Origin of the sequence: Anaerofustis stercorihominis, from assembly GCF_024623185.1 — a bacterium.
Classification (GTDB): Bacteria; Bacillota; Clostridia; order Eubacteriales; family Anaerofustaceae; genus Anaerofustis.
This window is the reverse complement of record NZ_JANJZK010000002.1, coordinates 1-57671: the sequence shown is the minus strand read 5'-3', so window position 1 is coordinate 57671 and position 57671 is coordinate 1. Positions and strand designations below refer to the sequence as shown.

Sequence of the window (57671 nt, the reverse complement as noted above, 5' to 3'; positions counted from 1 at the left end):
AAAAATAAATACAGCGATAATCAAAAATCAATTCAATAATGATGATACGATAAGGTACAGACATTTTAACAATCAAGGAATTGATTATTTATTGATGTTTATAGACGGAATGTCAAACAGCGAAAGAATAAATGAGGACATAATAAAAGCAATACTTGAAAACAAGAAAATCGTCTTTAAATTTAACATAATAAAAAAACTGGAAGACAAAATACTCTATTCAAATGATTTAAAAGAAATAACTACCTTTGAAGATATGTTTTCCGATTTACTCTACGGTAATACTATCCTTTTAATAGAAGGGCAGAATACAGCACTAAGCATAGATACCAAAGGTTTTATGATGAGGTCAATAATGGAGCCTCCTACAGACAGGATAACAAAAGGTCCCAGGGAAGGATTTCAGGAAAATATACTCACCAATCTTTCTATGCTCAGAAGAAAAATTCAAAGTCCTAATTTAAAATTTGAATTTTCTTCTTTAGGTAAAATAACAAAAACAAAAACTTGTCTGGCATACGTCGACGGTCTCGTGGATAAAAAAGTACTAAAAGAAATAAAAAGAAGACTTAAAAAAATTGATATAGATTCGGTCCTTGATGTAAATTACGTCTTGGAATCTATAAAAGATGATAAACGCTCCCCTTTTAAAACAGCGGGAACATATGAAAAGCCGGATATCGTAGCAAGCAAAATACTTGAAGGCAGGGTCGCTTTATTTGTGGACGGAACGCCTATAGTTATGACGGTCCCGTATTTATTTATTGAGAACTTCATGTCCGGAGACGATTATTATTTAAATTATTACTTCGCTTCCTTTACCAGAATGATAAGGATAGTAAGCTTTTTTTTGGCGATATGTATCCCAGCGCTTTATCTTGCCATAATAACTTTTCATAAAGAAATACTCCCCAGCAATCTTGCAATAAGTATCATTGGGGCAAGAGAAGGACTCCCCTGCTCTTCCTTTACGGAGTGCATACTTATGATAATAATATTTGAAATTTTGGGAGAAGCGGGAAACAGGAGCGGCAGCGGTGCAAGCACTGCTCTTGGGATTGTAGGAGGGCTTGTAGTCGGACAAGCCGCAGTGGAAGCAAGACTTATAAGTGCACCTATGATAATAGTAGTGGCTCTTTCAGCAATAAGCGAACTAATGATACCAAGCGTAAAAGGTTCTACTATAATCTTTAGATTTATTTTTATCATACTATCATCTATGTTCGGACTTTATGGATTTATTATCGCATTTTTATTTCTTATAGTTCATATATCAAGTCTTGAATCCTTCGGGATGTCTTACACAGCAGATGTAGCATTCCACTCTCCTCAGCAGTTCAAAGATAGTTTCTACAGAGCGCCGTGGTTCAAAATGAATACAAGACCTGTAGATATGTCGGAAAAGACGGATAGGAGGGAATGATATGAAAGGTAAAAAAATATTATCTATAATACTTTTAACATTTATGATTCCCCTGCTATGTTCATGCTATGACTACTCGGAACTTGAAAGAGAAATATTGATATTTACTTTAGGGGTAGATAAAGTATCAGACGGATATGTAGTAAGTGCGGAAACTCTGGACGCAAGCGATTACGGCGGGGAGCTTAACGTAAAACCGGAAGTAATAACATCAAAGGGAGATTCAATATATGAAGCCCTCAGTATACTTGACGGGAAGTTCAATAACAAAGTAAATCTTACTCACTGCGAACTTATTATAGTCGGGGAAAAATACGCAAAAGAAGACGGGATTTACGATATCTTAAACCTTGTATATGAAAAAAATAATCTAAGATTTAATACTATTTTTACTACAACCTATGGCTCATCAGCCGAGGAAATATTAATGTCAAAAGAAGGTCATGAAACTTTTCACGGTTTTGAGATCCTTGAACAGCTGAGCAAGAATAAACTTTTCAGTGATAATTCCAGGGCATATAAAATCATAAATTCAATTGAAAACTCCGGTATAGAACTTACTCTTCCGGTTATAAAGGTTGCCAAAAGCGAAGAAAAGAAAAACTTTTATGCAAATAAAATTGCAGTCTTTAAAGGAGATAAGCTTGCGGGATATATTGACGACAAAGATGTAAATTATTATTCTCTTTTAATGAACGAGAAAAATTCAATTCAAATCAAAATGAAAGAAGAAGACAACCTTATCAATGCAAAGGTTTCATTAAAGAAAACAAGAACAAGTATTAAAAATAATAGATTAAATATTGATATGGATGTAAATGCATATATTGAAAGCAACGAGAAGAAAACTACATCAAAAGAAAAGTTGAAAAGTGCTTTGGAAAACAAGTTAGAAACAGATTTAAGTAACTTTATAGAAGAGACTCAAAAGAGGTTTAAACTTGATATATTCGGCTACGGATATCATTTAAACAATTATAAAGAAAAAAAGAACAATCAAAACTGGAATAAGTTTTACGAAAATTTAAATAGAAATATTGAAGTACACGTAACACTTAAAGAAGATATGGAGGAGTAAAATGGATAAACTATCAACAAAAGAAATGACATCTATGATGATACTTTACATGCTCGGTACGGCAATTATGACAGGCTATACATTCTACACGACTCCTCACCCGCTATATATAATAATTTCTTTCCTAGCGGCTTTGATACCGATAACAACATGCACCATAATAATAAAGAACAACAAAAAAAATTTATTTACGGTAATAGACGACAGTTTTAATAAATTTTTTTCTAAGATTATAAATTTATTTTTTGTGATATATGCATTTATACTTGAAATATTTTATTTGAGATATTTCATTATATTTACAAAAAATAATATTTTGATAAAAACCCCTGTAATAATTACTACAATAATATTTTTATTGTTGATTTTTTTGACCCTTAAGAGAAATATAATTACCCTTGGGAAATTATCTACATTTTTGATACCAATAAATATTATCGTTATTTTATTTGGGATATTATTCTCGGTTAAAATGTTCGACATTAACAATTTAAATTCGCTTTTAACACTGAATATGGATAATATATACGATAATTTACTATTAAGTATAATCCTCCCCTTCGGGGATATAGTACTCTTCGGGTTTATAATAAATAATATAAACAAAAATGAAAATATTAAAAAAAGCTATTCTATTGCATTTACTGTAAGCTTTATATTAATCATGCTTATATACTTTACAAATATATTTGTACTTGGATTTCCGCTTTTATTAAAAGTCCCATACCCTACTTTTATTACCGTCGGACTGTCCAGTATAGGAACTTACGTGACCAGAATGGAAATAATCGTTGCTTTTAATTTCTTTATAACTACTTTAGTCAAGATATCCGTTTGTTCCTATGCCGCAATGCTCGGACTGAAACATATTATGAACTTAAGTAATATTAAAGAGATAAATATAATTTATACAATAATAGTATTTTTTACTGTTATGATATTACCTTCAACCATTAATAAGCTACTATTATTACTTTTTAAATTCAAGTGGTACTTCTTATTTACTGCATTTATTCTTCCTATTTTAGTGCTTATAATCTCTAAAATAAAAAACAGAAAAACGACCTAAAATATTACAGTTAAAATACAAATAAAAAAGAGATAATATAAAACTATCTCTTTTTTATTTGTTAAATTATTTATAAATCTAAGGTTATTAAATAATTACATATTATCCGTAAGCAGCATAAGAGCGGAAAGAGCAGCGATAGGAGCCGTTTCACACCTTAAGATCCTCTTGCCAAGTCCCATTAAGGTAATATCGTTTTCTTTAGCATATCCGGCTTCCAAAGCGTCAAATCCCCCTTCGCTTCCTACGATAAAAGCAATATCATTTAAATTTTCATACTTGAAATCCTTAAGGCTTTCTCCCCCATTTTCGTAAAATAAAATTTTCATATCATAATCTTTTATTTCTTTTACTGCCTCTTTAAAACCAATCATTTCTCGTACTCTTGGAATAATACCTCTCCCGCTTTGTTTGGCGGCTTCAAAAGCGATTTTATTATATCTTTCTATTTTTTTCTTCATAGATTTTTTATCCGGTCTTGAAATACATCTGTTAGTCATTATAGGTACTATTTCATATATCCCAAGCTCCACGGCTTTTTGAACTATGGTTTCAAATTTATCCGATTTCGGAAGTGCCTGATACAGTGTGATCTTAACGTTTGGTTCGGTATCATTTTCTTTTTTTGATATTATTTTCCCCTGAACATTTTCACTATCTATTATCAGTTCACACTCATAGTCATATCCGTTCTTATCGCATATCGTGATATTATCCCCTTCTTTCATCCTAAGGGATTTTATTATATGTTTACTATCTTCTTTATCCAAATAAAATTTGTCATTTTCTTTATTTATGCAAAAAAATCTAGGCATTTTTATCTCCTTATACAAAATATAAATCATTATACTATAATTCTATTTTTTTTTAAAGTCAGTGGAAAATAACTTCCATTAACTTCCTTGTTTTTTAATGGATAAATAGAATAACTTTACTATCCTCGGTAAAAATTTATATAGTGACAAAACTTATTAACCGGAGGAAATAAAATATGATACGTAAAGTAGAGATCTGCGGTGTGAATACCGCAACATTACCAAATTTAAACAATAAAGAAATCGAGGATATGTTAATAAGGATTAAGAATGGTGAAGAAGATTTAAAAAACGAATTTATCAGATGCAACTTAAGACTAGTTTTAAGTGTTGTTCAGCGTTTTTCAAACAGAAATGAGAATATGGATGATTTATTTCAGGTTGGATGTATAGGACTTATCAAAGCGATAGATAATTTTGATGTGAAGTTCGGAGTTAAATTCTCGACTTATGCGGTACCTATGATAATCGGAGAAGTCAGAAGATATTTAAGGGATAACGGAACTATAAGAGTAAGCCGTTCGCTTAAAGATATGGCTTATAAAGCTTTAAAATACAAAGAAGCTCATAAAGATACAAATCCCACCAACAGAGAAATAGCGAAAAAGCTGGGAGTTAAGGAAAAAGACTTGAATTTTGCTCTCGATTCAATAGTGGAACCCTGTTCTTTATACGACCAAATGTATAACGATAACGGTGACAGCATTTCACTTATCGACCAAGTGGGAGACGAAAAAAACAGAGAAGAAAATTGGACGGAAAAACTTTCCTTAAAAGAAGCTGTTGAAAAGCTAAAAGGAAGAGAAAAAGAAATAATACTTAAGAGATATTATTTGGGAAGAACTCAAATTGAAGTTGCAAATGAAATAGGTATAAGTCAGGCACAAGTCTCAAGACTTGAAAAAAGCGGACTGAGAAAAATCAAGAATGAAATTTAATAATGAAGATATGACGATTTCGTCATATCTTTTTATTTTATAAAAGTAAATATATAAAAGTAATAAATATTATGTTAAAATACGATTAAACTATTTAGCGAGTAAGAAAGGTTTTTATATGAATAAAAAGGAAAAAGAAATAAGAGAAAAAGAAGAGTTCAATAATGTAATAAATAAAATGAGTAACGAAGGTTATAAAAGAAAAGACCATATCATTTCTCCTCTTAATGCTAATATATTTGGGATATTAACACCGCTTCCCTTTATGATAATCCCAATTGTCTACTACATACTTAACTATAAAAATTTCGATAACTCATTTCAGTTCACAGCAGTCAATTTTATAATCATATTGATAGCTTCATTGTTAATACATGAATTCATTCACGGCTTTACATGGAGCTTTTATTGTAAATATAGATTTAAAAGCATTAAATTCGGATTTAATCTTAGTGCACTTATGCCCTACGCTCACTGCAGGGAAACATTATCTAAAAATGGATATATGATCGGAGCATTAATGCCCTTTGTCATCCTTGGTATAATCCCGATGTTATCAATGTTTATATACCCAACCAGATTTTTATTCTTATTCTCAATTCTAAATATGTTATTTGCGGGAGGAGATTTGCTTATAATCCTTCATTTACTTAAATATAAAGACATCAAAGTCTTCGACCACCCCACTGATCCGGGATTTGTGGCTTTTGAGAAAAAATAAAAAAGCAGACTTTATCTGCTTTTCTTTTTTTCAACTTCTTCTTTTAAAATACTGACTGCTTCTTCTATATACTCATTTATGCTCTTATTCACGACACCGACGGTTATAACATTGCATTTATTCATAGGTATCAATATCTTTTTAGCTTCACTCTCGGATATTGCATGAGCCATTTTGGGAGTTATCTCGCCAAACATGGCATTTGCGGTAAGTATACCCATAGGTCCGAGTATAAAATCCGCTTTACCTGCATTGTAAACTACGGGATTTTCACCGCTGGCACAGTCTATACCCAGCTTATTCATTCCCGACATTGCAATGGAGTTCGTACCGACGCCTATGATATCTACATCAAGCTTTTTTTCTTTTATTTTTTCAATTAGGCTTACACCTATCCCTCCGCCTTTTCCGTCTACTACCATTACCAACATTTATCTTACCTCATCAAGTTTAAGTATTTTATCCAAAGCTTTGATAGTACCTATCTTAGAATGCTCATAAGTAAGTCCGCCCTGCTGATACACGATATAAGGTTCTTTCATAGGTGCATCGGCACTGAGTTCTATTGAAGAGCCTTCAATAAAATTCCCCGCAGCCATTATTACCTGATCATCATATCCCGGCATATCCCAAGGTTCAGGAGTAACGTAAGAATCTACCGGAGCAGCTTCCTGAATACCTTCACAGTAAGCACATACCTTTTCTCTGCTTCCCAGAACCACAGCCTGGATAATATCGCTTCTTTCGTCATCCACACCCGGGAATACTCTGTATCCTATGCTCTCAAACACGCTGGCAGCCAGTATAGCGCCTTTTATTGCTCCGCTTGTAACTTTACTCGCCATAAAAAGTCCCTGCAAATAAGAGCGGATGACGCCCAGATTTGCCCCTACCTCAAGAGCTATACCCGGAGCCGTAAGGCGGGAAGCAACTTTTTTGATATTTTCCCTGCTGCCTATTATATAACCGCCGACGGAAACAAGACCTCCGCCCGGATTTTTTATTAATGAACCAGCAATCAAATCAGCACCAACTTCCAACGGTTCTTTCTTTTCAAGGAATTCTCCGTAACAATTGTCGACAAGAACTAATACGTCTTTTTTTATACCTTTGACAAATTTACAAGCTTCTTCTATCTTTCTTATGGATAAGGCTTTCGCGTCGGTATATCCGCTTGAACGCTGAATGAATACCGCTTTTACTTTATCATTTAGCTTCTTTTTAACCTCATCAAAATCGATTTCCCCTCCGTCTTTTAAATTCACTTTATCATAATCCACATTATAATCTTTAAGTGAACCGAGGTTTTCTCCGTTATCGTTTATACCGATGGTAGACCTAATTGTATCATAAGGGTCTCCGGTAATACTTAAAAGTGTATCTCCCGGTCTTAACACCCCGTAGAGCATTAAACTTATAGCATGAGTCCCGCTAACTATTTGAGGTCTTACAAGGGCAGCTTCTCCGCCGAACACCTCTGCATAAATCTTCTCGGTTATTTCCCTTCCCTCGTCATCATAAGCATATCCGGTGCTTTCATTAAAATGTCTTAGGGAAAGACGATGATTTTGCATTGCACTCAAAACTTTGAATGTATTATATTCACATATATCATCTATTTCTTCAAATTTATATTTTATTCTTTTTTCTGCTTCTTTTACAATATTGATTGCCTTTTGTGCGGCAAAACTACTCATTGATTATCCCCCTCATAAAAGTTAATATATCTTTTGTATCTTTATAATCTTCTTTACTAAGCCATATTACATCTTCGTTATGCCTGAACCACGTAAGCTGTCTCTTTGCAAAATGTCTGGTATCCCTCTTTATGATATAGATAGCTTGCTCTAATGAAATATCCCCTTTTAAAAAGCTTACTATTTCCTTATATCCAAGAGCTCTCATGGAATTTAAGCTTTCATCGTATCCCATATGAAGAAGAGATTTTACTTCATCCACAAGCCCCAAACTTATCATTTCATCTACTCTTTTATCTATTTTTTCATATAGCTTTTCTCTATTGTCATTTAAACAAAAATAATAAGTATCTTTAAATCTATATTCTTTTTTTCTTTCTTTCCTATCGCTTTTCTTCTTTCCCGTCTTTTTATATATCTCCAGCGCCCTTATGACCCTTTTTAAGTTATTTGGATGTATTTCATCAGCACTTTCCTTATCGGCTTCAACAAGCATATCATATACGTATTGTTTGCCATTTTCTTTTGCTAAATTTTCAAGATACTCTCTATAGCTCTTATCACTATTCTCTTCTTCAAAGTCATAAGAATCATATATAAGAGCGTCGACGTATAATCCGCTTCCACCAACTATGATGGGAACTTTTCCTTTAGAGAGTATTTCATTTATATACTCTATTCCTTTATCTACAAAAACGGAAACGTTAAAATCTTCATTTGGATAGAACTCGTCTACCAAATAATGTTTTATCCCCTGCATTTCTTCTTCTGTTACTTTAGCGGAACCTATATCCATATATTTATAAACCTGCACCGAATCCGCAGAGATTATCTCTCCGTTTATCTTTTTAGCAAGCTCTACGGCAAGCCCACTTTTCCCCGATGCGGTGGGACCTGCAATAACTACAACTTTATTCATATTTAAATCCTTTGGAACATTTTTTCAAAATATTTCTTTTTTATCTTAGAAATAGTCGGTCTGGAATGAGGACAAGAAAAAGGATTATCCGATAACTTTAAATCACTTAAAAGCTTTATCGCTTCTTCTTTAGAAATATCGTCATGTCCCCTTACAGCATGATGACATGCATTCTTTATAAGCCTTTCATTTCTGTTGATTTCATTATTAAGCATTGATGTATCTTTTAGAGAAGACAATAAATTTAAAATCACTTCTTTTGTATCCTCCATAGATAACATTTCCGGGATTTCTCTTATTATCACATTATTACCGGAAAAGTCTTCGATTTCATATCCAAGATTTTTAAGCAGTTTAAGATTATTTAAACATATATCCTTATGTATAACGCTCAATTCAAGGACGAACGGAGAAACAAGTATCTGAGTACTGACACTATGTTTCTTGAATTCAGATAAGTATTTGTCGTATAAAACTCTTTCATGGCTTGCGTGAGTATCCATTATATATAAAGTTTCTCCGCTTTCAAATATGGCATAAGCCTTAAAGGCGGTCCCAACAAAGTGCATATTGATTATTTTATCAAATATACTTCTGTCTACTATATTCTTTTGCTCCGCTAATTCTTCTTCATTCTTATTTGTGAATACATTAGTCTCTATAGGATTTATGACCGGAATATCTTTTATTAAGTTATCATCAAAAGAAGTATAAGAAGTACTTGCACTTTCATTAAAATATGCAGGTTCACTGTCATTATCATATGAAGCCGTCATATAATCTTTATTTATAATGTCGTATTTATTTGTTTCCTCATTGATATTATCTTCAATGACATCTTTCTTATCTACGTTTAAATTTTCTCTATGACCGCCTATAGATATATCTTTATCACCGACAACATAGCTGCTTGACTCTTCGAATGCAATTTGGTTTTCAAAAGGATTTTCTTTTTTCTTTCTTTCTCCGATTGCATTATCATTCAGGTTTATTGATTCTCGAAGTGCACTCCTTACTCCTTCGCATATTAGCATATTAATAAGTGTTTCGTTTCTGAAAGATATGCTTGTCTTTGCGGGGTGAATGTTTACATCCGTAAAATTATAAGGAAGCTTTATGTATAGAACATAAGAGATCCTCTTTGTAAAAAGCCCGTACTGTTCCCTGTAAATACTGTTTATGGCTTTATTCAAAGTATCGTTTTTAACGTATCTTCCGTTTATTATAAATATGCTCTCCTCATTTTGTCTGTCCAAATAATTGGGAGAAAGAGTAAATCCCTTTACGGTAAGCGGTTCATCATTGTAATTGACCTCTATCATCTTTGATACAAATTCATGACCTAAAATTACGCTTACTACATTTCTTATATTGTTATCTCCAAGTGTAACAAATACTTCCTTATTATCACTGTATACACTAAAAGCAATACTCGGATTGGCGATCGCAAGTTTTGAAATTATATCAAGTGAAGCGGTCTTTTCTGCTTTTGCACTTTTCATATGTTTTCTTCTTGCGGGAGTATTATAAAACAGATCCTCTACTTCTATCCTCGTTCCGGTATTTAAAGCAAGATTTTTGATGTTTTGAACTTTCCCGTTTATGACCGTAGCAGAAGTCCCTATGTTTTCATCTTTGTATTTACTTCTTATTTTTACTTTGCTTACGACGGAAATACTAAATAAAGCCTCTCCTCTGAAACCAAGGGTATCTATGCTCGATAACTTATCTAAACTATCGATTTTGGATGTGGCATTTTTATTGAAAGCCAGCTCCATTTCATCGGATTTTATCCCTATCCCGTTATCACTTACCAAAATTTTGGTCTTCCCGCCGTTTTCGATTTCTATTTTTATATGGTCGGCTCCTGCATCTATTGAATTTTCAACAAGCTCTTTAATGACCGAAGCAGGAGAAACTACAACCTCTCCTGCCGAAATTTTATTTATAAGTTCATCCGAAAGCTTTTTAATTACACTTGTCATAATTAAATTTCCTCTTTTTCCAATGACTGTTTTAATTCATATACAAAATTCATTACTTCGATAGGGCTCATACTCTCTATAGGAAGAGTCTTTATCTTATTTACGGCTTTCTTACTCAAAGTATATTTTTCCTTTAATCTTTCATCATCGGGATTTTGTCCTATGGATAACTGAGTAAAGGAATTATTACTCATTCTTATATGAGCATTCATAGCGTCAATCTTATTCTTATAGGTTTCTTCGTTTTCTTCGAGTACATCGAGGATTTGCATACTTCTCTTTATTACTTCGTCCGGAAGACCCGCAAGCTTTCCTACCTCAATACCGTAGCTCTTATCTATACCGCCTCTTTCTATTTTTCTTAAAAAGACTATTTCATCTCCGTTGCTTTCAAGCCTGATAGAATAATTCTTAACTCCGTTTTGCTCTCCTTCAAGCTCTGTAAGCTCATGGTAATGAGTGGCAAACAAAGTCTTTGCTCCTATTTTACTTTTGTCAAGCAAATATTCTATTACCGCATGGGCTATACTAAGTCCGTCAAAAGTGGAAGTCCCTCTTCCCACTTCATCAAGTATAACAAGAGAATTCTTTGTGGCATATTTGAGGATATTGGATACCTCACTCATTTCAACCATAAAAGTACTCTGTCCGCTGGCAAGGTCATCGCTTGCCCCTACTCTCGTAAATACCCTGTCGACAATACTTATACTTGCGGAAGTCGCAGGAACGAAAGAACCTATTTGCGCCATTATGGATATAAGTGCGACTTGCCTGATATAAGTAGATTTACCCGCCATATTGGCACCTGTGATTATAAGCATCCTGTTATCTTCGTTATCCAGTAATGTATCGTTATGTATAAAATTATCAAGACCGGTTATCTTCTCGACTACCGGATGTCTTCCCTCTTTGATTATCATGCTTCCGTTTTCCGTAATGGTAGGTTTAACGTAGTGATTTTTCTTTGCGACAACAGCGAGAGAAATAACAGCGTCTATAACAGCTATCATCTTAGCTGTCATTTGAATTCTCTTTATATTTTTTAAAACTTCGTTCTTTATATCTACGTATATTTTATATTCTTTTTCTTTTAACTTTTCTTCCACACTTAGTAACTTTACTTCAATATCTTTAAGCTCTTCTGTAAAATACCTTTCTGAGTTAGCCAATGTCTGCTTACGGATAAAATAGTCGGGAACAAGACTTGCATAAGAAGAAGTCACTTCAAGGAAATAACCAAAGACTTTATTATATTTGATCTTAAGGTTTTTGATACCTGTCTTTTCTTTTTCGTCTTTTTCGATATTGGCTAAAATTTGTGCGGAATTATTCTTTAAATTTTTAAGCTCGTCGATTTCCTCACTATACCCAAGCTTAACTATTCCTCCGTTTTTAAGGCTGACCTGACAGTCATCATCAATGGAAGCTTCAATCAAATCATATATATCGCTGAGTTCATCTAGCTTTGTATATATTTCACTTAAAAGCGGTGAATCCTTCATAAGTTTTGAAAGAAGTATTCTTACCCTCGGGATTACGCCAATAGATTCTTTTAAAGCAAGAAGATCTCTTCCGTTTGCTATATCTAAAGAAAGTCTGGAAATTATCCTTTCCATATCCTTGACATATTTTAAGTTTGAACTTATATCTTCAAGTATCATAACATCATCTATGAAAAGTTTGATTGCGTCCTGTCTGAGTACGATTTTATCTTTATTTGTTAAAGGTTCAAGTACCCATTTTTTAAGCTCCCTTGCGCCCATAGAAGTTATAGTATTGTCAAGGACATCAAGCAAAGTATCTTTTTTGTTGTTAGTCCTTAAATTCTCTACTATTTCAAGGTTCCTCTTCGTATTATAGTCAAGGTGCATGTAGTCTTTATCTTCGTTTATCTTGATTTCGTTTATATGTATAAGTGCTCTCTTTTGCGTTTCATCAAGATATTTTAATAAAGCCCCCGCAGACCTTACGATTATTTCGTTATTATCAAGCCCGATGGAAGAAAGAGAATATACATTAAACTGATTTAATATATATTCCTTCGCTTTATCATGAAAGAAATAATTTAAAGGATGAGGTTCAAGCATTACTTTGGTAACATTTGATATATTCTTCTTTAAATCCAAATCTTCGAATAAGATAGTATTAACTATGATCTGTGCGGGATTTATTCTTGAAAGAAGAGATAAAAGCTCATTTTCTCTGTTTTCTCCGCTAAGAGAAAGTACATTGAATTCTCCCGTAGTAATATCGCAGTAAGTGACCCCGAATTCCAGTTTATTGTAATAAATACACATGATATAGTTATTTTCGCCTTCTTTAAGCATCTTACCTTCGGTAATCGTTCCCGGTGAAATAACTCTTTGCACTTCCCTTTTAACCAGACCTTTGGCAGTCTTTGGATCTTCTACTTGTTCGCATATAGCAACTTTATAACCTTTCTCAACAAGTTTTGCAATATACGTATCCGCACTGTGATAAGGTACTCCGCACATAGGCGCTTTTTCTTCAAGTCCGCAGTCTCTGCCTGTAAGGACCAAATCGAGTTCTTTGCTGGCAGTCTTCGCATCATCGAAGAACATTTCATAAAAATCTCCCAGCCTATAAAATAATATCGTATCAGGTACTTCTTCGTGTGTCTGTAAATATTGCTTCATCATTGGTGTGAGCGATGCCATAAATTTTATTTTCTCCTATTCTATTACTTCTCCGCTTAAATGGAATGTATGTATATCCGTTATCTTAACTTTTACGATGTCCCCTGTTTCTCCCTTACCTGTAAAGTTTACAAGCTTAAAGGAGCTTGTCCTACCGGTTAAGACATTATCGTTTGTTTTGCTTTTTCCGTCGATTAAAATATCAACTTCTTTACCTAAATATTTTTTATTTTGTTTTAAAACAATTTCATCATGAAGTTTTAGTAATCTGTCAAATCTGTCTTTAACGGTCTTTTCGTCTATTTGCCCGTCCATTACAGCTGCTTTTGTACCTTCCCTTTTTGAATAAATAAAAGTAAAGGCGGTATCGAATTCGCATTCTTTATAAACATCCAGTGTATCTAAGAAATCTTCCTCTGTCTCTGTTGGAAATCCAACTATTATATCCGTAGTGATAGCCACATCCGGGATTTCTCTTCTAATCTTTTTGACTAAATTTATGTAAGTATCTTTATCGTAATGCCTGTTCATAAGTTTTAATATCCTGCTTGAACCCGACTGCATAGGTAGGTGGATATGTCTGCAAATCTTAGGATTATCCCTTATGACTTCAATAAGTTCATCACTTAAATCTTTCGGATGAGAAGTCATAAACCTTACTCTCTCTATCCCTTTGACTTCACTTACCATTTTAAGTAATTTAGCAAAGGAAACCGGATCATCCAAGTTTTTTCCGTAAGAGTTAACATTTTGCCCTAAAAGTGTTACTTCCTTAACTCCGTCATTTGCAAGTTCTCTTACTTCATTTAATATATTTTGATACTCCCTGCTTCTTTCCCGACCTCTTGTATAAGGGACTATGCAGTAAGAACAAAAATTGTTGCAGCCTTTCATTATGCTTACAAATGCCTTATGCTTGAACTGTCTGTGTACGGGAAGTCCCTCTGCAAGTTTATCGCTGTCTTCCAATACTTCTACGATTAGCTTTCTCTTTGCGTCACACTCTTCCAAAAGAGAAGGAAGAGATGCGATATTATGAGTACCGAAAACTATATCCACAAAAGAATATTTCTCCTTTATTTTCTTTACTATATGTTCTTCCTGCATCATACATCCGCAGACCGCCAGTATCAAACCCGGTTTCTTTTTCTTTAGTTTCTTAAAATTACCAAGATTACCAAAGAAACGGTTATTTGCATTTTCTCTTACGGAACATGTATTCATTATTATTAAATCAGCATCTTTTTCGTCTTCGGTCTTGGTATATCCAAGCTCTTCCACCATACCGCTGATTTTTTCGCTGTCATTTTCATTCATCTGACATCCATAAGTTATAATCAAATATTTTTTCATATTATATTTTATCCTCTATGTATTATTATTTAATTCTTTCTATTATAATCATTCTAGGAGCAGTCTGTTTCCTGTTAATATGTTCAAGATTTGTAACGTTAAAATTCTTCTTATTCAAACTTGATACAAAAGATAATATATCTTTGTATTCTTCCATACCGCCCTCATGCCCGACATAAGCACATATTACGATAAGCCCGTCATTATTTATAACGGTCAATACATCTTTGATACTTTTAACGGTGGAAGAGCTTTCAGTAACTATACTTTTATCTCCTCCGGGAAGATAACCTAAGTTATAGACCGCAAAATCTACTTTATCATCAACGTAATTTAAAACATTCTCATGTGAATCGTTTATAAGTACTGCGTTATTTATACCATTCTCATCAATTAGTTTCTTTGTATTCTTAATCGCTTTACCTTGAATATCAAAAGCGTATACTCTACCTTTTTCTCCGACTTTTTTTGCAAGATACAATGTATCATTACCGTTACCCATGGTCATATCCAAGACTATATTTCCGTCAGTTACCTTATTGTCAATGATTAAATTCGTTATTTCCGTTACATTATTAAACATTATTTTTCTATTTTAATAATCTGCTTACTTCGTTCTTAGTAAGCTTTCTATATTCTCCTACTTCCAAATCTCCGAGGCTAAGCCCGTTCTCCATGGTTCGGTTAAGCTTAATAACCTTATGACCTACCTTTTCGCACATCTTCTTTACTTGCCTTTTCCTGCCTTCGATAAGGGTTATTTCCACTAAGGAATTTACTCCTATCATCTTTACAAGTCTTACTTTGGCTCTGGAAGTTTTTTTACCGTCAATGACAACACCTTGTTTAAGCTTATCTAAAGCTTTTGAGTCTACTTTACCCTTGACTAAAGCTTCATATGTCTTTTCTTTTTCATATTTGGGATGAGTAAGTTTATAAGCGAAATCTCCGTCATTAGTAAGGATTATAAGCCCTGTTGTATCTTTATCCAGTCTACCCACAGGGAATAATCTATGTTCTTTTTTACCGAGCAGATCCACTACGGTTTCTTCTCCGTACTTACTCTTGCTTGCACTTATAACTCCCTGAGGCTTATTCAACATATAATAAACTTTTTTTGTATCTAAGCTTACGTCTTTCCCGTAAACTTTTACCAAATCCTTTTTTACGTTGATTATAGTTCCGAGTTCTCTTACAACTTCCCCGTTAATGGTCACTTTTCCCCTCGAAATTATCTCTTCGCATTTTCTTCTCGATGCTACCCCACAGCTTGCAAGGTATTTATTTATTCTCATTTTTTCTTCCATTTTTTACTCTCTCTATCAAAACTTTTATATTATATTATACAAAATTCTACTTCTCTTTTCAATTTGGAAACGCTAATTACTTTTATATTTATTTTATCTCCCATGGTAAATCTTCTGCCGAAGTCTCTTCCGACCAAAGAATAATGCTCTTCATCATAGATGTAATAGTCATCATTCAAATTCGTGAAATATATCACACCCTCGATATTGTTATCTAATTTAACATACATCCCTTTTGAACTAAATCCGGAAACTCTTCCTTCGTATTCTTCATCGATAAAGTTTTCCATGTACCGACAAATAAATATTTTATCGGATTCTCTTTCCATTTCCTCACTTCTTCTTTCCATTTTGGACAAATGATTAGCTTTCTTCTCCATTTTTTCTCGCTCTTTCTCAAAATTATTTAAATCTATGTTTCCGAGAAGTATATTGGATAAAATCCTATGAACCATTAAATCAGGATATCTTCTTATCGGAGAAGTAAAGTGAGTATAATTTTCTATTGCGAGAGCAAAATGCCCTTTATTTTCCGTAGTATAGACAGCTTTTTTCATACACCTTAAAAGTACGGTCTTGAATAACTGTTCATTCTTATCTCCTTTTATGGATTTAAGAAACTCCTGAAGTTCTTTGCTGTAGTGTCCGTCATGAAGTCTAAGCCTGTAACCTAAAGCATTTGCAAATTTAACAAACCCACTAAGTTTTTCTTTGTCAGGTTCTTCATGAACTCTATATATCCCGTTAAGCCCCATGGAAGAAAAGAATTCGCATGCGGAAGTATTGGCAACAAGCATAAACTGCTCTATTATCCTTTCCGCTATCCCTCTTTCTCTGAGAGAAACATCGGTAACCACTCCCTTTTCAACGGTTATAAAATTTTCATCCACATCAAAATCAAGATTGCCCTCTGCATATCTTCTATTCCTTAAAAGCTCATAAAGCTCTTTCATGATATTCAAATCTTCTTCGTATGTGTAATATTCTTCTCTTAAATCTTTACTTCCTTCAAAAAGTTCATTTACTTCATCGTAAACGAATTTAGCCTTGGATTTAATGATTGACTTATAGAAATGATAATCAAGAAGCTTCCCCTCTTTATTTATTCTCATATCCACACTGAAAGCTTTCTTTTCTTCGTTTGGATTTAATGAGCATAAATTTTCGCATAAAGCCCTTGGTAGCATAGGGATCACTCTGTCGGCAAAATATATACTTGTCCCTCTGTCGTAGGCCTCTTTATCTATCTCGCTGTTTCTCTTTACATAATTGCTTACGTCTGCTATATGAACGCTTAACACATATTCGTTTTCTTTTTTTACTATACTTACCGCATCATCGAGGTCCTTTGCGGTGGCACCGTCAATAGTAAATATATTTTCCTTCGTTAAATCTTTTCTTTTTCCTTTAAACTTATCAAAGCTGTCAAATTCAAGCTCACCGGCTTCTTTTATAGCAAAGTGTGAAAATTCATAAGGTACGTCGTATTCATAAATAAGAGCTTCGATATCAACTCCCTCATCATCTTTTCGACCAAGTACCTTGGTAATTTTACCTACCCAGTTCTTTTTGTCTTTAGGAAAATCCGTTATTTCCACTACGACTTTGTCTTTATTCTTTGCATATTTTATTCCCGCTTTTGGTATATAAATATCGTTTGTAAAGTTCGGATTATCACTTACGACAAAACCGAAAGTTTTTTCTTTATAAAAAGTCCCGACAGTCTGTCTCTTTACTTTTTCTGTGATTTCGACTATCCTGCCTTCTCTTTTTCTGTCTCCTTCTTTTTCTTTTATGACTTCTACTTTTACTTTATCTCCGGAAAAAGCTTCCATAGACTCGCTTCCAACGACAAATATGTCTTCGTCGAGTCCTTCGACATTTACAAAACCAAACAAACCCTTGCCCTTTTCAAATACACCTTCGTAAATATTTGAGCCGGTGGGGGAATATCTGTTATTTACATATTTTATCTTTTTTTCTTTTATCAAATAATTCAAAGAATTTGATAAAAGGTTCTTTTGATTTTTGGAATGCATATCGAAAATATAAGCAAAATCATTGAATTTCATAGGCTTATATTCATCATTTTCCATAACGGAAATTATTTGTTCACTTAAATATAATAATTTATCATTTTTCATACAAATTATTATATACTATTTAGCTAAAAATTAATATAATTTATTTAAAAAGATGTAATTATCTGATATAATGTTTAATTAAGCTAAATAAAAAATTTTAAATCAGGAGAAAAAATATGAATGAACATTTTATTTTTGCAGGACATGATACAGTGGCACTTGCAAAAAAATTCGGAACCCCACTTTACGTTATAAGCGAAAACAAAATAATTGAAGCTATCGACTTGATAAAGAAGAGTTTTGAAGAATATGGTTTAGATTATGATATTAACTATGCGGGAAAAGCATTTACGAATATAGCAATGGTAAAAATAATTAAACAGCAGGGGATTTCCTTAGATACGGTTTCCGGCGGAGAAATCTATACCGCACTGAAAGCAGGCTTAGACCCAAAGAAAATTTGTTTCCACGGCAGCAATAAATCCGCACAGGAAATAAGAGAAGCCATAGAAGCAGGAGTAGGCGTAATAACCATAGACAGTTTCTACGAAATAGGTTTGGTAGGAAGAATAGCAAGAGAACTTAAAACAGTTCAAAATGTACATTTTAGAGTTTCTCCCGGAGTTGAAGCTCATACCCATGAATACATTCAAACCGGAAGAATCGACTCTAAATTCGGTATCCCTGTAAACATGGCTGTAAGAGCCGCAAGAATGATAATCGACGAAGAATATCTAAACCTAACAGGTGTGCACTGTCATATCGGTTCTGATATATCTTCTCCGAAACCATTTGAAATAGCTGCAACGACAATGCTCGAAATAGTATATAACATCAAAGAAATGGGCGTTGAAATCGAAGCACTAAACTTAGGCGGAGGATTTGGTATAAATTATCTTCACGATGACCCTGTGTTCGACGTTGAAGAATACGTACATACAATAAGTAAGATTATAAGAAAGCAATGCGATGTACTTGGTATCAAAATTCCTAAAATCATCGTTGAACCGGGAAGGTATATTATCGGTCCCGCAGGTATAACTCTATACTCGATAGGAACAATAAAAGAAATACCTTATTTAAGGAAATACATAAGCGTGGACGGAGGTATGGCGGACAATCCGAGACCCGCACTTTACGGAGCTATTTACCACGCTGTCATAGCAAATAAATACAACAAAGAAGCAAACGAACTTTATACCGTCAGCGGAAAATGCTGCGAAACGGATATGTTAATAAAAGATATACTTCTTCCTCAAGCAGCACCGGGAGATATACTTGCGGTACTTAACACAGGAGCATATAACTATTCTATGGCAAGCCACTACAACAGACTTCAGTCACCTCCTGTAGTCTTACTTAAAGACGACAAAGCGGAATTGATGGTCAAAAAAGACACATATGAAAATCTTATTCAAAACGATGTCGTTCCGAGCTGGCTGGAAGATTAATTTAAGGAGAAAAAATGAGTTTATTTAGTACTGAAAGAATAATTCAGATGTTATATATGCTGGTGCCTATAATCCTGGCACTCAGCGTTCATGAATTTGCGCATGCATTCGCCGCGGATAAATTGGGAGACCCGACAGCAAGGGTCTCAGGCAGGATGACACTGGACCCGACTAAGCATTTGGATCCTATAGGATTTGTTTCATTGTTATTTTTCGGTTTCGGATGGGCAAGACCCGTTCCGTTCAATCCGATGAATTTAAAAAACAGGAAATCAGGAACACTTCTGATAAGCCTTGCCGGACCTCTTTCAAACTTGATACTTGCAGTGATATTTTCTGTTCTATTAAAGTTTGTGATAATCCCCATAAACAATGAAGTGCTCACTTATATCTTCTACTACGGAGTTATAATCAATATTTCACTTATGGCATTCAATCTTATACCGGTACCGCCTCTTGACGGTTCGAAGATTTTGGCAAGCCTTCTTCCGGACAGACTTGAAATGAAGTTTTATCAATATGAACACTATCTTTACTTATTACTTATCATACTGCTTATAACGGGAATAATAGGATATATACTAAGCCCTATAATGTCTCCGTTTTTAAATGTATTATTACCATAAGGGATAAAAATGAAGAATAATATTTTACACCTGAGCAGTTTCGAGGGTCCCCTCGATTTACTGCTCCATTTAATTAGTAAGAATGAAATAGATATATACGATATACCTATCGTAGAAATCACTAAGCAGTATCTGGATTACATTTATAGCTTTAACGATTTGGATATGGAAGTAGCAAGTGAATTTGTAGTCATGGCATCTACGCTTTTGGAAATAAAATCGAAAATGCTCCTTCCCGTGGAAGTCGATGAAAACGAAGAAGAAATAGACCCAAGAGAAGATCTTGTTGCAAGACTTATCGAATATAAAGCTTTTAAAGAACTTACAAAAGAACTTAAAGAAAGCGAAAAGATATACAACAGCACGATTACAAAAGACCCTGAGTACTACAGCGAAATAAAAGAAGAATATATCGTCGAAGATATAGATGTCAGTCTTTTATCAAAGGCACTTCGAAGTATTTTAATAAAGCATAAAATGAGAGTAAATGAATTCAGTGAAAACCAAACTATCGAAACGGATACATTTTCAGTAGACGACTCTATCCTTACAATAACGAAGGTACTGGAGAAGGAAACAAAGATAAGCTTCTTCTCTTTGTTTAAAGGAGAAGTAAAAAAAGGATACGTTATAGCAACATTTCTTGCTACCCTTGAACTGCTTAAAATGAATATGGTCAAATTAATTCAAAATGAAGCATATGACGATATATTACTTGAAAGAATATAGGAGTACAAATGAGCGATATAAAGAGTGATTTTATAAATAAAGACGAACAGGAACTCATGAATATAATCGAAAGTATTCTATTCGCCGTAGGCGACAGAGTAAATATAAAAACGATAAAAGAAGCACTGGATATAAGCGAAAACTATGCTGAGACCTTACTAAAAAAACTTCAAAGCGAATATGACTTCAATATGAGAGGAATTAAGATAGTAAGGACAGATGATACATATCAGCTCGCAACAAGAAGCGAATATTTTGATTATGTAAAAAAAGTTCTTACAAATTACAATACTACTACATTATCTCAGGCAGCCCTTGAAACACTCGCCATAGTCGCATACAAACAGCCCGTCACAAGACTTGATATAGAACTCATCAGAGGGGTAAAATCAAGCAGTTCACTGGATCTGCTTATGGACAGAGGACTTGTGGAACAGGCAGGAAGAATGGAAGATGTTATCGGTAAACCCATGAGTTTTAAAACCACCAAAGAATTTTTAAGACTGGCGGGAATAGAAAAACTTCATGAACTTCCGGAATTCGAAAACTTCGTAAACGACCTTGAAGAACATTTGGATGAAAAAATGGAAGAAGCAAGCGAACAGCTTATGTTCACCGAAAAAATAAATGAATAGAAATAAATGAAAATGATAAAAAAAGACCATTATATAATGGTCTTTTTATTTATTTTAAAGTTTTGACTTTACAATATTAACCCTTGTATTTATTTACAAAATACATTTATACTATTTAACTTTAATCTAATATAATGAACTTTTATTATGTCAAGTTCTTAACCTATATACATATTTTAAAAGTTTTTTTATTTTAACTTCCTTAATATAAATGATAAAACGAGTTATTCTATTTTCTCTTAGGCTAAATAAAATTGTCACATAAATGAAATTTATCGTTACTAAACCAACTTCTTTTCCAAAGTCGTCATTTCACTATCAAACAAAATATCCACGAATTTATCATCGTAAATCCAGTTTTCGATAGAATTTTCTCCGAGTATCACAGGCATCCTGTGATGAATATTTTTCATTGAAGCATTTGAACCGGTAGTCAGAATGACATATTTTTCTTCTCCTTCAAATTCATTATAAATACCCGCCATATAAACCATTTTGCTGCCCGGTATATTGAACAGATATTTTTCTTTGTTCTTCTTTCCTTCTGCTTTCTTCCACTCAAAAAATCCGGTTGAAGGGATTACACATCTTCTTTGTTTCAGTGAGGAAGAAAACATTCTCTTTTCCCCTGCAGTCTCACTTCTGGCATTTATGATAAGTCCTTTATTTTTGAAATTTGGAAACCCCCAAGTAAATAACTTCGGTGCTATTTTGTTTTTTTCATCAGTTAATATGGGAACTTTATTCCCGGGAAAGATCTCACCTTTATTAAAACTGTCTTTACCATATCTTTTCTCTATTTCAAGCGCAATCCTTATCGCTTCCCTATTCTCTTCATCAGTATAAAAAGTATATCTTCCGCACATATTCTATCCTCCTTAACATAATTATATTATACCTCAATAAATTGGAAATATTTACTTGTAGATTAATAAAGTTTTAATATATATAATAGTATTAGAACATCTGTTCTAATAGGTGGTTTATATGGATAGAGTAATTTTACACAGTGATTTAAATAATTTTTATGCTTCGGTAGAATGTTTTTATAATCCAACACTCAGGAATAAGCCCGTAGCGGTATCGGGGAACCCCGAACTTCGTCACGGTATCATTTTAGCTAAAAATTATATTGCAAAAAAATACGGAGTTCAAACGGGAGAAGCAATATGGCAAGCAAAACAAAAATGCCCGGGGCTCGTATGTGTAAGTCCTCATTACGATATTTATTTAAAATACTCAACGCTGGTCAAGGAAATATATGCAGACTATACTGATAAGATAGAAAGCTTCGGACTTGACGAATGCTGGCTTGATGTAACAAGCAGTACAAAGCTATTCGGAAACGGCAAAAAAATAGCAGATGAAATAAGAAAAAGGATAACATATGAACTTGGGATCACCGCTTCTGTAGGGGTAAGCTTCAACAAAGTCTTTGCAAAATTAGGTTCTGATATGAAAAAGCCTGACGCAACAACGATCATAACAAGAGAAAACTTTAAAAACATCGTTTGGAAACTACCGGTACAGGAACTTATATATATTGGAAGAGCAACAAAAAGTAAACTAAACAAATCCGGGATATATACTCTCGGAGAAGTAGCAAATTCAAAACCTTCCTTTCTTAAAAGCTTACTTGGTAAAAACGGGCTTATATTATACAGCTGGGTAAACGGATATGATAACTCGGAAGTATCAGATTATAACAGCAGTCCGCCTATGAAAACCATAGGAAACAGTACAACCGCTCCAAAAGATTTGGTAACAGATGAAGATGTAAAAATAACTCTTTACCTGCTGTGTGAAAGCGTCGCTTCAAGACTGCGTGACTACGGACATTCATGCAGAACAGTACAGCTTACCATAAGGGATAAAAACCTGCTTTCTTATCAAAGGCAAGCCCCCTTGATAATCCCCTCATGCAGCAGCGAAGGTATATTCGAAAAAGCATATGAAATATATAAGACAAGAAGGATAGACAATACACCGATACGTTCACTGGGAGTAAGGGGCTGTAACTTAGTAAGTAATGATAAAAAACAGCTTTCTCTAATCCCCGAAATACAACAGCTTGAAAAAGAAGAAGAACTTGAAAGGTGTATAGATAATATAAGAGGAAGATTTGGATTTCATAGTATTAAAAGGGGACTCATGCTTACGGATAAAGAACTGTCACAGCTTAATGCAAAAGAAGAACATACGATTTATCCAAAGAGTTTTTTTCATCCTTAGGAGGTCATTATGAAGAAAATATTTGTAGAAGTAAAAGCAATATTTCATGAAGACGGTTCGATAACACCGACCCATATAATATGGGATGACACAAGAGAATTTGAAATAGAAGAAATACTTGACATAAGAAAAGCCGCAAGCTTAAAAGTAGGAGGTCAGGGAATTAGATATACGGTAAGGATTTTAGAAAAAATAAAGTATTTGTTTTATGAAGAACCAAAGTGGTTTGTTGAAGGAAAATAATTATAAAAGGTCAAATATGACTTATAAATATAATCAAAACAAAAAAAAGACCATCCTTCATGAATGGTCTTTTGCTTTATCACTACTCGGCTATACAAATTATTTCATTTTCAGCTGCATATTTTTCTGCTTTAGAATCTTTATTTACGAATAAATATAGGTTATCACAGCCTTTAAAAGCATTTTCGCCTATTTCCGTATCATCACCTAAAATAGTTACACTATTCAAATTTTGACAGTAATTAAAGATGTATCTGCCTAAATGTTTTACTGATTTTCCTATAGTAGCAGAAGTAAGCCCGCTGCAGCCGTCAAATGCTCTTTCGCCAATTTCTTCAACACTTTCAGGAATATTTATCGTCTTAAGACTTACGCAGTCATAAAAAGCAAATCCGGCTATAGTTTTAACACTTTCAGGGATAATGAAGTCTTTTAAATTGGAACAATCATTAAATGCCCCCGTACCGATGATATCAACACTGTTTGGAAGAGTGATATATTCAAGTTTTGAACAGCCGTCAAATGCATAGTTACCTATACTCGATACACTGTTTGGGATAGTGATACTCTTAAGTCCTGAAAATCCTGCAAAAGTATAATCTCTTATAGTAGTAACATTATTAGGAACTACCAATTGAGATAAGTTTTTACATCCGAAGAATGCTTCTTCTCCGATTTCTTTAACTGTGTTTGGAAGAGCAATATTTGTGATTTTATCACAGTAACTGAACGCTCTCTTTTCAATCTTCTTAACACCTTCGGGAACAATTACAGAACCTTTTCCCGCAGAACAGCAAACTACAATAGTCTTTTCTTTATCGTATAAAATACTTCCTTCACTTGAATAGTATTCATTTTCTTCATCAACCAATATCTTTTCTAAATTTTTACATCCGGAGAATACTTCAATATCAATATTTACTACATTCTTTGGAATATAAATTTCTTTAAGTGAAGTACATCTGTGGAAAGCAAGTCTTCCGATACTTTCAACTTCATCTCCTATATTGATTTTCTTTAAATCGGCACATAGGAAGAAAGCATAATCGTCTATACTTGATTTAGTAACTGTAACTTCCTTTAATGAAGCAGGTACAATCGAACCATTTTCGTAATATGAACTTGCACCGAAAAAATATCCCAAGTAAGTATTATCATCTTCACTGCTTCCTACAAAAGGTACTGTGATAGATTCAAGTCTCCAGCAGCCATTGAATACGCTTCGCTTAATAGTTTCAACACTGTTAGGGATTACGATATCCGTAAGGTGTCTGCATCCGTCGAATGCTCCGGCACCGATACTTACGACACTGTTAGGGATTTTGATTTCTTCCAGAGATTTACATCCGTCAAAAGCAGAATTACCGATACTCTTGATATTATTGGAAAGTTCAACATTTTCAAGGTTGCCGCATCCTAGGAAAGCTCTGTCGCCTATTGCAGTTACACTATCAAGGATATTTACTTCATCTTTACCGCCCGGGCAGCAAAGAAGTGTAGTCTGATCTTTATCGTATAATACTCCGTTTTCACTTGAGTAGAATTTATTGTCTTTATCTACATTGATACATTCCAGGCTGGAACAATTTGCAAATACATAAGCTCCGATATTTTCAATGGTCTTAGGAATATTAAGTCTCTTAAGCCCTATAGCTCCGTCAAAAGCATAATCGCTTATGTTTGTAAGGCTTTCGGGGATTATGATTTCTTCCAAATGACTGCATCCGTCAAAGGCACAAATACCTATATTTGTAAGACTCTTAGGAAGAGTCAAAGTACAAAGTCCCGTACAGTTAGAGAAAGAATAAGCACCTATACTTTCTATGCTGTCAGGAAGTTTAAGGTCTTTGAGTGAAGCACATTTGTAGAATGCAAATAAATCGATATCCTTAACACTGTCAGGGATTTTTACACTTCTAAGTCCGGAACATCCGTAGAATACATAATATCCGATACTATCCATGCTCTTTGGAATTACTATGTCTTCAAGGGATTTACAATTATAGAATGCAATATTTCCTATCTTTTCAAGCCCTTCAGGAAAATTGATCTTCTTTAAATTAGAACATTCTTTGAATGCATAATTACCTATTATTTTAAGACTGCTTGGCAAAACAACTTCTTCAAGATTACTGCATCCGTCAAAAGCTCTGTTGCCTATTACCGTTACACCTTCGGAAACCACAACTTTTTTAAGATTTTTAAAACCTTTAAAAGCTCTCTCTTCTATTACTTTTACATCTGAGGCTACGGTATATTCGCTTACGTTCATAGCTTCAGCTTTATCAATTTTACACATCGTTAAATATCTCCTATCTAATGCTTTATATATTAGATTTTAACCTCTTCTATACACTGAAATATTAACACATTTTAATGGTTTTATCAATATTTAAGTATTTTTATTTACTCTTTTTACCGGCACAGCTTGTTTTTGCTTTCATATTTATTATATAAAAAAAGACTAAATCATATCTATAAGTTAGTCTTTTATAAATAATAAAAATTATACTTGTTTACTTTTTCTTGATATATTAAGCACTGCTAAAATGAAAAATAAAATCCCCACAGCCAGTAAAATCAAAATATGAATAGCAGGTGTCAATGTAAAATCACCAAATTTAAGGATTATCCCCATAGACTCTTTAAACTCGTTTATCCTTAATGTGCCTGCATGTTCAAAAGATATCCCTATCGGTCCTGTCATCATGACTTGCCTTAGAAGAGATGCTGAGTGAGATAGCGGAAACAGTTTTATCACCCACTGCATGGAATTTGTTAGTACCGAAATAGGAAAATAAATGCCGGTAACAAAACCGATAAGTGTTCCGATTATAGTACTTGCAGTGGAAAAAGCACCTTGACTATAGAAGAAACTTACGATAAAGAATACCATAGAACTTGACATAAATACAGATATTAGTATTATCCCAAAAACTTTTAGTGTACTGGTAAAACTTAAAATTTCTCCCCCGGAAAAATAAATAAAAAATTCCGCAGCTATAAAAGTTATGACACTCATTATTAAGCCGACTATATATGAGCTAAGAACATAACCTCCGACAATAGATACTTTTTTGATTGGAGAAGAAAAAAAATCTTTGCTTAAGTTTTTTACCCTATCCTCTACCATTACATTAAAAGCACCCATAGTGGTAGTAATGGAAGCAACGGATATTATACCTGCCATTACCCAACTGTTGACCAAATTTTCCACTCCGTCAATCCCATTGGCGGTCAAAGAAGAAGTCAAGTTTTTTCCAAGAAATAAAACATATAACAAAATTATTATAAATACGCTCATCAATGAAAAGAAAACTGTACTTTTCTGCCTAAAATATATCCTTAAATTCCTCTTTGCAATATTAATCATTATTAAGCTCACCTCCAGTTATATTTAAAAATACATCATTCATCGAACCATGAATCACCTCAAAACTTATGATGACATCTTTTAGTTTACTCAGTATATCAATAGCTTCCAATGTATCGTTTAAAAATATAACAATAACATCGTTATCTTCTTTATAATCTAATATATTGCTGTCTAATATATTTATAAGGGACTCCTTATCCTTAGGTTTTATCCTCAATTTATCCTTACTATATTTATCTCTAAGGTCATAAGGAGTACCCTGAACAACGATTTCACCATGGTCTATTATCGTTATATAATCGCTTAAGCTTGCCTCTTCCATATAATGAGTAGTTAAGAATATAGTCATATTTATTTCTTTTTTAAGCCTTAAAATCATATTCCATACGCTGTCTTTGGTCTTTGGGTCAAGACCTGTCGTAGGCTCATCCAAGAATAAGATTTTAGGTGTGTTTATAAGTGCTCTTGCGATATCAGCTCTTCGTCTCTGCCCTCCGGATAATTTCCCATATGGACGATTAATAAATTCTCCAAGCTCGCATATACTGCTTACTTCATTTACTTTTTCATTAAGCTTATCATTTGTAAGCCCATAAAACTTCCCTCTGGTTATAAGATTTTCTTTGACTGTAAGCAAATCATCAAGTATACTGTCCTGAAAAACTACACCTATATCTTTTCTTATTTCATTATCATCATTACCTAATCTAAATCCGCCAATAAAAACTTCTCCTTCGTTTTTATCAAGAAGAGTACATAAAATTTTTATTGTCGTTGACTTCCCCGCCCCATTGGGACCGAGAAATGAAAATAGCTGTCCTTTTTTAACAAAAAAGTCTATACCTTTAATAGCTTCAATATCATTAAAACTTTTTTTAAGTCCTTTAACTTCAATTATTTTTTCTGTCATTTACATTTCCTCCATAGCTTTAAGAATATCAAAAATATATTTTATTTCAATACAGCTTAATATAAGATGACTTTTAGAGGGTATAAGATGACAAAATATCAAAATAAAAAGACCGACAGCTTTGTCGGTCTTTCTTTATATATGATTATTTAATGTTCTTTTTTCTTTTTATGACCTCATTTATTTCTTCAGTTTCTTTGTAGCAAATCATATAAGAAACTATATAAGTAACTATAAATGCTATTATCACTATAGGACTTATTGAAAGAAGTGAATATAATGAAAAATCGAACATCTTAAAGTATACACCCTCGAAAAAAACAACAAGGTAACATATTATTATTCTGCTTAATATACCTCTTATTAAATTACTGTCATAGTACTCACTCATTTTATCTTCAAATTTATCAAGTAAAACCAATAAAACCGATATAGTAAGTGACATCAAAAATAACTGAAGTATAATAAATCTGTTTATATCGGGAGAGAGGTCAGTATCTACCAACAAAGTTGTAAGTAAAATTACAACGGTAAAACTCGTAGAACATATAGTTATTAATTTTTTCATTCTTTTTCTCCTATTATATAAACTTCTCTTTAAAATCTTTTGTATAATGTTTTGATACTATCACATGTTCGTCATTATCTAAAATCGCCTCTATCCTGCCGCTGAGCTGAGGTCTTACTTTCTTTATACAATTAGAATTTAAAATACATTTTTTACTCACCCTTACAAATGAAGTCTGCTTTAAAATTTCTTCCAATTCATATAGTTTTTTGTCGCATTCGTATACCTCATCAAATGTATATAAAAATGTCTTATTATCCACCGACTCAAAGTAATAAATATTTTCAAGTGCAACAGCAGACCTGCTGCCGTCTTTAAACCCCATTACAGAAAAGGAATATAACTTTATCTGTTCAATTAATTTTTTCAGTCTTTCATCCATAAGCCCGCATTTTATTGTAATCTCCGGCTCCTTTATGTCAAGGGACTGCTCAATAAGTAACTTCATAATAACTCCCGGTAATTTTACTTCGTTCTAAGTGTAAAGAATTATTATTACAAAGTCAACAAAAAAACCCGCAGGTTTTATCCTTACGAGTTTTTTTGTGAAAAACTACTACTTATTTAATTAACCGTGAATCATTTTGCCGCTTATACCTTCACATGCTTCCATAAAACCTTCACTTAAGGTTGGATGTGCAAAAGTAATATTTGCGATTTCTTCACTGGTTGCTTCCAAATCTATAGCGATTGCACCCTGTGCAACTATATCTGATGCATTTAGCCCTACGATATGTACCCCAATAATTTCATCAAATCTTTCATCTGTGATTACTTTAACGAAACCAGTAGTATCATTCATTGCAAGAGCTTTACCTACGCCTGCGAAAGGCATTTTGCTTGACTTATAAGGAATACCGAGTTCTTCGGCTTGTTTTTCATTTAAGCCAATCCAAGCAACTTCAGGAATAGTGAATACACAAGAAGGTATTCTGCTGTAATCTACTGCTGCACCTTCTCCGTATAAGTCTTCTGCAACAACAATACCTTGTCTGCTGGCTGTATGTGCAAGCATTACCTTACCTGTAACATCACCGATAGCATAAATATTATCTACACTGGTTCTTAGTTTATTGTCTATTTCAACAAATCCTCTTTCACTTACAAGAATATTTATATTACTTGCAACTTTAACAGGTTTTCTTCCTACAGACATAAGAACAGCATCTGCTTTTATTTCTCTGCCGTCAGATAGAACAACGTTTCCGCCTGCAAGTTTACTTGCACCTACTCCCGTTATAATATCTATACCATGATTTCTAAGTTCTCTATCAACGACTTGTATCACATCATCGTCAGCCATTGCAAGAATACTGTCAAGCATTTCAACGATCGTTACATTTACACCAAACTCGTTCATTATTCCTGCAAGTTCAACGCCGATAACACCGCCGCCAATGATTACAAGATCTTCGGGAAGTTTATCAATATTAAGCATTCCTTCAGAATCATAAACTTTAACACTGTTGTCGTTTTCTATAGGTATCATAACCGAATCACTACCGCATGCAATTACGATATTATCTACATCATATGATTTATCTCCCACTAAAATTTCGTGTTCGGTATTGATTACGGCTTCACCCATAACCACTTCTACTTTATGACGTTTTAATAAACCGCTTACACCGCCGGTAAGTTTTGAAACAACCCCGTTTTTCCTTTCAATGACCTTAGACCAGTTAGTTTTGAAAGATTCAACTTCGATCCCCATTTCATCGGCATGCTTAACTTCTCTTAAAACTTCCGCATTTTTAACAAATGCTTTTGTAGGAATACATCCTTTATTTAAGCAGACACCACCGATATGTTCTTTTTCGAAAATAACAACTTTAGCACCAAGCTGAGCGGCTCTTATCGCACAGACATATCCGCCCGGACCTGCACCTATTACAGCCAAATCATAATCATGAGAATTTGAAGGGGCTTCATCTTCTGCACTATCCTCTGCTTCATCAGCAAGTTCGGGATGAGTAATTATCATAGCTTCTTCTTTTGTAGGAGGAGTCGAACCTTTTTCACCTATAAATATAATAGGTTCATTAACTTTGACATCTTCACCTTCTTCTGCATATAAAGCCAGGATAGTGCCATCAGCTGTAGGATTGTCTACTTCAAGGGCTACCTTGCCTGTTTCCACTTCAACGACTATATCGCCTCTTTTTGTTTCATCGCCGACTTTACACATCCATTTTAAAATTTGTCCTTCTTCCATAGACATGTCTAGTTTTGGCATTAACATGAATTTTCCTTTAAAATCATCTAATGAAACTTTTGCTTTTTTAGGTGCAGCTTTTTTCTTTTCCTCTTTAGGTTCTGATTTATCACCGCCGCCCAAAGCTTCTTCTTTTGTAGGAGGAATTTCGCCTTCTTCACCTATGTACATAATAGGAGTATTGACCTTAACGTCATCTCCTTCGTCTACATATAATGCAAGTATCGTACCGTCAGCCGTTGGATTATCTACTTCAAGAGCAACTTTTCCTGTTTCGACTTCAACTACAATATCGCCTCTTTTTGTTTTATCGCCGACTTTACACATCCATTTTAGAATTTGTCCTTCTTCCATAGACATATCAAGTTTTGGCATTAACATATATTTTCCCATATTCTAATCAATTCTCCTATATTATAATAAAATATTAATAGGATTGCTTATCACTTCATTTAATGTATTCAAGAAGTTAACTGCATCCATTCCGTCTAAAACTCTATGATCGATTGTAATACTGAAACCGGTGAATGTTCTTATTACAATTTCGCCGTTTACAACCGCAGGCATTTCAGCTGTTCTGCCAACTCCGAGTATTGCAACTTCACCCGGGTTTATAATAGGCGTAAAGAAGTTATTTACGCTTCTTCCGGTATTACTTATCGTAAATGTTGCACCTTTATAATATTTTCCGCTTAGTTTATTATCCCTAGCCTGAGGAACGATTTCAGCTCTTTCATCACAGATATCGAAAATACTTTTATTTTCAACACCGTTAAATACAGGTACAACCAATCCTTCATCCTGAGCAACCGCCAAACCTATATTAACAGTACCTCTTCTATAGATTTCTTTACCGTCAAAGTTTGCATTGACTTTAGGACATTTTTGTAAAGTAAGACTTACCGCTTTGATTAAGAAATCAGTAACAGTAATTTTCTTATTATATTTTTCTTTGAATATAACTTTAGTTTTTTCGAATATATCCATAAATTCTGTAGTATCGATATCCGCAAAGTGAGATACCTGAGGAGAACCTTGAATAGAAGTCATCATGTTGTCTCCGATGGCTTTTCTCATACCCTTATAAGGAATAACCTTTTCTTCCATAGCAGGTGTTACAGGAACTGCCGAAACTTCATCTTTAGACATTCTTGTTACAGTACTTATAACATTTTCTTTTTTAACTTTGTTTCCGTCGTGAGCTACATCATCTAAACTTACACCATAATAATTCATTGCATTCTTGGCAACAGGCGTAACTTTAAGCCCTCTATCTTTTCCTATTAAAACAGCCACATTATCCAAATCTTTTAAAACGATCGCTCCAAGTTTTCCTGTCCCTTTAACCGTACTAAGGTCAATGTTTTTTTCCTTTGCAGCGACTCTAGCAGCTGGAGTTGCTAATATTTTACTCATATTAACTTATCCTCCTTACATCATTTCTTTTACTTTTGCTACAATATCTTCTACTGAAGGAACGATTTGTTTTTCTATTATAGGGTTATATGGAACAGGTATTTCCATACCGCCAAGTCTTTCAACAGGAGCATCCAAATGATAGAATGCTTCGCTTTCATTTATAGTAGCAACTACTTCTCCCCCGAATCCGCCTAACTTAGGAGCTTCATATACTACTAAGGCTTTACCTGTTTTACATACTGAATCTATAATCGTTTTAGTATCAAGAGGTCTGAGAGTTCTAAGGTCTACGACTTCACAGCTTATTCCTTCTTCGGCTAATTTTTCCGCAGCTTCCACACAGAATAATAAAGTTCTTGACCAAGCGATTAATGTAATATCGCTTCCTTCTTTTTTTACATCGGCTTTTCCGAGTTCAATTGTATATTCTTCTTCAGGAACTTCACCGTTGGTTCTGTATAATAATTTATTTTCAAAGAAGCATACAGGATTGTCATCTCTGATAGCTGATTTCAATAAACCTTTTGCATCATAAGCAGTCGCAGGCATAACAACTTTTAAACCAGGTGTATTTAGGAATAAAGATTCCAAACACTGTGAATGCTGAGCGGCAGCGCCTGTACCTGAGCCGAAAGGAGTTCTTAGTACCATAGGAGCTTTAACGAGCCCGCCTGTCATAAATCTGTATTTAGCAGCGCCGTTTACTATAGGGTCAACTACCAACGATACGAAGTCACCAAACATGATTTCAACGATAGGTCTCATGCCGAACATCGCCATACCGAATGCCGCATATGTAAATCCTGTTTCGGAAATAGGCATATCCTTAACTCTTTCAGGACCGAATTCATCAAACATTCCTCTGCTGACACCGAAACAACCTCCGTATAAACCTATATCTTCACCCATAAAGATAACAGTGTCATCTCTACGCATTTCTTCGCTCATCGCGTCTTTTATAGCTTGTAAATAAGATATTTTTCCCATTTTTATCTTCTCCTCCTACTCAGCGTAAACGTAACTCATCGCTTCTTTTACAGAGATGATTTCGTCAACTTTCTTAGCCTTATCAGCCGCATCGTCTATTTCTTTTTCTATCTTTTTATCTAACTCATCGAACTCTTCTTCAGTAATCATGTTCATAGCTATCAAATCATTTTTAAATTTATCTATAGCATCATGATTTTTCTTCATATCTTCTTCTTCTTCTTTTGTTCTGTACTTTCTTTGGTCAGATTTTGAATGTCCCAAATATCTGTAAGTCTTGAATTCCAATAAGTATGGTTTTCCTTCTGTCCTGCAGTATTCACCTGCTTCCATTACGGCTTCAAGTACAGCAAGTACATCCATTCCATCAACGATCTTTGATTTGATACTAAATGCAGGTCCTCTGTCAGCAATATCTTCTATTGAAACAGTGTATTTAGCAGGTGTAGACATACCATATCTATTGTTTTCGCAGCATAATAGTACGGGAGCTTCCCATACACTGGCTAAGTTCATGCCTTCCAAAACCATACCTTGGCTTGAAGCACCATCTCCGAAGAAAGTAGCTACGCAGTTCTTTTTACCTTCTCTCTTCATTGCATAAGCAGCTCCTACAGCAGTAGGAACACCTGCACCAACGATAGCAGAAGAACCTAAATTGCAGTGTTCAAGGTCTATATAATGCATCGAACCTCCAAGACCTTTACATCCGCCCTGATAATTTGCAAAAAGTTCACAAAACATGTTATAAGGTGTAGCACCTTTAGCCAAGCAGTGACCATGACCTCTGTGAGTAGGAACGATCCAGTCATCGGGATTTAATCCCAGACTGATACCTGCATGACAGGCTTCTTCCCCAACGCCTAAATGAGTCGTTCCGTGAATCAATCCTGCCATGAACATTTCGTTTACTTTCAATTCGAAATGTCTTGATGTCAGCATAGTTCTTAGAACTTTAAGCATAAAATCTTTGTCTTTCTTTTTTTCTTCAAATGAATTCATTAATCGAACCCTCCTACAATATTTTTATATTGCATTGTCGCAACATATTTCTATGTTTTTCGTTTACATTAAATATAAAAAATAAATAAAAAACATAGTTTTCATATTTATATTGTAAATCAATATATGTGAAAACTCAACCGAAATATGTATTTACATATAAAGCTGAAACTTTTTCATAAAAAATATTGGCACATTTGCTCAATTTGTGATATAATATCGTAAAATAACATTTGTTACGGAGGTCGTTATGGCGGTTGAAGAAAAGATACTAACTAAGATAGCATACTACTATTATAAACAAGAATTGACCCAAAGTGAGATTGCACAAAGGTTACATATGTCAAGGCAAAGAGTAAACAGACTCCTTAAAAAGAGCAGAGAACTTGGAATCGTTGACATAAATATCAAAGGTTACGAAGAATATCTGATAAACTTAGAATCAGAAATAGAAAAAAAGTTTTCATTAAAGAGAGTTATGGTCGCTCAGCCTCAGGAAGATGAGGATATTTTCCATTCTTTAGGCAGAGCGGGAGTGGAACTTGTAATGGATTTGCTTGAGGATAATCTGACTATAGGTATATCTTGGGGAAGAACTATTTATAACACTGTAAATTACTTTCCGGTTTTGAAAGGAAAGTATAAGAACATAAAAGCTCTTCAACTCGTGGGAAGCCTAAACAATCTCGGAGACACCAGGCTTACAAATGATATCACAAAAAACTTCGCCGAAAAAATAGACGCTAAAGCTTACTACATGTTTGCCCCGACTTTCGTATCAAGCAAAGAAACAAAAGATACATTGATGCAGGAAGAAAGTCTTAAAAAGCTGTTTTCGTTATTTAACTACTGCGATATAATCCTCGGAAGTGTGGGATTGATGGCAAACTCAACTTCGTCATTAAAAGAACAGCAGCAATTTTTAAATCCAAGAGATTACAATGAATTGAAAGAAAAAGGCGCTGTAGGAAATATTTGCCTAAATTACTTCGATAAAGACGGAAACAAAATTGACTGTGACTTTAACAACAGAGTAATGGCAATAGATATCGACTCAATAAAAAGAAGTAAAAATGTAGTTTGTATTACCGGAGGAGAAGATAAACACGAAGCTATCCTAGCCGCTCTGAAAGGTAAATATATAGATACTCTGGTAATAGATAAAGACACCGCAGATTATATAATGACACATTAGAATAAAAAAGAGATAGAATAATCTATCTCTTTTTTTTATTAATCATCAATTATTTCCAAATCTTCGTCACTTATAACACTTATATCTTTCTTATTAAAAATATCATATAGTACAGGAATTACATAAAGAGTCATAAACGTTGCATAGATCAGCCCGCCTACACAAACGATGGCTACCGGCTGCATCATTTCGGAACCTGTTCCTATACCGAGAGCCATTGCTGAAAGCCCCAAAATAGTAGTAAGAGCCGTCATCAATATAGGTCTCATCCTTGTCATCCCGCCATCTATTATAGCGTCTCTCTTTTTCATCCCTTCTGCTCTTATCTGATTTATATAGTCAATAAGCACTATACCGTTATTAACGATAATACCCGCAAGCATTACAAATCCTACCATTGATATAACGCTTATTTCCATTCCCGCTATAAATAATGCAAGTGCACCTCCGGTAAAAGCAAGAGGTATCGTAAACATTACTATAAACGGAGATAACAGAGATTGGAACTGAGCAACCATGATCAAATAAATGATTATTATTGCAAGTAACATCATCTTAACAAGTTGACCCATAGATTCCATAATAGTTTCATTTTCACCGCTGTATTCTATACTGCTTCCGTAAGGAAGGGCAAAATCTTTCAATGTGCTTTTTACATCGTTTGTAACAAGACTTACATTATATCCGTCTTTTAATGTGGCGGATACGGTTATATACCTTTTCTGGTTATCTCTTGCAATAGCATTGAGACTGGTTGCAGAATCTACTGTAGCTATCTTTTCAAGCTTAACGCTTGACTCACTTCCGTCTGACTTTGAATAAGGAACTTTATAGTTCTCTACATATTTTCTGTTTATTTTATCTTGGTTATTATTTTTAATGACTACATCATAATCCTCACCGTTAAGTGTAAGAGAGGTAGAAATCTTTTGTTTTGTAAGAAGTGTAGATAGCTTTTCATAAACCTGCGCCACCGTTAGATTGTACTTCATCGCTTTAGCTTTATCTACGGTTACTTTTATTTCGGGAGTAGTTTCCATGACTCCGTTATCTACTTCATCTATCCCTTCAATGCCTTTTATTTTACTTCCAACGGATTTTGCGGTAGTCTGGAGAGTATCTAGATCGTCCGCATATATTTTTAGACTTACACCGCTTCCGCCTAAAGCAGAAGACGCTTCACTCATAGAAGATGAACCCGAGGCTTTTATTTCGCAGTTTAGGCTGTCTGATAGTTTCTCTATACTATCCGCAACTTCCTTTCCCGTTACATCAGCTTCTTCGTCAACAAGAACATACATAGAAACTTTATTGGAGCTGTTGGTATTTATTCCAGCCATGCCGGACATACCCGTAGCATCACTGGAAGCAAGCATAGCTCCCACGGTTTTCACACCTTTGATCTTTTGGATGGCGCTTATTGCTTTATCTGAAGTCTTAACCGTATCTTCAAGAACCGCATCTTTAGGCATTTCCATTTCCACCGATATCTGAGCACTATCGACTTCGGGCATAAAACTGAAACCTCTGAAACCTATGAGTACAAAACTAAGTACAAGCGTTCCCACTGCTGCACCGATAACTATGATTTTATGGTCTAAAGCCCAGCCTATCGTGGTTTTATATTTATTTAACATTTTATCAAAGAAAGGATGCTTTACATCTTTTGTCTTTTTAAACATCTTAGATGACATTGCCGGAACCAAAGTCAGTGCAACTATCAAACTCGCCATTAAGGAATATCCTATCGTAAGGGCCATATCGGTAAATAACTGCTTCGTTATACCCTTTACGAATACTATTGGAAGGAACACACAAATAGTAGTAAGGGTTGAAGAAGTTATCGCTCCGGCAACCTGCATGGCTCCCGATACCGAAGCTTTTATTACACTGTAACCTTTGCTTCTGAGCCTATATATATTTTCAATTACCACTACCGAGTTATCCACCAGCATACCTACCCCGACGGCAAGACCCGACAGTGAAATAACATTTAAGGTTATTCCCGAAAAATACATCAGCACTATTGCAAAGAGAACACTCAATGGAATTGATACCGCAATGATAGCAGTCGGTTTTATATCCTTTAAGAAAAGTATAAGAATAAGGATAGCCAGGATTGAACCTACCACCAAGTTATTCAATACTGAATTAACGATTATATGGATATAATCCCCCTGATCCATCAAAGGAACGAATTCTAGTTTAGGATTATCCTTTGACAGCTGTTCAAATTTTTTATTTATATTATCCGCTACATCCGTTGTCGAATAGTCCGACTGTTTTGAAAAAGATAATAAAACTCCGTTCTGACCATTGATTTTAGCATAGGTGACATCGGAATTATCGCTTACCATAACATCAGCAACATCGCTTAATTTTATAGGTTTTAATCCGTCGATACCCATATCCATTATAGTTACATTTTTAAGTTCATTTACACTCTTGAATTTATCTCCGACTCTAACAAGATAATCCACTCCGTCTTCGGTAACATATCCAGCGGGCATAGAAAAGTTCTGAGCCGTAAGTATCCCCGAAATCATATCCTTAGTCAGGGTCTTAGACATATCGATTTTATCCAAAGCACTTTTTTTAGCCGCCTGAAGTTCGCTTTCTCCGCTTGCTATTTCTTTTTTACCGCTTTGTAGGGATAATAGCTGTGCCGATAACTGAGGAAGAGCTGCATTTATGGAATTTATACCATTATCTATTTCTTTTATCTTACTCGATAAATTGTTTCTGGTCGCTCCGCCCTTTTTTAAATTTTTATCTATTTTATTTAAAGCCTGATCTATCTGCTTCTGTCCGGCTTTCGCCTGTGCAAGACTCTTTGAAACATCGCTTCTCTTAAGTCCCATATTCGCGAGCTGTTTATCTATAGCAGCTAAACTTGCAACTATGGTCTTATATTCTTCACTGTTTGGGTCTGTGGTTTTAAGAGAATTTTCAAGTTCTTTGATACTCTGATCTATTGCACTTAAAGTCGTTACTGTCAAATCAAGTTCGGTCTTTTTATCTTCAAGTTCCGTTATGGTGTCTTGTAATTTTTCCAGTTGGGTTTTAGAAGATTTTAACATCTTAAGCTTACTGTTCAGCTCTTTTATTTGAGCATTGATAGCTTTTTCTCCGCTTGCTATCTTAATTTTACCGCTGGCAAGCTGGCTTTCGCCCGAAGCAAATTGGTCGCTTACGGCATTTGTGATTTTCTTATTTACATCTTTTATCTTCTTATCACTCAATACCACGCTTATACTGTCTTCAAGCATACCGTTCGTAGATACACTTGCTACACCGTCGGTACCCTCAAGAGCAGGTATAACCTTCTCCTCAAGCATAGATGACAAAGCCTTAGTATCTTCCCCTTTCATGCTTACCGTACTTACCATAACGGGCATCATATTAGGGTTCATTTTTAATATATAAGGAGTACTGACTTCTTCGGGCCAATATCCTTCGACCATGGATATCTTATCTCTCAAATCTACAACAGTGGAATCCATATTCACATCATCATTGAATTCAAGCATTACAAGTGAGTAATTCTCATTTGAAGTCGATGTTATATTTTTAAGACCTTCCGTTGTTGCAATCCCTTTTTCCAAAGGTTTTGTGACGACGCTTTCAACGGTTTCGGGACTTGCTCCGGAATACGAAGTCATTACCACCGCATAAGGCATGTTTATATTCGGAAGCAAATCAGGAGTCATCTCGGTAAATGAAACGATACCTAATATTATAATCCCGATAACTGCAACAAAAATCGTTAAAGGCTTTTTTACGCTAAATTTTGACATAATTTCCTCCCAAGCTAAATAACCAATAAAGCTGACTTTCTCTATCAACTATATTGGCTATTATTATAAAGCATTTTGATAATCAAAACAATAAATAAAAAATACTATTTTAATATTTTAACGTTTTTAATATACCCCGTAACGTCCATTGTTGCCAAATGTTTACTATCCTGATTATATATATCGACTTTATAGAAACAAATCTTATTTCCAGTTGAAACAACTTTTGCCACAGCGGTAAGAGTATCCCCTAATTCTCCGGGTCTTAAATATGAAATAGTATTACTTACAGAGACCTGAGGATGACCTTTCGAATCTGCAAGGACGCCGAATGCAAAGTCCGCTAGGGTAAACAAAGCCCCGCCTTGTACTATACCCGAACCGTTTATATGCTTATGTTCCACTTTCATTCCACATCTGGCTTCATCTTCCGAAATACTTACTATATAAGCCCCCGTAGTATCTACTGCATATACATCCTTTTCAAAGAATAATCTCACTTTGTCCTCATGAGACATATTTTCTATTTCTTTTAATAAATTTTCTTTGGTAAGTTCCGATGAAAAAACTATATCCACTCCGAAATTAAAATATTTTAAAGCCTCATAAGGTTCAGTTATCGGATATGTTATATAAGGGATACCCAGTTCATGAACCTTTCTTATTATATCTACTCTTACATTTTTTTTATGAGAACTTACACCCACAAAATGTCCGTCATTTTTTATGTATTCAAGTATTTCATCTATACTTTCTTCATTTATGACTTTTCCGGTCAGATAATAATGTTTGTTGGGGAAATCATATATGGAATTTATGGCTTCAAACATTTCTATACTCCCGCCTTCGATTACAACTCTTTTAAATAATTCTTTATTTTCTTTAAATCCATTTACGATCAGCTCATATATCTTTGTTGTATCTTCATCATCTAAATTTTTAGTTACATCAAGCATTACATATAAATCTTCGTATTTTTTTAAATAGTCTATAATGGTTTTTAAATCCATGGTAGAGTATTTATCATAATACTTAGAATTCATGAATTCATCATAACTTATCCCCTCTCTGCGATAAGCTATACCAAGTCTTTCAAAGGTGTTTTTGTCCCATTTATGCACACAAACGACTCTTTCATCTTTTGTAAGTGATAAATCCACTTCGATATATCTGCCGCCTTTTTTTAATGAATTTTCTAATGCGTCAACAGAATTTGTATATTCGTATCCGTCTATTTTTCCGCAGGCGTGTACCATGACTTCATTCTTTGAAAGGACCGTATCGACTAAATCTCCGCCTAAATATTTTCCGTAAGTTTCTAAAAGTAAATCTCTAATCAAAACAATGACCTCTTTTTTATATCTTTTTTTTATTAATTATATATTAAAATAATTTATAAATTAATGAATTTTTATAAAATCAAGTATATCACTTAACGCCTTATTTTTACAGCCTTTTAATATTAGTTCAAACTTAAACAACCTTTTAAGCATTAAATATAATTATAAATAATAAATTTGTAATCTATCATATAAAAACCAAACAATATTTATATATTAAATAATAAAAAAGACAGCAATAAGCTGTCCTTTTAATCTTCATAAATATCAAATTTTTCAAGTCCTTCAAACTGCATATTGTAATATTTTGCATACAGACCGTTTTTATTTATCAAGTCTTTATGATTACCTCTCTCGGTAGTCCTTCCGTTTACTATTACTATTATCTCATCAGCATTTTTTATCGTACTTAATCTATGAGCTATTACTATGGTAGTCCTGTCCTTAGATAGTTTTTCAAGAGATAATTGAATATGTCTTTCGCTTTCATTATCCAGAGCGGAAGTCGCTTCATCAAGTATCAGTATCTCAGGATTTTTAAGAAATACTCTGGCGATAGAGATCCTCTGTTTTTGTCCTCCGGAAAGTCTGGTACCTCTCTCCCCAACGTAAGTATCATATCCGTCTTCTAATTCCATAATAAAATCATGGATATTTGCATTTTTAGCAGCTTCGATTATTTCTTCGTCGGTGGCACCGGGTTTACCGTAAGCGATATTATCCTTGATGCTTCCGCCGAACATATATACATCCTGCTGAACGACACCGATAGAGCTTCTGAGGGATTTTAGCGTAACGTCTTTGATGTTTTGTCCATCTATAAGTATCTCGCCTTTATCTACGTCATAAAATCTAGGTATCAAAGAACATAGAGTCGTTTTTCCTCCCCCGGAAGGTCCGACCAAAGCAACGGTCTTTCCCTTTTCGATGTGGATATTAATATTACTGAGGACTTTGCTCCCCTCTTCATAAGAGAATGAAACATTATTAAAATCAATATTTCCGCCTACGTTTTTAAGCTCGTCTGCGTCATTTTTATCAACGATATCCGGATTTAATTCTATAACATCCAAGAAACGCTTAAAACCCGCATATCCCTTTTGGAACTGCTCGGTAAAGTTGATAAGGACTTCTACGGGAGTAATAAATATACCTATATATAAAGCATAAACCGCAAGGTCAGCAACATTCATTTTCCCATAAGCTACAAACAGTCCGCCGCATACGATTATGGCAAGGTATAAAAGCCCTTTAAAAAACGATGTACCTGCATGATATTTACCCATCATTTTATACTGAGCAGTCTTTGAATTTAAGAACATTGTATTACTGTAATCGAATTTTTCATGTTCTATATCTTCGTTTGCAAATGATTTTACTACCCTTATCCCCGACAAACTATCCTGCACAGCAGAATTCACGCCTGCGATTTTCTTTCTGTTATCGGTAAATGTAGCCTGCATTTTCCTGTTTAAAATCAAACAGAAAACGAGCATTGCTATTGTTATAACAATTAAAATCATAGTAAGAGGGATACTTATGAACGCTAAAAATATAAACGAACCCACGATTTTAAAGGTGGAGATAAATATATTTTCCGGACCGTGATGTGCAAGTTCCGAAATATCAAATAGGTCGGAAACAAGTTTCGACATCATATCCCCGGTATTATTTTGGTCATAATAAGAAAATGAAAGCCTTTGATATTGGTCAAATAAATCCTGCCGCATGTTGCTTTCCATGTTTGCCCCCATGATGTGTCCCCATGAAGTTATAAAATACTCACAGTACGTCCTTATTATATACATAATAAACATCAGTATTGCAACTATACCGATATACTTTACTATCACACTTGCCCCTTCTGTGAACAGTCCGTTGGTCAGATATTTAAGTATCTGAGGGAAAGCCAAATCCACTATTGAAACTATGATCGCACAAAACATATCGAAGTAAAATAACTTTTTATATGGTTTATAGTAATTTATAAATTTTTTAAATATTGACATGTTGTCCTCCTTTCATGTTAGTCTTAAGTAATAAATCTACATCATTATACATTAATTATTATTTATTATCAATCAAGTATAAATGTAAACATAAAAAAATAAAAGCACCATAGGTACTTTTATTATAAGCAAGTTCATAAGCCGAGTTCTGTTTTAATGATCATCTATCTAGACTTATTGTTGCCAATAAGTTCAAGCGACCTACCACGAACCGTCAGCGGGCAGCCGACCGGCAAAAGCCTAGTTCTTTTTTGGTCTTGCTCCTAGTGGGGTTTACACGTCTAGATAGTTACCTACCTAACTGTGAGCTCTTACCTCACCCTTTCACCCTTACCCTTGCGGGCGGTTTCCTTTCTGTTGCACTTTCCTTTAGGTTACCCTAACCGGCCGTTAACCGGCACTATTGCCCTATGGAGCTCGGACTTTCCTCTTTAATTAAAGCGATCAAACGACTTGCTTTTCGGCTAATTATATCATCTTTAAATACTTTTTTCAACAAAATATTACATTGTTAAAATGCTGTCATCTGCCTCTACAACTTTTAGGATATTTTCTTCATCTCCGGTTTTTGCATTTATATAAATTATGAATGTTTCTTTATCCTTTGTCCCTTTAAATTCATAGCATAATTTTTCGCTGTTTGTTTCGGTTGGGATGATTGCAAGTCTTTCTTTTGTTATTTTAAAGTCTTTGCTTATTTTATTTCTTGCATTTTTCATGCTTAATATTTTTTTATTTATATTTCTTTGTTTATGATTAGTATAGTAATTTGTTGCTTCTATACCTATAATGCTTTTATTAACCAAACTTATTTTGACTTTTACCAAATCCGGGTAACAAGTAACGCCGTCTTTATTATAAGCATAATTTACGGTAACTACATTTGAATCCGTTTCATAGTAGTTTTCTTGCATATTTTTTATGCCCATACTATCAAGATGTTTTTTACCTATAGATATGGCTTCTTTGATATCAATAGCTCTGTTTGAATTTTCATCCGGAAGATAATTACTGTTGACAGTTATTATTTTGCCGCCGCTTTTACTTACATAAACATAATAAGAAACATCATTTAAGTTATATTTGTAAACATAACATTCGATATTGCTGTTATCGAAAGAATCATAACTTACTTCGGCTTTAGAGCCTATATATTTCCTTACAGTTTCAAGACCTTCTTCTTTGGTAATATTTTTACTGCCTACTTTTATCTTTTCATCGGTCTTTATAGAATCCGAGAAAGGTCCGTCGAATATTAATGTAGGATATTCATTGATTTCTTCATTGGTAGCTTTAAAACTGTTATCTATCTTTGTACTTGTATCAGCCATAAATACATTGCTGTTCTTTATCCAGTTGTATCCGTCTTTACTGTATCTGATCTCATTATTCATTTCATCTAAGCTTTTAAATATTTTATCACTGGCAGTATATATATTCTTGATATCGTATTTATTTTCAGACGTTATTTTTTTGTTTGATGTTATTAAAGAATAATAATAGTTTGTGGTCTTATTTAAAAATTTACTGGCTTCAACCACTGCAGAATGGTTTATAGGAAGAGAGTTGATATTTTCATTTATTGATAGATTCAGTCCATACAAATTAACTAATTCTTTTTTTATGAATTTATCATCATTACTCACAGAAAGCTTTGATAGTCTGGAGTTCATCTGTTCAAAGATTTCTAAAAGCGAAGACAGGCTCTTTTCATAATTATTGGTAACAGTAGTCTCCAAGCTCCCGCTTGCTTTGGTTCCGGTATAAGAAAACACACCTAAAGTAACTACAACTACAAGTAAAAATCCGATTAATATATTTTTCTTCATTTCTTCACCTACTTACAAAATACATGATTGCCTATCGTTCTTATGATAGGTCTGGTTCTGATCCATTTATTGGTCGCAGTCTTTGGATTGTAATAATAAATCGCTCCTCCCGAAGGGTCCCAGCCGTTCATTGCATCTTTTGCAGCTTTTACACAAGAAGCATTCGGCGATAGATTTACTTGTCCGTCTGCAACGGCATCAAAGGCACCGTTTTGATAAACAACACCGCTCACACTGTTTGGGAAAGATGAAGACTTGACACGATTCAATATAACCGCGGCAACGGCGACCTGACCTTCATAAGGCTCTCCTCTTGCTTCACCGTTAACGGCTCTCGCAATCAAATTGATATCATTTGAATTGGTAGATGACGAAGACGAACCCGTGGAAGTACTGCTGGAAGATGAAAGTAAATTATATAATCCCATCTTTTCCAAAGTACTCTTTCCTGCTTTCCCGTCCTGCGTAAGTCCGTTTTTCTTTTGGAAATACTTAACGGCTTTTTCCGTAGCCGCACCAAATTTCCCGTCGACACTTCCGTCGTAATATCCCCATCTTTTTAATTTTTCCTGTACAGGCTTAACATGTGCGGCAGGCGAACCGTAATAAACATAATTCGCAGCATAAATATTAACTAAAATAATACTTGCACTGAAAGCTATACAAACTAAAAATAAAATAATCTTACTTTTCTTTTTCATATTTTCTCCTTACTCAGCATAATTTTGTAAAACTGTATATAACTTATCTTTTCCTTCAACAACAATACCTTCTTTTATCTCTTTTATGGTATCACTGTCAAGAAGTTCAAGAGGCGTTTCGGTTACCTCAATCAGTTTTTCTTTTCCGTCATTATCATATTCATATACCGCTATGAATTCATCTTCGTTATCCTTAAGAGCAGTGATTTTATAATAACCCTTTGGATAAGAGTCTATATCTTTGATAAGAACTACGTTATCGGCAGAAAAACTCTCTATGGTATAACTTTCATACTTAGCCCCAAACTCTTCTTCGCCAAGTCCGACTTTATCCGAGTCGATCATTGATGTTTCTTCCTTTATACTTTGAGTCTTTGTATAATACCTCTTAAAAGTAACTTTCGTATTTTCTGTGGTTCTTGCTTTTTGAACAGAACTTTTCACATCGTCGTATTCATTACTCTTAGTCTCGGCTTTTGGATCACTGTCATGCTCCATAGAACAGGCTGCCAACGTGACACTTAACCCCATACACATAACGCATATAAGTATAGGCAAATTCTTTTTATTAAAAATCTTTTCTTTCAAATATTTTAAGTTTAAATTCTTCATAATCACATTACTTCCTTTGTGGATATTTGATTATTTCATATTTTAACCATATTGGGAAATTTTATACACATAGATATCTTGAATGAAAAACTATATACAAAGTAAATAAATTATTAACTTAAATAAGGAAACTAAACATTTAAGAAATAAATAATATTAAAAGTTATTTTGAAATAAAAAAGAGCCTTAATTAAGACTCTTTGATTTTATAATATATATATTTTTTTAATTATCCTTCGTAATCATTAGGGAATTCCGCATTATGATATACATCCTGAACATCATCGTTATCTTCGAACATCTCAAGCATTTTTTCAAATTTCTTGATTTGTGCTTCATCTTCAAGCTTGGTATAGTTACTTGGAACCATTTCAACACCGGCAGAAGCGGTTTTAATCCCATTTTCCTCCAAAGCATCACAAACTTTTGAAAAAGTTTCAGGTGTGGTTGTAATTTCAAACCCGTCATCACTAACGTCGAAATCTTCTGCACCGCTGTCTAAAGCAATCATCATAAGTTCTTCTTCATCTACATTTCCGTCATTATCTACAAGTATAGTACCTTTTTTTTCAAACATGAAAGAAACACATCCGCTTGTTCCTAAGTTTCCGCCGTTCTTATCAAAGTAATATCTGACATCTCCGGCAGTCCTGTTTTTATTATCTGTAAGAGCTTCTACTATGACTGCAACGCCCCCGATACCGTAACCTTCGTAAGTAATTTCTTCGAATACACTGTTACCGAGTTCTCCGGCACCTTTTTTTATAGCTCTGTCGATGTTATCGTTAGGCATATTATTAGATTTAGCCTTTGCAATAGCATCTTTAAGCTTAGCATTTAGGTCAGGGTCTGCTCCCCCTTCTCTTGCTGCCACGGCGATCAGTTTCGCCATTTTTGTATATATTTTACCTTTTTGAGCGTCTGTTTTCGCTTTTTTATGTTTAATTGTTGACCATTTTGAATGTCCTGACATATTATCCCTCCGTAAATTTACTGCCATATATTATATCATAAAGTATTGGTTTATTCAATAAATTAGGATATAGTTATATCGATTTCCAGCATCTTATCATTATTTTTAGTTCCATTAGGTATTTTGAAAGAAAATCACTTCCTTTAAAATCAAAACAACAATAAACTTTATATATTTATCATCTTAACTAAATTTATTAAAACAAACTTGAGAATTTCCTTTAAATAATTTTTCCACTAAGCTTTTATCATAATATCAAGATTAATACTTTCCTCCTATATATCCTTATATTTTTTACTTTCAAAATTAAGGATAAAAGGGTTATAACCATATGTTAATAATAAATCCTTCATATCAAAAAAACTTACATTATCTCAAAGTCATATATAATTAACCGCTCTTTTTCAAGCCATAAGTTCAATACATTTACACTCTCCATTACTTAATATAATTCCCATGATTATAAAGAAATAAATATTTATAAAGTTTATAAATAATACATTACTCAAAATAATTACAGTTGTATTATTATAAACTCTAATATTTTCAATTATTTTCTTTTTTCTATTATCTTATATTTAATCAAAACAAAATAAAAGGAATAAGCTTAGCTTATTCCTTATTATCTAAAATATCAAGTTCAAACCAGAATGTACTTCCTTCTCCGATTTTACTCTTAACTCCGAACTCAGCAGAGTGTCTTAACAGTATCGTCTTAACAATGGAAAGACCAAGACCGCTTCCGACAATAGACCTTTTATGAGTCTTATCTATCTTATAGTATCTTTGCCAAATATCAGGAAGCTTATCTTCCGCAATCCCTTCCCCGGTATCGATTATTTCGATTTTTACTTTTCCCTCATTAACTATTTGATTTATAGTTATAAGTTTATCATCACCGGTATAGTTGATTGCATTTGTAAGAAGATTATATATAACTTGAGATATTTGAAGTTCATCCGCATTTACCATAATATCTTTATCGTGATTGAATACAATGTTATAATCGGTAAATGTTGAAAATCTATCTATAATTTCTCCGATTTCCTTGGTCAAACTAAATTCTTTCTTATTTAGCTCTATCGCCCCTGATTCATACTTAGCAAAATCCAATGTATCATTAACTAAACTATTTAACCTTTTCGCCTCGTCTATAATGGTTTGGATATTTTCTGCTTCAGCCTGTTCCGGATAATCCCTTATCATTTCACTGTATCCGATTATCATGGTAAGAGGAGTCCTAAGGTCATGAGATACATTTGCAATAAGTTCTCTTCTGTACTCTTCATTCTTATCGATTTCAACTGCCGCATAATTCAACGTATTTACAAGTTCGTTGATTTCTTTATAGCCTCCATCGAAATCTTCCGGTTCATATTCCCCTTTTGCCAGCTTTTTCGCCTTTTTCGTTACTTTCTCTATAGGAGAAGCAATTTTCTTTGAAATAGCAAAGGCAAGAAGTCCGGCAAGAATAACCAAAATTAACGTAATCCATAAAAGCTGTTCTCTCAGAGTACTTACCGTAGCGTCAATAGGCGAAATATTAGAATCCAGCATCATTACATAGAAGCTGTCTCCCACATTCACTATTCTCGTATACACTATACTTTCAGGCTTTGAAAAAATTATATTACCAAATCTATATTCCTTATCGTCTCTTCTTAAAGCCGACTTTTCCAAATACTCTCCGCCGTTTTCCATAGCTTTGTTAATATAATAATTTATACCTTCGGCGGATAACTTATGAATGGTACACCGTGGTGTAGTCTTAATAGAAAAAACATTATTTCCCGCGCTGTCCATTATCAAGACACAAAAATCTTTGGACATAGCAATTTGTTCAATATAATCGTCGTTAAAATTCTGAACGATTTTATTGGCTGAGGATTTAATTTCTCTGGTCTTAATCAATTTATAAGAGGTGCCCAAAAACACTATCTGAAACAGCCATAGTAGTATAAGTGCTACGGCTATAAAGATAGCAAAGAATTTAAACATCTCAAATTTAAGACTTAAATCATTCTTCTTTTTCAAATCTATAACCTACTCCTCTTAGAGTAACGATCCTATTGGAATAAGGACCTAAATTTTTTCTGAGTAGTTTGATATGAGTATCTAAAGTTCTGTCGTCTCCGTAATAATCATATCCCCAAACTGTTGAAATAATTTTTTCTCTGGATAAGGCTATTCCCTGATTTTCTATTAAAAATGTCAGTAAGTCATATTCTTTTGGAGTTAAACTAACGATATTACCGTCTATCCTTAAAATCCTTGCGGCAAGATCAATGTTTATCCCGTCGATATTTATTATATTTTCTTTATCTTTATCCGATTTATTTTGAGTCCTTTTAAGTATTGCCTCTACTCTCATCATCAATTCTTTGGGAGAAAAAGGTTTTACGACATAGTCATCCGCACCGACCTCAAATCCATGTATCCTGTCGTATTCTTCTCCTCTTGCGGATAACATAATAACAGGAGTATCTTTAGTTTTTCTTATTTCTCTTACGGCAGAAAATCCGTCGAGTTCCGGCATCATAATATCCATTACTATGATATCGAAATCTTCGACCTTGCATATTTCAATGGCTTTCATCCCGTCGTTGACTTCAACGGTATCATACCCCTCGAAAGTAGCGTATTTATTTATAAGTTCTGCAATCTTAGGTTCATCATCAACAATTAATATTCTTGGCATAATTACCTCCTATTTTTATATATTATACCACAAATTTATCCTATATACTAATATTACCGGTGCCAAAGCACCGGTAATATTAGATTACATATTTTTAAAAGAGGGAATTGTTCGTTGTACAAGTACAACTCACTATCCATAAGCATTTTGCTTACAATGTAATATTACCAAAGGTTTGTGTATTTTCTGTGAAGCACTTTTGAATTGTTCCTGTTTTATTATACTACTTTTTTTCACTTAATTTGTATTCCACACTACCCTCACTCATACCGTTTGATACGGTTACTTTGATTTTATCGCCTACTTTTAACTTTTTGATAACTGATTTAAAGTCACTTGCACTTTCAACTTTAGTACCGTTTACCGACTTAACGATGTAACCTGACTTTAATCCAGCCTTTTCAGCATTTGAACCATCCGCTACACTGTAAATATAAACTCCCAGTTCATTTACACTATACTGTCTTGCGGTATTTTCATCAAGTATATCTATTAAGGTAAGTCCACTTGTAACTCTTCCTTTTACATATCCGTAGTCCATTATCTGCTCGATCACATTTTTAGCTGTATCAATAGGGATTGCAAATCCTATACCTTCAACATTGTTTCCAGCGGCTTTTGCATTTACAACACCAACCAACAATCCGTTTTTATCAAACAGTCCTCCGCCGGAGTTACCTGAGTTTATGGAAGCATTCGTTTGAATAAGGTTCATTGTTTCATTTTCAATCGTTACTTCTCTGCTTAATGCAGACACGATACCATTTGTTACTGTACCGGAAAGTTCACCCAAAGGATTTCCTATGGCAACTATTTCATCGCCTACTTCAAGTGTGGATGATTTTCCGAAAGCAGCACTCTTAAGACCCTTTGCTTCTATCTTTATTACCGCTATATCCGTTTCACTGTCCGTACCTACAAGTTTAGCTGTGTAGCTTTTTTCATCGGCGGTCTTAACGGTTATCTTACTTGCCCCGTCAACAACGTGATTATTTGTCACTATATATCCGTCAGTCGTAACTATAACGCCGCTTCCAGCTGATTTTGAAGTTGAATTACCGTTATCATATAAAGGATTTACTTGTGATTGGCTCTGACTTTCACACTCTATGGAAACAACACTGTTCTTAACGGATTTTACTACGTTTGAAACATTCATGTTACCGCCGTCAGTTGAAGTGGTTGAAGCTACGGGGATACTTGTCGTTGTGACCCCGTCGGCTTTATTGGAGCCTAAAAATTTATTTGCCGCAAATCCTCCCACAAATCCGAGGACTGTGGAGGTTATCATCATAGCCGCTACTATCAAAGCAAAAATCGCAGTCCTTCTCTTTTTATCTGATTTATTTACATTATCTATATTATTATCCATGATTATGTCCTCCTCGTTTCTTTACATAAAGTATATGCTTGATATGTGAAAAACCTATGAAGGAGGTATGAATTGGTATTAAACCTTTATGAACTAATTTTTGAAAAATAAACAATAAAAAGGCTTTAATTTTTTCACTGTACTGTCACATAAAAAAGAACAAATAATAATTTGTCCTTTTTTTTCACGCTTAAGATATATAAAAATCCATTATAAGCATAACTATAAACCCAACGAGTAAGGAATAAGTAGCGTATTTTTCAAATCCGTGAGAATGTGTCTCGGGTATCATTTCATCACTTATTATATAAAGCATAGTCCCGCCCGCAAACGCGAGCAAAAAAGGAAGCACCGTACCTGATATATCAGCGAGGAAATAACCTATAAAAGTCCCGATGACTTCTATTACTCCCGTCAAAGAAGCGATAATAAGAGTCCTCTTTTTACTTACTCCGCTGAGTAACATAGGAGATATTATGACCATACCCTCGGGGATATTTTGAAGAGCGATACCAATGGCAACTATCATCGCATTTCCTATATTATCGCTTCCGAACCCCACTCCCGCAGCCATTCCTTCGGGAAGGTTATGAATAGCTATTGCAAGAACAAATAACATAACTTTATTTATCTTTGAATTCCCGCTGTGTTTTTCCCTGTCCATTCCGGTGAGCCTATGAAGATGAGGTGTGAGCTTATCCGCAAAATCCAGAAATAATGCACCGATCAGAATACCAAGTACACTTATCCATACACCATGATTCCCTCCGCTTTCGATAGAGGGGATAATAAGTCCTATCATACTTGCCGCAAGCATTATACCCGCAGCAAAACCGAGGACCACATCACTGAATTTATGAGAAATACCTTTGAATAAAAATCCTATTAAAGCTCCCACAACGGTCGCACCGCCTACACCGAGAGCTGTTATTTTGACAAGGTTCATACTATCATCCTTTACAAATTATTTAGCTATGCGTGAGGTATGTTTGTAAATTCAGAGATTTCTCTGTTTATAGTGCATAAATCATCTACGTTCATATCATGAATATCATCATGTCCTGTTATCCTGGCAAAAGTCTTAATTTCTTCCAAAGAGCAATTCAAGAAATTGGCAACTCTCTTACTGCTTTTATCTATTTTAAGTCTTTTCCTGAGTTCAGGATCTTGGGTAGCAATGCCTAGAGGACAGTTACCGCTTCCGCAAATCCTATACTGCTGACAGGCTGCCGCCATTAATCCGGCAGAAGCTATAGCAACCGCATCTGCACCCATTGCAATTGCCTTTGCAAAATCGGAAGATACTCTAAGTCCTCCGGTAATGACAAGTTCCATATCGGATTTTACACTGTCAAGATATTTTCTCGCTCTATATAAAGCATAAATAGTCGGAACGCTTGTAGAATCTCTTACTATTCTCGGGCTTGCTCCCGTTGCACCGCCTCTTCCGTCAATAGTTACAAAATCAGCTCCCGCATAAACTATGTATTCCAAATCCCTTTCGATTCTTCCCGCAGCAATTTTTATACCTATAGGTCTTCCGTCAGACCTTGTCCTAAGTTCATCGACAAGATTTTTCAAATCCTCTTTTGTATTTATCCCCTCAAATTTGGAAGGACTTATTATATCTTTACCAAGAGGCTTGTTTCTTACTTTGGCAATTTCTGGAGTAACTTTTCCTCCAGGGAGATGTCCGCCCATTCCGGGTTTGGTCCCCTGACCTATTTTTATTTCAATCGCATCTGCATTTTTTAAATTTTCATCGGTCACACTATATTTATTTGGAACATATTCAAAAATATACTTATCCGCCGCTTCCATTTCTTCTTTTAATATCCCGCCTTCTCCGGAACACATGGCACTTTTCGCCATAGCACTTCCTTTGGAAAGAGCAACTTTGATTTCCTTTGACAGTGCTCCAAATGACATATGAGAAATATACACAGGATTATTCAAAATCATAGGTCTTTTCGCATTTTTCCCTATTACGGTAGTCGTTCTGACGAAATCATGCTCATCTAAAGGCATGGGATTAAGCTGTGCACCTAAAAACAATATATCATCAAAGCCCGGCATATTCATTTTCGTTCCCATTGCTTCAATAATAGGCTTCCCGCTTACTGCCATTTCATGAATTTGAGCCATATACCTACAAGTATCATCCGTTCTTTTGAATTCACTTTCGTATTCGAGAGAATCACTTTTTACATTATACATTTTTTTGTTTTTTTCTTTGACTTTTTTATTATCTTTTTCATTTATATTTTCTTCAACTTTGACAAATACGCTGGCTGGATGTTTACAAACGGGACACTCTTTTAATTCACTGAAGGGTTTACCTTCTTTTTCTTCGTCGTAAATATAACCGCAAACGCTGCATTTATAAACCATGATAATCCTCCTTTATTATTTTTTATCTACATCTTTTTGACAATTTTGACAAATACCCTCGAATACAAGATTGTGATTTAATATTTTATACCCGCTGCCCTTTTCGACTTCTTTATCTATATCCTTTACGAACTCAATTTCCACGTTTTTTATTTCACCGCATTCTCTGCATTTTATATGATAGTGCCCCGTCGTCTTATAATCGTACAAATCAGGCATATCAGGCATTCTGAGTCGATTTAAATGTCCTAAAGACGCTAGATTGTTTAAAACCCTGAATACGGTTGCTCTGCTTATTGTAGAGTGTTTTTCATGTACCTTTTCATATACTTCCTGTGCGGAAGGATGTTCTTTCATAGATTTTAATGTATTAAATATTATTTTCTTTTGAATCGTATTTCTGGTATTTTCCATTATTATATACTCCCATTATATTGTAAAACGTTTAAAATAGCAATTATTCTTATTATCAAAAAAAGAGAAAGATAATTTCTTCCTCTCTATGATATTATATTGAAAGGTTTTATTCAATCCTATTTTATTTGATAACTTTGATTTTAATGATATAAGTAATTAATAATTATCATTTTAGTAAATTATGTATTAAAAAAGAAAATTTATATTATCGATATTGATTCCTAGTACAAAAAAAGATGAAAAAATTTAAATGTTTTATATATTTAGGTGTATCGACTTCATCTTAAAAACTCATTTATACTATTTTAAGATTGATTTTAATCGTTTTTAAACTATCGTTAAAATAAAAAAGACTGCTGAAAATGCAGTCTTTTTTTTGATTATTTTTTATCTTGTATTCCCGAGCAGTGTCCGCAGTGACTGCAGTCATTACCGCATCCGATGCTGCTTCCGTTTTTATGACTTTTAAATAATGATTTTATAGCAATATATCCAACTGCCAAAAGTATTAATGTTATTATTATCGTTGCCATATTATTTAAAATGAAGTTAAGCATTTAAAAGCGCCTCTTTTCCTGATAAGTCATATTTTTCGCTATATGGTTTAAAAAGGAGGTAAATAAAACCTATAACAACTAAGAAAGCCACAGCGGTAAGTATAGTAAAACCATGACCTGTTACGAACATTCCTATCTGATATATCGATAAAGCTGTGCAGTAAGCAAGCAGACATTGATATATAACAGCAAATAATGTCCATTTTCCGTTACCGAATTCTCTGTGCATTGCACCGATTGCGGCAAAGCAGGGAGCCGATAATAAGTTGAATGCTAAGAATGCATATGCTGCAAGCGGGGTGAATACAGCGGCAACATTAGTCCAAATTTCTGCACCGTCCTCTGCTACTTCAGCAAATCCGTAAAGGATACCGAAAGTACCAACGACATTTTCTTTGGCTATCAAACCCGTTACGGTAGCAACAGCAGCTTTCCAGTCTCCAAATCCGAGAGGAGCAAATAAAGGCGCTATTAAGCTTCCGATTGATTTAAGTAAACTGTTGTCCATTTCCACCATTCCGAAAGAACCGTTTTCGAAGCCGAAACTTTGTAAGAACCAAATAAGTGCACAAGCAAGGAAAATGATAGTTCCTGCTTTTTTAACGAAAGATTTAGCTCTGTCCCACATATGGATAAGTACACTTTTTGCACCCGGTATATGATATGCGGGAAGCTCCATTACAAACGGAGCAGGGTCACCTGCAAAACGTCTCGTCTTTTTAAGGATTATTCCCGAGCATACTATTGCGGCAATACCAAGGAAATAAGCCGAAGGACCTACCCAGGTCGCTCCCGGGAATAATGCCCCTGCAATCAAAGAGATAATAGGGAGTTTCGCAGAACAAGGTACGAAAGTAGTAGTCATTATCGTGATTTTTCTGTCTCTTTCGTTTTCTATAGTCCTGCTTGCCATAACTCCGGGAACTCCACAGCCTGTACCTATAAGCATAGGAATAAAAGATTTTCCTGAAAGACCGAACTTTCTAAAGATCCTATCCATGATAAATGCAACACGAGCCATGTATCCGCAGTCTTCCAAGATCGCTAAACATAAAAACAATACCAACATTTGAGGAAGGAAGCCAAGTACGGCACCTACACCGCCTACGATACCGTCAAGTATCAATGATTGCAGCCACTGTGCAGCACCTACACTGGCTAAGAAGTTGCCGATCACACCGGGGATACCGTTTTCTCCGAATAAAACATCGTTTACCCAATCAGTTCCGGCAGTACCGACTGTTGAAATAGATATGTAGTAGACTAAGTACATAACTATCGCAAATATAGGAATAGCTAAAATCCTGTTTGTAATTATCCTATCAATTTTATCGGAAGTACTCATTAGAGTATTATTTCTCTTTTTAAAGCAACTGTCGATTATACTTGTAATATATGTATATCTTTCGTTTGTTATGATACTTTCACTGTCATCATCAAATTCATTTTCGGATTTTTCGATAATAGTTTCAATACTCTTTTTATCTTCTTTACTCAAAGTAATAGTTTCTAAAACTTTTTCATCTCTTTCGTAAAGCTTTATGCTATACCAGTGAAGTAAATCTTCTTTTACCTTACCTTTTATAATTTCTTTGATTTCACTCAAAGAGCCTTCTACTTTTACATCAAAAGTATGTTTTATATCTATCTTTTTCTTTTCAATGCTCACTTTTTTAGCTTCTGTAATAAGATTTTTTGTTCCTGCTCCTTTCAGAGCAGATATTTCAACAACTTTACATCCTATTTGTTCTTCAAGCTTTTTAGTATTTATAATTTCTCCCTTTTTCTTGATGATATCCATCATATTAAGAGCGATAATAACGGGAATACCAAGTTCAACAAGCTGTGTCGTCAAATATAAGTTTCTTTCCAAGTTCGTTGCGTCAACGATATTTATTATTGCATCAGGCTTTTCATTGATTAAGAAATTCCTTGATACTACTTCTTCAAGAGTATATGGAGAAAGCGAATATATTCCCGGTAAATCCACCAAATGAATATCCTTATCTCCTTTAACTCTGCCTTCTTTTTTTTCTACCGTAACACCGGGCCAATTGCCGACGTATTGACTGGCTCCGGTCAAATCGTTAAATAACGTGGTTTTTCCCGAGTTAGGGTTCCCTGCAAGTGCTAATTTTATCATAATCTAACTACTCCTTACTTTATTTTTGTTAGTTATAGCTAACATACATCTTAAAAATTAACAGAGTATAGCTCTGTCTAAATAACCTTATTCTACTTCTATCATTTTAGCGTCAGCTTTCCTGAGACTAAGTTCATAACCCCTTATCTTTACTTCTATAGGATCTCCTAAAGGAGCCACTTTTCTAATAAAGATCTCGCTGCCTTTTGTAATACCCATATCCATAATTCTTCTTTTAACCGCACCCTCACCGTGCAGCTTTTTTACTTTTACGGTCGAACCGCATTTTGAAGTATTTAATGCTTTCATATTAAATTTCCTTTCTTGCGTATAATTTAAAATAAATATAAAAACGTTTAAACCAATTAAAACATTTGGTTTAAATATATAATAAAAGCATTTTTATTTAAAAGCCCTTATTAACGGGATTATCGTGTTTGCAATAATAAAATCATTACAAACTTTAAAACAAATTTATTTAAAGAAATCAACCATAATTCTATTTAATGGTATTAAAAATTTAAAAAACTTTTATAAATAAATATTTGCTACATCATCATAAACAGCAGTAATTACAATATCTGTAAACAAGCATTTTATAATTACATGATTTAAAGTTCTGTTTCTCTCATTGACTATTCATAAATACTGCTGTCCAATATAGTTAAAATTTACATTTACAAAATTGATTTTTACCAATTCTAATCTGTATTTATTAATTATAGCACCTATTTTCTAACATTTATATTTTTACAGCTAGTTTAAAATTAACGCTTTACATCGCATTTATTTACTAGCAGTGCATATAAATCTAAAAATATTTACAATAATGTAAACAAGTTTTATTTATAATTTACATTGCTTTTATTACTCGCAGTGCCCATTCGCAAAACTAAAAGTTTTGCTCATAAGGGCTGTCGCCCTATAAAATCTCAAACATTTATATTTTTACAAGATAGTTAAGAATATAATTCGCTACCTCGCTTTTAATTTACTCGCAGTGCCTATTCGTGAAGTCTGCGACTTCCCTCATAGGGGACGAGCCTATAAATCTAAAAATATTTACAATAATGTAAACAAGTTTTTTATACTTCACACTGCTTTTATTACTCGCAGTGCCTATTCGCAAAACTAAAAGTTTTGCTCATAAGGGCTGTCGCCCTATAAAATCTCAAACATTTATATTTTTACAAGATAG

48 protein-coding genes and 1 other RNA gene (1 of these 49 running past the window's edge) are annotated in these 57671 nt (G+C 34.1%); 12 read left to right on the top strand and 37 right to left on the bottom strand.

What is annotated here, in order from left to right; translation table 11 throughout:
- The 3 genes in view from NSA01_RS01990 to NSA01_RS01980 are tightly spaced (at most 1 nt apart) and all read left to right on the top strand, a layout consistent with a single transcriptional unit that may run on beyond the window.
- Positions 1-1423, top strand: the 3' portion of a protein-coding gene (locus tag NSA01_RS01990; RefSeq protein WP_257479847.1) for a spore germination protein. 23 nt of this gene lie to the left of the window's left edge; 1423 of the gene's 1446 nt are visible here — the last part of the coding sequence; the start codon falls outside the window, past its left edge; it ends in the stop codon at positions 1421-1423.
- Between the two features lies 1 nt (position 1424).
- Complete coding sequence (locus NSA01_RS01985) at positions 1425-2501, top strand: Ger(x)C family spore germination protein (RefSeq protein WP_257479846.1); 1077 nt, start codon at positions 1425-1427, stop codon at positions 2499-2501.
- Between the two features lies 1 nt (position 2502).
- Entirely contained in the window at positions 2503-3570 is a 1068-nt protein-coding gene (locus NSA01_RS01980; RefSeq protein WP_257479845.1) for an endospore germination permease, read from the top strand.
- 95 nt (positions 3571-3665) lie between these two features.
- Here the strand turns inward: NSA01_RS01980 and NSA01_RS01975 are convergent, their stop codons facing one another.
- Positions 3666-4385 carry a 16S rRNA (uracil(1498)-N(3))-methyltransferase gene (locus NSA01_RS01975; RefSeq protein WP_117532283.1) on the bottom strand — a complete coding sequence of 240 codons (720 nt, stop codon included), beginning with the start codon at positions 4383-4385 and terminating at the stop codon, positions 3666-3668.
- Positions 4386-4561: 176 nt separating this feature from the next.
- Between NSA01_RS01975 and sigG the strand changes: the two genes are divergently transcribed.
- Together sigG and NSA01_RS01965 are read left to right on the top strand one after the other, a co-directional pair.
- Positions 4562-5323: an RNA polymerase sporulation sigma factor SigG gene (gene sigG / locus NSA01_RS01970; RefSeq protein WP_007048891.1), complete on the top strand. Its 762-nt coding sequence runs from the start codon at positions 4562-4564 to the stop codon at positions 5321-5323.
- Between the two features lie 118 nt (positions 5324-5441).
- Positions 5442-6044, top strand: a complete 603-nt coding sequence (locus NSA01_RS01965; RefSeq protein ID WP_257479844.1) for a DUF3267 domain-containing protein — start codon at positions 5442-5444, stop codon at positions 6042-6044.
- A gap of 11 nt (positions 6045-6055) precedes the next feature.
- On the opposite strand, the gene NSA01_RS01960 is transcribed toward NSA01_RS01965, so the two are convergent.
- From NSA01_RS01960 to rnr, 9 genes are read right to left on the bottom strand one after another with little or no spacing between them, the layout of a single operon-like run.
- Positions 6056-6475: a DUF3842 family protein gene (locus tag NSA01_RS01960; RefSeq protein WP_257479843.1), complete on the bottom strand. Its 420-nt coding sequence runs from the start codon at positions 6473-6475 to the stop codon at positions 6056-6058.
- Positions 6476-7741 carry a methionine gamma-lyase family protein gene (locus tag NSA01_RS01955; protein WP_257479842.1) on the bottom strand — a complete coding sequence of 422 codons (1266 nt, stop codon included), beginning with the start codon at positions 7739-7741 and terminating at the stop codon, positions 6476-6478. It lies immediately after the preceding gene.
- Positions 7734-8660, bottom strand: a complete 927-nt coding sequence (gene miaA / locus NSA01_RS01950) for a tRNA (adenosine(37)-N6)-dimethylallyltransferase MiaA (protein WP_257479841.1) — start codon at positions 8658-8660, stop codon at positions 7734-7736. Before miaA ends, NSA01_RS01955 begins: the two co-directional genes overlap by 8 nt.
- Before the next feature lie 2 nt (positions 8661-8662).
- Positions 8663-10645, bottom strand: a complete 1983-nt coding sequence (gene mutL / locus NSA01_RS01945; RefSeq protein WP_257479840.1) for a DNA mismatch repair endonuclease MutL — start codon at positions 10643-10645, stop codon at positions 8663-8665.
- Between the two features lie 2 nt (positions 10646-10647).
- Positions 10648-13323, bottom strand: coding sequence for a DNA mismatch repair protein MutS (mutS, locus tag NSA01_RS01940; protein ID WP_257479839.1), 2676 nt, complete (start codon positions 13321-13323; stop codon positions 10648-10650).
- A 15-nt stretch (positions 13324-13338) separates the two neighbouring features.
- The gene (gene miaB, locus NSA01_RS01935) at positions 13339-14655 is read right to left on the bottom strand and encodes a tRNA (N6-isopentenyl adenosine(37)-C2)-methylthiotransferase MiaB (protein WP_257479838.1); all 1317 of its coding nucleotides are present in this window, start codon (positions 14653-14655) and stop codon (positions 13339-13341) included.
- Positions 14656-14680: 25 nt separating this feature from the next.
- Positions 14681-15238 (bottom strand): tRNA (mnm(5)s(2)U34)-methyltransferase, encoded by a 558-nt coding sequence (locus NSA01_RS01930; RefSeq protein ID WP_257479837.1) that lies wholly within the window; start codon positions 15236-15238, stop codon positions 14681-14683.
- A gap of 7 nt (positions 15239-15245) precedes the next feature.
- On the bottom strand, positions 15246-15962 hold the full coding sequence (locus tag NSA01_RS01925; protein WP_257479836.1) for a pseudouridine synthase: 717 nt from the start codon (positions 15960-15962) through the stop codon (positions 15246-15248).
- A gap of 29 nt (positions 15963-15991) precedes the next feature.
- Positions 15992-18106, bottom strand: coding sequence for a ribonuclease R (gene rnr, locus NSA01_RS01920; RefSeq protein ID WP_257479835.1), 2115 nt, complete (start codon positions 18104-18106; stop codon positions 15992-15994).
- A gap of 116 nt (positions 18107-18222) precedes the next feature.
- On the opposite strand from rnr, the gene lysA reads away from it, so the two are divergent.
- From lysA to scpB, 4 genes are read left to right on the top strand one after another with little or no spacing between them, the layout of a single operon-like run.
- Positions 18223-19497 (top strand): diaminopimelate decarboxylase, encoded by a 1275-nt coding sequence (gene lysA, locus NSA01_RS01915; protein ID WP_257479834.1) that lies wholly within the window; start codon positions 18223-18225, stop codon positions 19495-19497.
- 14 nt (positions 19498-19511) lie between these two features.
- Positions 19512-20123 carry a site-2 protease family protein gene (locus tag NSA01_RS01910; RefSeq protein WP_257479833.1) on the top strand — a complete coding sequence of 204 codons (612 nt, stop codon included), beginning with the start codon at positions 19512-19514 and terminating at the stop codon, positions 20121-20123.
- Between the two features lie 9 nt (positions 20124-20132).
- Positions 20133-20852: a segregation and condensation protein A gene (locus NSA01_RS01905; RefSeq protein ID WP_257479832.1), complete on the top strand. Its 720-nt coding sequence runs from the start codon at positions 20133-20135 to the stop codon at positions 20850-20852.
- Between the two features lie 8 nt (positions 20853-20860).
- Entirely contained in the window at positions 20861-21487 is a 627-nt protein-coding gene (scpB, locus tag NSA01_RS01900) for an SMC-Scp complex subunit ScpB (protein WP_257479831.1), read from the top strand.
- Between the two features lie 281 nt (positions 21488-21768).
- Here scpB and NSA01_RS01895 read toward each other — a convergent pair whose 3' ends face one another.
- Complete coding sequence (locus tag NSA01_RS01895; RefSeq protein WP_257479830.1) at positions 21769-22353, bottom strand: SOS response-associated peptidase; 585 nt, start codon at positions 22351-22353, stop codon at positions 21769-21771.
- Between the two features lie 121 nt (positions 22354-22474).
- Between NSA01_RS01895 and dinB the strand changes: the two genes are divergently transcribed.
- Both dinB and NSA01_RS01885 read left to right on the top strand, forming a co-directional pair.
- Positions 22475-23719 carry a DNA polymerase IV gene (gene dinB / locus NSA01_RS01890; RefSeq protein WP_257479829.1) on the top strand — a complete coding sequence of 415 codons (1245 nt, stop codon included), beginning with the start codon at positions 22475-22477 and terminating at the stop codon, positions 23717-23719.
- 9 nt (positions 23720-23728) lie between these two features.
- Positions 23729-23962, top strand: coding sequence for a hypothetical protein (locus NSA01_RS01885; RefSeq protein WP_257479828.1), 234 nt, complete (start codon positions 23729-23731; stop codon positions 23960-23962).
- Positions 23963-24044: 82 nt separating this feature from the next.
- Here NSA01_RS01885 and NSA01_RS01880 read toward each other — a convergent pair whose 3' ends face one another.
- From NSA01_RS01880 to NSA01_RS01840, 9 genes are all read right to left on the bottom strand, one after another.
- On the bottom strand, positions 24045-26261 hold the full coding sequence (locus NSA01_RS01880; protein WP_257479827.1) for a leucine-rich repeat domain-containing protein: 2217 nt from the start codon (positions 26259-26261) through the stop codon (positions 24045-24047).
- Between the two features lie 207 nt (positions 26262-26468).
- Positions 26469-27335: an ABC transporter permease gene (locus NSA01_RS01875; protein ID WP_257479826.1), complete on the bottom strand. Its 867-nt coding sequence runs from the start codon at positions 27333-27335 to the stop codon at positions 26469-26471.
- Positions 27328-28248 (bottom strand): ABC transporter ATP-binding protein, encoded by a 921-nt coding sequence (locus tag NSA01_RS01870; RefSeq protein WP_257479825.1) that lies wholly within the window; start codon positions 28246-28248, stop codon positions 27328-27330. Before NSA01_RS01870 ends, NSA01_RS01875 begins: the two co-directional genes overlap by 8 nt.
- 145 nt (positions 28249-28393) lie before the next feature.
- On the bottom strand, positions 28394-28816 hold the full coding sequence (locus NSA01_RS01865) for a hypothetical protein (RefSeq protein WP_257479824.1): 423 nt from the start codon (positions 28814-28816) through the stop codon (positions 28394-28396).
- 13 nt (positions 28817-28829) lie between these two features.
- Entirely contained in the window at positions 28830-29264 is a 435-nt protein-coding gene (locus tag NSA01_RS01860; RefSeq protein WP_257479823.1) for a LytTR family DNA-binding domain-containing protein, read from the bottom strand.
- Positions 29265-29384: 120 nt separating this feature from the next.
- Positions 29385-31424, bottom strand: a complete 2040-nt coding sequence (gene lpdA / locus NSA01_RS01855; RefSeq protein WP_257479822.1) for a dihydrolipoyl dehydrogenase — start codon at positions 31422-31424, stop codon at positions 29385-29387.
- A gap of 21 nt (positions 31425-31445) precedes the next feature.
- Entirely contained in the window at positions 31446-32447 is a 1002-nt protein-coding gene (locus tag NSA01_RS01850) for a dihydrolipoamide acetyltransferase family protein (RefSeq protein WP_257479821.1), read from the bottom strand.
- Between the two features lie 15 nt (positions 32448-32462).
- Positions 32463-33437, bottom strand: coding sequence for an alpha-ketoacid dehydrogenase subunit beta (locus tag NSA01_RS01845; protein ID WP_007048866.1), 975 nt, complete (start codon positions 33435-33437; stop codon positions 32463-32465).
- 15 nt (positions 33438-33452) lie between these two features.
- Positions 33453-34439: a thiamine pyrophosphate-dependent dehydrogenase E1 component subunit alpha gene (locus NSA01_RS01840; RefSeq protein WP_257479820.1), complete on the bottom strand. Its 987-nt coding sequence runs from the start codon at positions 34437-34439 to the stop codon at positions 33453-33455.
- Positions 34440-34689: 250 nt separating this feature from the next.
- On the opposite strand from NSA01_RS01840, the gene NSA01_RS01835 reads away from it, so the two are divergent.
- Positions 34690-35634, top strand: coding sequence for a sugar-binding transcriptional regulator (locus tag NSA01_RS01835; RefSeq protein WP_257479819.1), 945 nt, complete (start codon positions 34690-34692; stop codon positions 35632-35634).
- Positions 35635-35672: 38 nt separating this feature from the next.
- Here the strand turns inward: NSA01_RS01835 and NSA01_RS01830 are convergent, their stop codons facing one another.
- The 17 genes from NSA01_RS01830 to NSA01_RS01750 all read right to left on the bottom strand — a co-directional run bounded on the left by NSA01_RS01830 (position 35673) and on the right by NSA01_RS01750 (position 56782).
- Positions 35673-39431, bottom strand: coding sequence for an efflux RND transporter permease subunit (locus NSA01_RS01830; protein WP_257479818.1), 3759 nt, complete (start codon positions 39429-39431; stop codon positions 35673-35675).
- Between the two features lie 104 nt (positions 39432-39535).
- Positions 39536-40771 carry a hotdog fold thioesterase gene (locus NSA01_RS01825; protein WP_257479817.1) on the bottom strand — a complete coding sequence of 412 codons (1236 nt, stop codon included), beginning with the start codon at positions 40769-40771 and terminating at the stop codon, positions 39536-39538.
- A 251-nt stretch (positions 40772-41022) separates the two neighbouring features.
- The gene (locus tag NSA01_RS01820; protein ID WP_257479816.1) at positions 41023-42780 is read right to left on the bottom strand and encodes an ABC transporter ATP-binding protein; all 1758 of its coding nucleotides are present in this window, start codon (positions 42778-42780) and stop codon (positions 41023-41025) included.
- Positions 42781-42901: 121 nt separating this feature from the next.
- Positions 42902-43240, bottom strand: an RNA gene (gene rnpB / locus NSA01_RS01815) — RNase P RNA component class A.
- A gap of 43 nt (positions 43241-43283) precedes the next feature.
- Entirely contained in the window at positions 43284-44609 is a 1326-nt protein-coding gene (locus NSA01_RS01810; protein ID WP_257479815.1) for a PepSY1/2 domain-containing protein, read from the bottom strand.
- Between the two features lie 8 nt (positions 44610-44617).
- Positions 44618-45310 (bottom strand): spore cortex-lytic enzyme, encoded by a 693-nt coding sequence (sleB, locus tag NSA01_RS01805; RefSeq protein ID WP_257479814.1) that lies wholly within the window; start codon positions 45308-45310, stop codon positions 44618-44620.
- 9 nt (positions 45311-45319) lie between these two features.
- Positions 45320-45922 carry a hypothetical protein gene (locus tag NSA01_RS01800; RefSeq protein WP_257479813.1) on the bottom strand — a complete coding sequence of 201 codons (603 nt, stop codon included), beginning with the start codon at positions 45920-45922 and terminating at the stop codon, positions 45320-45322.
- 229 nt (positions 45923-46151) lie between these two features.
- The gene (locus tag NSA01_RS01795) at positions 46152-46895 is read right to left on the bottom strand and encodes a YebC/PmpR family DNA-binding transcriptional regulator (RefSeq protein ID WP_257479812.1); all 744 of its coding nucleotides are present in this window, start codon (positions 46893-46895) and stop codon (positions 46152-46154) included.
- A 612-nt stretch (positions 46896-47507) separates the two neighbouring features.
- Positions 47508-48929 (bottom strand): sensor histidine kinase, encoded by a 1422-nt coding sequence (locus NSA01_RS01790; protein WP_257479811.1) that lies wholly within the window; start codon positions 48927-48929, stop codon positions 47508-47510.
- Complete coding sequence (locus tag NSA01_RS01785; RefSeq protein WP_257479810.1) at positions 48913-49593, bottom strand: response regulator transcription factor; 681 nt, start codon at positions 49591-49593, stop codon at positions 48913-48915. The genes NSA01_RS01790 and NSA01_RS01785 overlap by 17 nt, the downstream gene beginning before the upstream one ends.
- 223 nt (positions 49594-49816) lie before the next feature.
- A complete protein-coding gene (locus tag NSA01_RS01780) occupies positions 49817-50965 on the bottom strand; it encodes a S1C family serine protease (protein WP_257479809.1) in 1149 nt (382 codons plus the stop codon).
- A gap of 190 nt (positions 50966-51155) precedes the next feature.
- Positions 51156-51911, bottom strand: coding sequence for a ZIP family metal transporter (locus tag NSA01_RS01775; RefSeq protein WP_257479808.1), 756 nt, complete (start codon positions 51909-51911; stop codon positions 51156-51158).
- 26 nt (positions 51912-51937) lie between these two features.
- The gene (locus NSA01_RS01770; protein ID WP_306813826.1) at positions 51938-53356 is read right to left on the bottom strand and encodes a glutamate synthase-related protein; all 1419 of its coding nucleotides are present in this window, start codon (positions 53354-53356) and stop codon (positions 51938-51940) included.
- A 15-nt stretch (positions 53357-53371) separates the two neighbouring features.
- A complete protein-coding gene (locus tag NSA01_RS01765; RefSeq protein ID WP_257479807.1) occupies positions 53372-53770 on the bottom strand; it encodes a Fur family transcriptional regulator in 399 nt (132 codons plus the stop codon).
- A gap of 383 nt (positions 53771-54153) precedes the next feature.
- Positions 54154-54330 carry a FeoB-associated Cys-rich membrane protein gene (locus NSA01_RS01760; protein WP_257479806.1) on the bottom strand — a complete coding sequence of 59 codons (177 nt, stop codon included), beginning with the start codon at positions 54328-54330 and terminating at the stop codon, positions 54154-54156.
- On the bottom strand, positions 54323-56473 hold the full coding sequence (gene feoB, locus NSA01_RS01755) for a ferrous iron transport protein B (protein WP_257479805.1): 2151 nt from the start codon (positions 56471-56473) through the stop codon (positions 54323-54325). Before feoB ends, NSA01_RS01760 begins: the two co-directional genes overlap by 8 nt.
- 87 nt (positions 56474-56560) lie before the next feature.
- Positions 56561-56782: a FeoA family protein gene (locus NSA01_RS01750; protein WP_257479804.1), complete on the bottom strand. Its 222-nt coding sequence runs from the start codon at positions 56780-56782 to the stop codon at positions 56561-56563.
- Positions 56783-57671 lie beyond the last annotated feature (889 nt).

Bases quoted from the DNA above. Each gene is read 5' to 3' on its own strand.
- NSA01_RS01985 (WP_257479846.1), top strand. From the start codon at position 1,425: ATGAAAGGTAAAAAAATATTATCTATAATACTTTTAACATTTATGATT.
- NSA01_RS01980 (WP_257479845.1), top strand. From the start codon at position 2,503: ATGGATAAACTATCAACAAAAGAAATGACATCTATGATGATACTTTAC.
- NSA01_RS01975 (WP_117532283.1), bottom strand. From the start codon at position 4,385: ATGCCTAGATTTTTTTGCATAAATAAAGAAAATGACAAATTTTATTTG.
- sigG (WP_007048891.1), top strand. From the start codon at position 4,562: ATGATACGTAAAGTAGAGATCTGCGGTGTGAATACCGCAACATTACCA.
- NSA01_RS01965 (WP_257479844.1), top strand. From the start codon at position 5,442: ATGAATAAAAAGGAAAAAGAAATAAGAGAAAAAGAAGAGTTCAATAAT.
- NSA01_RS01960 (WP_257479843.1), bottom strand. From the start codon at position 6,475: ATGTTGGTAATGGTAGTAGACGGAAAAGGCGGAGGGATAGGTGTAAGC.
- NSA01_RS01955 (WP_257479842.1), bottom strand. From the start codon at position 7,741: ATGAGTAGTTTTGCCGCACAAAAGGCAATCAATATTGTAAAAGAAGCA.
- miaA (WP_257479841.1), bottom strand. From the start codon at position 8,660: ATGAATAAAGTTGTAGTTATTGCAGGTCCCACCGCATCGGGGAAAAGT.
- mutL (WP_257479840.1), bottom strand. From the start codon at position 10,645: ATGACAAGTGTAATTAAAAAGCTTTCGGATGAACTTATAAATAAAATT.
- mutS (WP_257479839.1), bottom strand. From the start codon at position 13,323: ATGGCATCGCTCACACCAATGATGAAGCAATATTTACAGACACACGAA.
- miaB (WP_257479838.1), bottom strand. From the start codon at position 14,655: ATGAAAAAATATTTGATTATAACTTATGGATGTCAGATGAATGAAAAT.
- NSA01_RS01930 (WP_257479837.1), bottom strand. From the start codon at position 15,238: ATGTTTAATAATGTAACGGAAATAACGAATTTAATCATTGACAATAAG.
- NSA01_RS01925 (WP_257479836.1), bottom strand. From the start codon at position 15,962: ATGGAAGAAAAAATGAGAATAAATAAATACCTTGCAAGCTGTGGGGTA.
- rnr (WP_257479835.1), bottom strand. From the start codon at position 18,106: ATGAAAAATGATAAATTATTATATTTAAGTGAACAAATAATTTCCGTT.
- lysA (WP_257479834.1), top strand. From the start codon at position 18,223: ATGAATGAACATTTTATTTTTGCAGGACATGATACAGTGGCACTTGCA.
- NSA01_RS01910 (WP_257479833.1), top strand. From the start codon at position 19,512: ATGAGTTTATTTAGTACTGAAAGAATAATTCAGATGTTATATATGCTG.
- NSA01_RS01905 (WP_257479832.1), top strand. From the start codon at position 20,133: ATGAAGAATAATATTTTACACCTGAGCAGTTTCGAGGGTCCCCTCGAT.
- scpB (WP_257479831.1), top strand. From the start codon at position 20,861: ATGAGCGATATAAAGAGTGATTTTATAAATAAAGACGAACAGGAACTC.
- NSA01_RS01895 (WP_257479830.1), bottom strand. From the start codon at position 22,353: ATGTGCGGAAGATATACTTTTTATACTGATGAAGAGAATAGGGAAGCG.
- dinB (WP_257479829.1), top strand. From the start codon at position 22,475: ATGGATAGAGTAATTTTACACAGTGATTTAAATAATTTTTATGCTTCG.
- NSA01_RS01885 (WP_257479828.1), top strand. From the start codon at position 23,729: ATGAAGAAAATATTTGTAGAAGTAAAAGCAATATTTCATGAAGACGGT.
- NSA01_RS01880 (WP_257479827.1), bottom strand. From the start codon at position 26,261: ATGTGTAAAATTGATAAAGCTGAAGCTATGAACGTAAGCGAATATACC.
- NSA01_RS01875 (WP_257479826.1), bottom strand. From the start codon at position 27,335: ATGATTAATATTGCAAAGAGGAATTTAAGGATATATTTTAGGCAGAAA.
- NSA01_RS01870 (WP_257479825.1), bottom strand. From the start codon at position 28,248: ATGACAGAAAAAATAATTGAAGTTAAAGGACTTAAAAAAAGTTTTAAT.
- NSA01_RS01865 (WP_257479824.1), bottom strand. From the start codon at position 28,816: ATGAAAAAATTAATAACTATATGTTCTACGAGTTTTACCGTTGTAATT.
- NSA01_RS01860 (WP_257479823.1), bottom strand. From the start codon at position 29,264: ATGAAGTTACTTATTGAGCAGTCCCTTGACATAAAGGAGCCGGAGATT.
- lpdA (WP_257479822.1), bottom strand. From the start codon at position 31,424: ATGGGAAAATATATGTTAATGCCAAAACTTGATATGTCTATGGAAGAA.
- NSA01_RS01850 (WP_257479821.1), bottom strand. From the start codon at position 32,447: ATGAGTAAAATATTAGCAACTCCAGCTGCTAGAGTCGCTGCAAAGGAA.
- NSA01_RS01845 (WP_007048866.1), bottom strand. From the start codon at position 33,437: ATGGGAAAAATATCTTATTTACAAGCTATAAAAGACGCGATGAGCGAA.
- NSA01_RS01840 (WP_257479820.1), bottom strand. From the start codon at position 34,439: ATGAATTCATTTGAAGAAAAAAAGAAAGACAAAGATTTTATGCTTAAA.
- NSA01_RS01835 (WP_257479819.1), top strand. From the start codon at position 34,690: ATGGCGGTTGAAGAAAAGATACTAACTAAGATAGCATACTACTATTAT.
- NSA01_RS01830 (WP_257479818.1), bottom strand. From the start codon at position 39,431: ATGTCAAAATTTAGCGTAAAAAAGCCTTTAACGATTTTTGTTGCAGTT.
- NSA01_RS01820 (WP_257479816.1), bottom strand. From the start codon at position 42,780: ATGTCAATATTTAAAAAATTTATAAATTACTATAAACCATATAAAAAG.
- NSA01_RS01810 (WP_257479815.1), bottom strand. From the start codon at position 44,609: ATGAAGAAAAATATATTAATCGGATTTTTACTTGTAGTTGTAGTTACT.
- sleB (WP_257479814.1), bottom strand. From the start codon at position 45,310: ATGAAAAAGAAAAGTAAGATTATTTTATTTTTAGTTTGTATAGCTTTC.
- NSA01_RS01800 (WP_257479813.1), bottom strand. From the start codon at position 45,922: ATGAAGAATTTAAACTTAAAATATTTGAAAGAAAAGATTTTTAATAAA.
- NSA01_RS01795 (WP_257479812.1), bottom strand. From the start codon at position 46,895: ATGTCAGGACATTCAAAATGGTCAACAATTAAACATAAAAAAGCGAAA.
- NSA01_RS01785 (WP_257479810.1), bottom strand. From the start codon at position 49,593: ATGCCAAGAATATTAATTGTTGATGATGAACCTAAGATTGCAGAACTT.
- NSA01_RS01780 (WP_257479809.1), bottom strand. From the start codon at position 50,965: ATGGATAATAATATAGATAATGTAAATAAATCAGATAAAAAGAGAAGG.
- NSA01_RS01775 (WP_257479808.1), bottom strand. From the start codon at position 51,911: ATGAACCTTGTCAAAATAACAGCTCTCGGTGTAGGCGGTGCGACCGTT.
- NSA01_RS01770 (WP_306813826.1), bottom strand. From the start codon at position 53,356: ATGGTTTATAAATGCAGCGTTTGCGGTTATATTTACGACGAAGAAAAA.
- NSA01_RS01765 (WP_257479807.1), bottom strand. From the start codon at position 53,770: ATGGAAAATACCAGAAATACGATTCAAAAGAAAATAATATTTAATACA.
- NSA01_RS01760 (WP_257479806.1), bottom strand. From the start codon at position 54,330: ATGCTTAACTTCATTTTAAATAATATGGCAACGATAATAATAACATTA.
- feoB (WP_257479805.1), bottom strand. From the start codon at position 56,473: ATGATAAAATTAGCACTTGCAGGGAACCCTAACTCGGGAAAAACCACG.
- NSA01_RS01750 (WP_257479804.1), bottom strand. From the start codon at position 56,782: ATGAAAGCATTAAATACTTCAAAATGCGGTTCGACCGTAAAAGTAAAA.